At 67.1% G+C, this 55362-nt stretch carries 59 protein-coding genes and 1 pseudogene (2 of these 60 running past the window's edge); 47 read left to right on the top strand and 13 right to left on the bottom strand.

From position 1 onward, the window contains the following. The 12 genes from ABZX02_RS07250 to pcaB all read left to right on the top strand — a co-directional run. Positions 1-742 carry the 3' portion of an AraC family transcriptional regulator gene (locus ABZX02_RS07250; RefSeq protein ID WP_355295711.1) on the top strand. 128 nt of this gene lie to the left of the window's left edge, so 742 of the gene's 870 nt are visible here — the last part of the coding sequence; its start codon lies off the left edge, out of view; the stop codon is at positions 740-742. A 134-nt stretch (positions 743-876) separates the two neighbouring features. Then, a complete protein-coding gene (locus tag ABZX02_RS07245; RefSeq protein ID WP_355295709.1) occupies positions 877-3141 on the top strand; it encodes an MMPL family transporter in 2265 nt (754 codons plus the stop codon). Between the two features lie 153 nt (positions 3142-3294). Then, positions 3295-3987 (top strand): response regulator transcription factor, encoded by a 693-nt coding sequence (locus tag ABZX02_RS07240; protein WP_355295708.1) that lies wholly within the window; start codon positions 3295-3297, stop codon positions 3985-3987. Continuing rightward, complete coding sequence (locus ABZX02_RS07235) at positions 3987-4874, top strand: HAMP domain-containing sensor histidine kinase (protein WP_355295706.1); 888 nt, start codon at positions 3987-3989, stop codon at positions 4872-4874. The genes ABZX02_RS07240 and ABZX02_RS07235 overlap by 1 nt, the downstream gene beginning before the upstream one ends. Positions 4875-4925: 51 nt before the next feature. After that, on the top strand, positions 4926-6044 hold the full coding sequence (locus ABZX02_RS07230; RefSeq protein ID WP_355295704.1) for an acyl-CoA dehydrogenase family protein: 1119 nt from the start codon (positions 4926-4928) through the stop codon (positions 6042-6044). 27 nt (positions 6045-6071) lie between these two features. After that, positions 6072-7100: an SDR family oxidoreductase gene (locus ABZX02_RS07225; RefSeq protein ID WP_355295703.1), complete on the top strand. Its 1029-nt coding sequence runs from the start codon at positions 6072-6074 to the stop codon at positions 7098-7100. Further along, positions 7097-8353: an aminotransferase class III-fold pyridoxal phosphate-dependent enzyme gene (locus ABZX02_RS07220; protein ID WP_355295701.1), complete on the top strand. Its 1257-nt coding sequence runs from the start codon at positions 7097-7099 to the stop codon at positions 8351-8353. Before ABZX02_RS07225 ends, ABZX02_RS07220 begins: the two co-directional genes overlap by 4 nt. A gap of 2 nt (positions 8354-8355) precedes the next feature. Then, entirely contained in the window at positions 8356-8832 is a 477-nt protein-coding gene (locus ABZX02_RS07215; RefSeq protein ID WP_355295699.1) for an SRPBCC family protein, read from the top strand. A gap of 9 nt (positions 8833-8841) precedes the next feature. After that, on the top strand, positions 8842-9354 hold the full coding sequence (locus tag ABZX02_RS07210; RefSeq protein ID WP_355295697.1) for a flavin reductase family protein: 513 nt from the start codon (positions 8842-8844) through the stop codon (positions 9352-9354). 4 nt (positions 9355-9358) lie between these two features. Further along, on the top strand, positions 9359-11032 hold the full coding sequence (locus ABZX02_RS07205) for a class I adenylate-forming enzyme family protein (protein ID WP_355295696.1): 1674 nt from the start codon (positions 9359-9361) through the stop codon (positions 11030-11032). A gap of 31 nt (positions 11033-11063) precedes the next feature. Further along, positions 11064-12983, top strand: a complete 1920-nt coding sequence (locus ABZX02_RS07200) for an FAD/NAD(P)-binding protein (protein WP_355295694.1) — start codon at positions 11064-11066, stop codon at positions 12981-12983. Then, positions 12980-14341: a 3-carboxy-cis,cis-muconate cycloisomerase gene (gene pcaB / locus ABZX02_RS07195; RefSeq protein ID WP_355295692.1), complete on the top strand. Its 1362-nt coding sequence runs from the start codon at positions 12980-12982 to the stop codon at positions 14339-14341. Before ABZX02_RS07200 ends, pcaB begins: the two co-directional genes overlap by 4 nt. On the opposite strand, the gene ABZX02_RS07190 is transcribed toward pcaB, so the two are convergent. Next, positions 14328-15749, bottom strand: a complete 1422-nt coding sequence (locus ABZX02_RS07190; protein WP_355295691.1) for a molybdopterin-dependent oxidoreductase — start codon at positions 15747-15749, stop codon at positions 14328-14330. The genes pcaB and ABZX02_RS07190 overlap by 14 nt on opposite strands. 42 nt (positions 15750-15791) lie before the next feature. Between ABZX02_RS07190 and ABZX02_RS07185 the strand changes: the two genes are divergently transcribed. From ABZX02_RS07185 to ABZX02_RS07175, 3 genes are read left to right on the top strand one after another with little or no spacing between them, the layout of a single operon-like run. Beyond that, a complete protein-coding gene (locus tag ABZX02_RS07185) occupies positions 15792-16373 on the top strand; it encodes a TetR/AcrR family transcriptional regulator (RefSeq protein ID WP_355295689.1) in 582 nt (193 codons plus the stop codon). 13 nt (positions 16374-16386) lie between these two features. After that, the gene (locus tag ABZX02_RS07180; protein ID WP_355295687.1) at positions 16387-17262 is read left to right on the top strand and encodes an alpha/beta hydrolase; all 876 of its coding nucleotides are present in this window, start codon (positions 16387-16389) and stop codon (positions 17260-17262) included. 7 nt (positions 17263-17269) lie between these two features. Further along, complete coding sequence (locus tag ABZX02_RS07175) at positions 17270-17737, top strand: hypothetical protein (RefSeq protein ID WP_355295685.1); 468 nt, start codon at positions 17270-17272, stop codon at positions 17735-17737. 1 nt (position 17738) lies between these two features. Here ABZX02_RS07175 and ABZX02_RS07170 read toward each other — a convergent pair whose 3' ends face one another. Then, the gene (locus tag ABZX02_RS07170) at positions 17739-18608 is read right to left on the bottom strand and encodes a DUF4142 domain-containing protein (RefSeq protein WP_355295684.1); all 870 of its coding nucleotides are present in this window, start codon (positions 18606-18608) and stop codon (positions 17739-17741) included. Positions 18609-18699: 91 nt separating this feature from the next. Here ABZX02_RS07170 and ABZX02_RS07165 point away from each other — a divergent pair, with 91 nt between their 5' ends. Then, positions 18700-19326, top strand: coding sequence for a DUF305 domain-containing protein (locus tag ABZX02_RS07165; protein ID WP_355295682.1), 627 nt, complete (start codon positions 18700-18702; stop codon positions 19324-19326). On the opposite strand, the gene ABZX02_RS07160 is transcribed toward ABZX02_RS07165, so the two are convergent. Next, the gene (locus tag ABZX02_RS07160) at positions 19327-20244 is read right to left on the bottom strand and encodes a cation diffusion facilitator family transporter (protein ID WP_355295681.1); all 918 of its coding nucleotides are present in this window, start codon (positions 20242-20244) and stop codon (positions 19327-19329) included. Between the two features lie 63 nt (positions 20245-20307). Next, the gene (locus tag ABZX02_RS07155) at positions 20308-20670 is read right to left on the bottom strand and encodes a BlaI/MecI/CopY family transcriptional regulator (protein WP_355295679.1); all 363 of its coding nucleotides are present in this window, start codon (positions 20668-20670) and stop codon (positions 20308-20310) included. 114 nt (positions 20671-20784) lie between these two features. Between ABZX02_RS07155 and ABZX02_RS07150 the strand changes: the two genes are divergently transcribed. Both ABZX02_RS07150 and ctaD read left to right on the top strand, forming a co-directional pair. Next, on the top strand, positions 20785-21522 hold the full coding sequence (locus ABZX02_RS07150; protein WP_355295677.1) for a M23 family metallopeptidase: 738 nt from the start codon (positions 20785-20787) through the stop codon (positions 21520-21522). 15 nt (positions 21523-21537) lie between these two features. Continuing rightward, the gene (gene ctaD, locus ABZX02_RS07145; RefSeq protein WP_355295675.1) at positions 21538-23292 is read left to right on the top strand and encodes a cytochrome c oxidase subunit I; all 1755 of its coding nucleotides are present in this window, start codon (positions 21538-21540) and stop codon (positions 23290-23292) included. A gap of 133 nt (positions 23293-23425) precedes the next feature. Here ctaD and ABZX02_RS07140 read toward each other — a convergent pair whose 3' ends face one another. From ABZX02_RS07140 to ABZX02_RS07120, 5 genes and pseudogenes are all read right to left on the bottom strand, one after another. Then, a complete protein-coding gene (locus ABZX02_RS07140) occupies positions 23426-23731 on the bottom strand; it encodes a hypothetical protein (protein WP_355295673.1) in 306 nt (101 codons plus the stop codon). Then, positions 23724-24053 (bottom strand): hypothetical protein, encoded by a 330-nt coding sequence (locus ABZX02_RS07135; protein WP_355295672.1) that lies wholly within the window; start codon positions 24051-24053, stop codon positions 23724-23726. The genes ABZX02_RS07140 and ABZX02_RS07135 overlap by 8 nt, the downstream gene beginning before the upstream one ends. 94 nt (positions 24054-24147) lie before the next feature. Further along, a complete protein-coding gene (locus tag ABZX02_RS07130) occupies positions 24148-24876 on the bottom strand; it encodes a helix-turn-helix transcriptional regulator (protein ID WP_355295670.1) in 729 nt (242 codons plus the stop codon). Next, a complete protein-coding gene (locus ABZX02_RS07125; protein WP_355295853.1) occupies positions 24873-25598 on the bottom strand; it encodes a hypothetical protein in 726 nt (241 codons plus the stop codon). Before ABZX02_RS07125 ends, ABZX02_RS07130 begins: the two co-directional genes overlap by 4 nt. Before the next feature lie 8 nt (positions 25599-25606). Continuing rightward, positions 25607-25741: pseudogene (locus ABZX02_RS07120) on the bottom strand (hypothetical protein); the annotation flags it as partial. A 267-nt stretch (positions 25742-26008) separates the two neighbouring features. Here ABZX02_RS07120 and ABZX02_RS07115 point away from each other — a divergent pair. Further along, on the top strand, positions 26009-27277 hold the full coding sequence (locus ABZX02_RS07115; RefSeq protein WP_355295668.1) for a helix-turn-helix domain-containing protein: 1269 nt from the start codon (positions 26009-26011) through the stop codon (positions 27275-27277). An 11-nt stretch (positions 27278-27288) separates the two neighbouring features. On the opposite strand, the gene ABZX02_RS07110 is transcribed toward ABZX02_RS07115, so the two are convergent. Both ABZX02_RS07110 and ABZX02_RS07105 read right to left on the bottom strand, forming a co-directional pair. Next, positions 27289-27930 (bottom strand): HAD family hydrolase, encoded by a 642-nt coding sequence (locus ABZX02_RS07110; protein ID WP_355295667.1) that lies wholly within the window; start codon positions 27928-27930, stop codon positions 27289-27291. 49 nt (positions 27931-27979) lie between these two features. After that, positions 27980-29347 (bottom strand): helix-turn-helix domain-containing protein, encoded by a 1368-nt coding sequence (locus ABZX02_RS07105; protein WP_355295665.1) that lies wholly within the window; start codon positions 29345-29347, stop codon positions 27980-27982. A 306-nt stretch (positions 29348-29653) separates the two neighbouring features. Between ABZX02_RS07105 and ABZX02_RS07100 the strand changes: the two genes are divergently transcribed. Both ABZX02_RS07100 and ABZX02_RS07095 read left to right on the top strand, forming a co-directional pair. Continuing rightward, positions 29654-30352: a hypothetical protein gene (locus ABZX02_RS07100; protein ID WP_355295663.1), complete on the top strand. Its 699-nt coding sequence runs from the start codon at positions 29654-29656 to the stop codon at positions 30350-30352. After that, positions 30352-31569 (top strand): acyl-CoA dehydrogenase, encoded by a 1218-nt coding sequence (locus ABZX02_RS07095; RefSeq protein WP_355295661.1) that lies wholly within the window; start codon positions 30352-30354, stop codon positions 31567-31569. Before ABZX02_RS07100 ends, ABZX02_RS07095 begins: the two co-directional genes overlap by 1 nt. Positions 31570-31585: 16 nt before the next feature. Here ABZX02_RS07095 and ABZX02_RS07090 read toward each other — a convergent pair whose 3' ends face one another. Continuing rightward, complete coding sequence (locus tag ABZX02_RS07090) at positions 31586-32104, bottom strand: NUDIX hydrolase (RefSeq protein ID WP_355295660.1); 519 nt, start codon at positions 32102-32104, stop codon at positions 31586-31588. A 169-nt stretch (positions 32105-32273) separates the two neighbouring features. On the opposite strand from ABZX02_RS07090, the gene ABZX02_RS07085 reads away from it, so the two are divergent. The 26 genes from ABZX02_RS07085 (at position 32274) to ABZX02_RS06960 (ending at position 54621) form a co-directional block, all read left to right on the top strand. Further along, complete coding sequence (locus ABZX02_RS07085; RefSeq protein ID WP_355295658.1) at positions 32274-33239, top strand: helix-turn-helix transcriptional regulator; 966 nt, start codon at positions 32274-32276, stop codon at positions 33237-33239. 141 nt (positions 33240-33380) lie between these two features. Further along, entirely contained in the window at positions 33381-34415 is a 1035-nt protein-coding gene (locus tag ABZX02_RS07080) for a GAF domain-containing protein (protein WP_355295656.1), read from the top strand. A 29-nt stretch (positions 34416-34444) separates the two neighbouring features. Then, complete coding sequence (locus tag ABZX02_RS07075) at positions 34445-35278, top strand: SDR family NAD(P)-dependent oxidoreductase (protein WP_355295654.1); 834 nt, start codon at positions 34445-34447, stop codon at positions 35276-35278. A 270-nt stretch (positions 35279-35548) separates the two neighbouring features. After that, entirely contained in the window at positions 35549-36175 is a 627-nt protein-coding gene (locus tag ABZX02_RS07070; RefSeq protein ID WP_355295652.1) for a hypothetical protein, read from the top strand. Between the two features lie 237 nt (positions 36176-36412). Next, positions 36413-36943 (top strand): hypothetical protein, encoded by a 531-nt coding sequence (locus ABZX02_RS07065; protein WP_355295650.1) that lies wholly within the window; start codon positions 36413-36415, stop codon positions 36941-36943. A 171-nt stretch (positions 36944-37114) separates the two neighbouring features. After that, the gene (locus ABZX02_RS07060; protein WP_355295649.1) at positions 37115-37783 is read left to right on the top strand and encodes a hypothetical protein; all 669 of its coding nucleotides are present in this window, start codon (positions 37115-37117) and stop codon (positions 37781-37783) included. A 98-nt stretch (positions 37784-37881) separates the two neighbouring features. Then, positions 37882-38547, top strand: coding sequence for an SAF domain-containing protein (locus ABZX02_RS07055; RefSeq protein WP_355295648.1), 666 nt, complete (start codon positions 37882-37884; stop codon positions 38545-38547). Then, on the top strand, positions 38547-39344 hold the full coding sequence (locus ABZX02_RS07050; protein ID WP_355295647.1) for a chromosome partitioning protein: 798 nt from the start codon (positions 38547-38549) through the stop codon (positions 39342-39344). The genes ABZX02_RS07055 and ABZX02_RS07050 overlap by 1 nt, the downstream gene beginning before the upstream one ends. Beyond that, positions 39341-40696 carry an ATPase, T2SS/T4P/T4SS family gene (locus ABZX02_RS07045; protein ID WP_355295645.1) on the top strand — a complete coding sequence of 452 codons (1356 nt, stop codon included), beginning with the start codon at positions 39341-39343 and terminating at the stop codon, positions 40694-40696. The genes ABZX02_RS07050 and ABZX02_RS07045 overlap by 4 nt, the downstream gene beginning before the upstream one ends. Next, positions 40693-41577, top strand: a complete 885-nt coding sequence (locus ABZX02_RS07040) for a type II secretion system F family protein (protein WP_355295643.1) — start codon at positions 40693-40695, stop codon at positions 41575-41577. The genes ABZX02_RS07045 and ABZX02_RS07040 overlap by 4 nt, the downstream gene beginning before the upstream one ends. After that, complete coding sequence (locus ABZX02_RS07035) at positions 41574-42467, top strand: type II secretion system F family protein (RefSeq protein WP_355295642.1); 894 nt, start codon at positions 41574-41576, stop codon at positions 42465-42467. The genes ABZX02_RS07040 and ABZX02_RS07035 overlap by 4 nt, the downstream gene beginning before the upstream one ends. 39 nt (positions 42468-42506) lie before the next feature. After that, entirely contained in the window at positions 42507-42692 is a 186-nt protein-coding gene (locus tag ABZX02_RS07030) for a hypothetical protein (protein ID WP_355295640.1), read from the top strand. Positions 42693-42701: 9 nt separating this feature from the next. Then, positions 42702-43106, top strand: a complete 405-nt coding sequence (locus ABZX02_RS07025; RefSeq protein WP_355295638.1) for a TadE family protein — start codon at positions 42702-42704, stop codon at positions 43104-43106. After that, positions 43103-43546 (top strand): TadE/TadG family type IV pilus assembly protein, encoded by a 444-nt coding sequence (locus tag ABZX02_RS07020; protein ID WP_355295636.1) that lies wholly within the window; start codon positions 43103-43105, stop codon positions 43544-43546. The genes ABZX02_RS07025 and ABZX02_RS07020 overlap by 4 nt, the downstream gene beginning before the upstream one ends. Then, positions 43543-43962: a pilus assembly protein TadG-related protein gene (locus ABZX02_RS07015; RefSeq protein ID WP_355295634.1), complete on the top strand. Its 420-nt coding sequence runs from the start codon at positions 43543-43545 to the stop codon at positions 43960-43962. Before ABZX02_RS07020 ends, ABZX02_RS07015 begins: the two co-directional genes overlap by 4 nt. A gap of 18 nt (positions 43963-43980) precedes the next feature. Then, the gene (locus ABZX02_RS07010) at positions 43981-44334 is read left to right on the top strand and encodes a hypothetical protein (RefSeq protein ID WP_355295632.1); all 354 of its coding nucleotides are present in this window, start codon (positions 43981-43983) and stop codon (positions 44332-44334) included. Next, the gene (locus ABZX02_RS07005) at positions 44331-46877 is read left to right on the top strand and encodes a BTAD domain-containing putative transcriptional regulator (RefSeq protein ID WP_355295631.1); all 2547 of its coding nucleotides are present in this window, start codon (positions 44331-44333) and stop codon (positions 46875-46877) included. The genes ABZX02_RS07010 and ABZX02_RS07005 overlap by 4 nt, the downstream gene beginning before the upstream one ends. Positions 46878-46937: 60 nt before the next feature. Then, the gene (locus ABZX02_RS07000; RefSeq protein ID WP_355295629.1) at positions 46938-47306 is read left to right on the top strand and encodes a DUF6355 family natural product biosynthesis protein; all 369 of its coding nucleotides are present in this window, start codon (positions 46938-46940) and stop codon (positions 47304-47306) included. A 785-nt stretch (positions 47307-48091) separates the two neighbouring features. Then, positions 48092-48493: a hypothetical protein gene (locus ABZX02_RS06995; protein WP_355295627.1), complete on the top strand. Its 402-nt coding sequence runs from the start codon at positions 48092-48094 to the stop codon at positions 48491-48493. 89 nt (positions 48494-48582) lie between these two features. Further along, positions 48583-49338, top strand: coding sequence for a hypothetical protein (locus ABZX02_RS06990; protein ID WP_355295625.1), 756 nt, complete (start codon positions 48583-48585; stop codon positions 49336-49338). Positions 49339-49351: 13 nt separating this feature from the next. Then, positions 49352-50224 carry a hypothetical protein gene (locus ABZX02_RS06985; protein ID WP_355295624.1) on the top strand — a complete coding sequence of 291 codons (873 nt, stop codon included), beginning with the start codon at positions 49352-49354 and terminating at the stop codon, positions 50222-50224. Positions 50225-50288: 64 nt separating this feature from the next. Further along, positions 50289-50723: a hypothetical protein gene (locus ABZX02_RS06980; RefSeq protein ID WP_355295622.1), complete on the top strand. Its 435-nt coding sequence runs from the start codon at positions 50289-50291 to the stop codon at positions 50721-50723. Between the two features lie 35 nt (positions 50724-50758). Beyond that, positions 50759-51637 (top strand): DNA-processing protein DprA, encoded by an 879-nt coding sequence (locus ABZX02_RS06975; protein ID WP_355295620.1) that lies wholly within the window; start codon positions 50759-50761, stop codon positions 51635-51637. After that, on the top strand, positions 51634-52413 hold the full coding sequence (locus tag ABZX02_RS06970) for a YgjP-like metallopeptidase domain-containing protein (protein ID WP_355295618.1): 780 nt from the start codon (positions 51634-51636) through the stop codon (positions 52411-52413). The genes ABZX02_RS06975 and ABZX02_RS06970 overlap by 4 nt, the downstream gene beginning before the upstream one ends. A 99-nt stretch (positions 52414-52512) precedes the next feature. Next, on the top strand, positions 52513-52794 hold the full coding sequence (locus tag ABZX02_RS06965) for a hypothetical protein (protein ID WP_355295616.1): 282 nt from the start codon (positions 52513-52515) through the stop codon (positions 52792-52794). 1095 nt (positions 52795-53889) lie between these two features. Beyond that, complete coding sequence (locus ABZX02_RS06960) at positions 53890-54621, top strand: hypothetical protein (RefSeq protein ID WP_355295615.1); 732 nt, start codon at positions 53890-53892, stop codon at positions 54619-54621. 132 nt (positions 54622-54753) lie between these two features. On the opposite strand, the gene ABZX02_RS06955 is transcribed toward ABZX02_RS06960, so the two are convergent. Continuing rightward, on the bottom strand, positions 54754-55362 hold the 3' portion of the coding sequence (locus tag ABZX02_RS06955; RefSeq protein WP_355295835.1) for a bifunctional lytic transglycosylase/C40 family peptidase. The gene runs 294 nt beyond the window's last position; the window shows 609 of its 903 coding nt (coding positions 295-903); its start codon lies beyond the right edge, outside the window; its stop codon occupies positions 54754-54756.

The raw sequence follows: 55362 nt of genomic DNA, 5'->3' as shown, positions 1-55362 counted from the left end.
GCACGCCCACCACGCGATCCAGATCGTCGTCGCCGACGGCCAGGTCGAGCTGCGCGATGGCGAGGGCCGGCGGCAGCGCTGCCAGGCCGCCGTCATCCCGGCGAACGAACCGCACGCCATCGTCGAGGGCAACCCGCGCACGGTGATGCTCTACCTCGAACCGGAGAGCACCACCGGCCGGGAGCTCGCCGCCCGCGGCTTCTCGTCTTCCGTGACGGCGTGGGCGGAAGCGGCTCGCACGCTCACACCCGCGTTGCTCAGCCGTGACGACCAGGAGCCGGAAGCGTTGGTGTGCCGCATCTTCGGCGCGCTCGGCGTCGACTGCCGGGTCGTCACCGGCGTTGCCGGCCACCCAGTGCTCGAGGACGCGATCCAGTACCTGCCGACGATCATCAGCGGTCCGGTGTCGCTCGCTGAGGTGAGCGCTGCCGTGGGCATCTCGGACAGCCGGCTGCGGCACCTGTTCGCGTCGGAGATCGGCCTGTCGTTCCGGCGGTACGTGCTGTGGCTGAGGCTTCAGCGCGCCGTCGAGTCGGTGCTCGGTGGCTCCACGCTGACCGAGGCCGCGCACACCGCGGGGTTCACGGACTCCGCACACCTGACCAACGTCACCCGCCGCACTTTCGGCCTCGCACCGTCCCTGCTCGCCAGGGCGGTGTCCTCGCATCCCCCGAGCGAGGACTGCGAAAAGGTCACCGTGGGATGCATGGACGTCCCCGAAAAGCACGGCCGCGCCACTTAGTGCACATCACTGGCGTGTACCCCTGGTGGGTATAGCCGTTTCTTACAAGTCTCGGGGCGGGTCTCGCCCGCAGACTTCTGCTGTCGGGTGACGATCACCCGGCTCGCAGGAGTTTCACCGAGGAGTGAGCAGAGATGAAAGCGGACCAGAAGGAGCGGGAGGCGCCGCCCGGCATCGGCAAGGGCGCGAAGCGCTCACTGCTGGAACGCATCGGACACGGCGTCTTCCGGCGCCGGATCCTGGTGCTGGTCGCCGTGGTCGTCGCGATCGGACTCGCGCTGCCGTTCGGATCGGACGTCACCGAGAGACTGTCCGAGGGCGGGATCACCGCGACCAACGCGGAGGCGACCCGCGCTGACGACATCCTGAACAGGGACTTCAAGGCAGGCGCACCACATCTGGTGTTCCTGGTGAAGACGCCGGGGTCCGTCGAGGACCCTGCCGCCGTGAAGTTCGGCACCGACCTCACCGACCGGCTCTCCAAGGAGTCCGGTGTGGTGCAGGCGGAGTCGTTCTGGAGCCTCAACAACGCGCCGCCGTTGCGTGGTGAGGACAGCAAGTCCGCGATGATCCTCGTGCGGCTCGCGGGCGACGAGAACGAGGTCAGCAAGGCGACCACGCGCATCGTGCCGGGCATCGTCGGCCAGCGCGAGGGGTTCACCGTCGAGGCGACCGGCGTCGCGCAGGTCCGCGCCGAGGTCAACACCCAGAGCGACGAGGACCTGGTGCGTGCCGAGCTCATCGCCGCGCCGCTGACGTTGCTGATCCTGCTGCTGGTGTTCCGCGGTGTCATCGCCGCGCTGACACCGCTCGCGGTGGGTGGTCTCGCGGTGGTCGGCGCGCTCGTCATGTTGAAGGTGTTCAACATGATGGTGCCGGTTTCGGTGTTCGCCGTGAACATCACCATTGCACTGGGACTCGGCCTCGCCATTGACTACAGCCTCTTCATCCTCACCAGATTCCGCGAGGAGCTCGCGAGCGGATCCGACGTGCGGGAGGCGATCGGAACGACCGTGCGCACCGCGGGCCGGACCGTCGTGTTCTCTGCGTTGACCGTCGCGGTGTCGATGTCGTCGCTGTTGTTGTTCCCCATGAACTTCCTGCGTTCGTTCGCCTACGCCGGCATCTCGGTCGTGGCGCTGGCGGCGCTCGGAGCGGTGGTCGTGCTGCCCGCGCTGCTGTCGGTGCTGGGACGCAAGGTCGACGCGCTGAGCCTGCAGGGGCTGTTCAAGTCCCGCAAGAAGAAGACCGCGGAGGACGGCAGCAGTGGCTTCTGGCACCGCTGGTCGTTGATCGTGATGAAGCGGCCGCTGCCGTTCTTCCTGATCGTGACGGCGCTGCTGCTCGTGGTGGGATCGCCGTTCCTGGGTGCCAAGTTCGGCGAGTCGGACGACCGGGTGCTGCCGCCCGACGCGCCCGCGCACGTTGCCGCGCAGTACATCCGCGACAACTACGCGAGCAAGGAGGACTCGCCGCTCACCGTCGTGCTGCCGGGCGTGCCCGCGCAGGCCGACTCCACGAAGATCGGCGACTACGCCACCAAGCTCTCGCAGATCAGCGGCGTGACGCGGGTCGACGCGGCCACTGGTTCGTACATCAAGGGTGAGCAGGTCGCGCCGCCGGACCCGAGCTCGGCGCGGTTCGACGCCCCGGTCGGGACCTGGGTGTCGATCATCTCCGAGCCCGAGCCGTACTCGCCCCAGGGCGGTGACCTCGTGGCGAAGGTGCGAGACCTGCCTTCGCCGTCGACGGACCGGTTGGTCGGCGGTCAGGCCGCGCAGCTGGTGGACGCACGGACGAACGTCGGTGGTGCGCTGCCGTGGGTGTTGCTGTTCATCGCGGTGACGACGTTCATCCTGCTGTTCCTGTTCACCGGCAGCCTGCTGATCCCGTTGCAGGCCATCTTCATGAACCTGCTCAGCCTCACCGCGACGTTCGGCGCGATGGTCTTCATCTTCCAGGAGGGCCACCTGCGCTGGCTGGTCGGCGACTTCATCGTCACCGACAACGTCAACATCCGCATGCCGATCCTGATGTTCTGCGTGGCGTTCGGCGTGTCGATGGACTACCAGGTGTTCATGTTGTCCCGCATCAAGGAGCACCACGAGCTCACCGGTGACAACGTCGCCTCGGTCGCGTGGGGCCTCGAACGGGTGGGCAGGCTGGTGACGGCCGCCGCGGTGATCGTCGCGGTCGTGCTGTTCGCCTTCGCGACCTCGGGTCTGACGCCGGTCAAGCTGCTCGGTGTGGGGCTCGCGATCGCGGTGATCGTGGACGCCACTCTGATCAGAGGCGCGCTCATGCCCGCGTTGATGCGCATGTGCGGCAACGGCAACTGGTGGTTGCCGGGATGGCTCCGCGCCTTCCACAACAAGTTCGGGTTGTCGGAAGCGCGGTAGCGAACCGGGGCCGGCTCTCTTCCCCCCAGGACCCCCTCGGAGAGCCGGCCCCGGACCCGTTTGTTCACGAGCGCTGACAAAACCGCCCCCAGCGCTTCGACACTGGAAGGTGCGGTGCGTCTGTGCCGCACCGGCCGGCGGAGGGGCGACGCAGTGCGGATCTTGCTCATCGAGGACGACGACCACGTCGCGGACGCGTTGCGCGAGGCACTGGTCCGCTTCGGCCACACGACCGACCACATCACCCAGGGCGCCCAGGCGGTCGACGCCGCCGAGCACGCCGACTTCGTCCTGCTCGATCTCGGCCTGCCGGACCTCGACGGCCAGGAGGTCTGCCACCGGCTGCGGGAGTCCTCGCAGGTGCCGATCATGGTGCTGAGCGCGCGGACCGAGGAGATCGACCGGGTGCTGCTCCTGCAGGCCGGAGCGGACGACTACCTGGTCAAGCCGTTCAGCACGCGGGAGCTGGTGGCGAGGATCGACGCCGTCAGCAGGAGATCGCAGCGCACCGCGGTACCGAGCGAGCCCGGGCAGTGGGACAGCCCGATCCAGCTCGGACCGCTCGCGGTGGAACCGCGCACCCGCAAGGCCAGTGTGGACGGACGGCAGATCGCGTTGACCCGCCGGGAGTTCGACCTCCTGCTGGCGCTGCTGGCCGACCCCGGCGCGGTGCGGCACCGGGAGGACCTGATCAACGAGGCCTGGGACCCGCACTGGCACGGGTCGACCCGCACGCTCGACGTCCACGTCAGCTCCCTGCGCGCCAAGCTCGGCGACCGGGACTGGATCACCTCCGTGCGGGGCGTGGGATTCCGCCTGGCCGTGCCCACCACGACGAGCTCCTGATGAGCTACGCGGTCCTGCTGCTCGCCCTGGCCAGCCTTCTGAGCGCAACGATCGTGCTCGCGAGCCGACTTCGCCGGGTGCGCCACGTCCTGGACGAGTTCACCGCCGGCACCTACACGACACGACTCCAGCGGGCCGGCTCTCTCGGCACCGCGGTCAACGGCCTGGGCGAGCGACTGGTCGAGCTGCACGACTTCCAGCGGTCGTTCGTGGCCGACGCCTCGCACCAGCTGCGCAACCCGTTGGTGGCCTTGAGGTTGCGGCTGGAGAACCTCGAACCGCACGTGGTGCCCGAAGGCCTTGGCAAGATGGAGAGCGCCCTGCGCGAAGCCACCAGGATGAGCCTGATCCTCAACGCCCTGATGACGATGGCCAGGGGAGAGGGTCGCGAACACGCGCGGCAGCCCGTCGACATCGCCGCCGTGCTCGAGGACCGGATGGCGTCGTGGCGGCCCATCGCGGCGGTCGCGGGCGTGGATCTGATCATCAAGCCCTGCACGGGCCTGTGGGCGACGGCGCTGCCCGCGGCCGTCGACCAGATCCTCGACGTGTTCATCGACAACGCCCTGCGGGTCTCACCTGTGGGGTCGACGATCGAGCTGTTCGCGGAATCCTCGTTACATCAAGTCCGGTTGTTCTGCCGAGACGAGGGGCCGGGCATGAACCCGGCCGACGCGGCACGCGCGTCCGAACGCTATTGGCGTGGTGCACAAAGAAGAGACACTGATGGCGCCGGCCTCGGTCTGTCGATCGCGGCCGGACTCGCCCGAGCCAGTGACGGGTGGCTCGCCCTGAATCCCGCTCCCGGCAAGGGGACTGACGCTGTCCTCGTGCTGCGCGCCTCCACAGTGGATGACAGGGAAGATTCAGCAATCCCTTACACATAGCTGTTGTTGTCCTGGCCGGACGCTGCACGGCCAGTTCCTAACGTTGTTGGCATGCAGTACTTGCGACGCGAACGAGACCAGCTGGAGCGACTGCTCCCCGGACTGGACGACGCTCTGGCGGCCGTACCGCTCGCCGAGCTGGAGCAGCCGGGCGGTCCCGGCATCGGCTTGTTCCGAGACCACGGCGGCGCCGCGTTGCTGGTGCCCGCCGAACACGGTGGCCACGGCGCCGACCTGCTCGCGATGGTGCGGGTGCAACGCGCGCTCGGCGCGCGCTCGCCGTCGGTCGCCGTGGCCACCACGATGCACCACTTCTCCGTGGCGTCACTGGCTGAGACCGCCCGCACCAGCAACGGCATGGAGTGGTTGCTGCTGTCGGCGATCGCCAAGGACAACCTCCTGCTGGCCTCCGCGTTCGCCGAGGGCCGCACGGGACAGCACATCCTCTCGCCGTCGATCGTGGCCCGCGTCGACGGCGGCAAGGTCTTCCTGAACGGCAGCAAGAAGCCGTGCAGCCTCTCCCGCTCGATGAACCTGATCACCGCCTCGGTCTCGCTGCCGGGGCCGGACGGCACCGCGCAGCTCGCGGTCGCGCTGGTTCCCGCGGACGCGCCCGGCGTCTCGGTCAGGCCCTTCTGGACCAGCCCGATCCTCGCCGGCGCTGAGAGCGACGAGGTCGTCCTCGCCGACGTCGAGGTGCCCGAGGAACTGGTCGTTCGCACGGGCGTGACGTCCGACGGGCAGCTCGACCACCTCCAGACCGTGGGGTTCGTGTGGTTCGAGCTGCTGATGACCGCCAGCTACCTCGGCGCGGCGTCGGCGTTGGTGGAACGGGTGCTCCAGAACGAAAAGGTCGACGCCCGGCTGCGTGCCGACGCGGCGACCGCGGTGCAGGCGGCGATGCTCGCGGTCGAGAGCGTGGCCGCCCGCGAGCCCGACCAGGACGCCCTCGCCGACGCGCTCGCGGTCCGTTACGCGGCGCAGGACGCGATCGACCAGGTCGTCGGCCTGTGCGTGGAGGCCTTGGGCGGCATGGCCTTCATCGGCTCCGGCGACGTCGCCTACCTCAACTCCGCGTGCCGCGCGCTGGCCTTCCACCCGCCCGCCCGCGCCCGCACGTCCGGCGCGTTGCTCGACCGGCTTCGCGGTGAACCGCTGCGCATCCCGTAGCCCGACAGACATCAGGTGAGTGAATTCGTGACATCGCAACAGACCATCCTTCTCACCGGCGCGTCCGGCGTCGTCGGGACCGCGCTGCTGCCCCGGCTGGGCCGGCACCGGGTCATCTCGTTGGTGCACAAGCAGGTGCCACCCGGCGCCGAGCACGTCCGAGGCGATCTCGCGGCGCCGGGGCTGGGCCTCGACCCGGCGGTCGCGCGCCGCCTTGCCGCCGAGGTCGACGTCGTCGTGCACTGCGCGGCCGTCACCGACTTCGGCGCCGGCGCGGCCGCCACGGACGGGCTCAACGTGACGGGCACGACCAACGTGCTGGACTTCGCTCGCAGAGCCGATGCGACGGTGCACTACCTGAGCACGGCGTTCGTGGCGCGCAACGGCATGACCCGCGGCCGCACGAACGAGGGCGGCGCCGACCCGGCCGACTACCTCGCCTCGAAGCTCGAGGCGGAGCAGCTGGTCAGGGACAGCGGTGTGCCCGCGACGATCGTCCGGCCGTCGGTCGTGATCGGCGACAGCGAGACCGGAGCGATCTCGAAGTTCCAGGGCCTGCACTCGCTCGCGCTGGCCGTGCTCAAGGGCGCGCTGCCGTTGCTCCCGCTCGACCAGCGCGCCCACATCGACTTCGTGCCGCAGGACCACCTGGCGGCCGCGCTGGTCGCGTTGATCGACGCCGAGGCGGGGGCGGGGGAGTACTGGGTCACGGCCGGCGAGGCCGCGTTGTTCACCCAGGCGATGATCGACATCGTCACGGACGAGGCCGCGCGGATCGGGTTGTCGCTCGCGCCACCGCGGTTGGTCGAGCCGGACATGGTCGACCGGCTGGTGCGCCCGGTGTTCATCGACCCGCTGCCCAAGGGCGTGCGCCGCCGGTTCGACGACATGCTCGCGATGACGGCCCTGTTCGCGGGCGCGGACTTCTTCCCGCGCAGCGACATCCCGGGTCTCGCGGCACTCGACGAGGACCGGCTGAGCCAGGCCTTCCGCAGGTCGGTGCGCTACCTCGCGGTCGAGAAGGGCCTCGCGCGTCCCGGAACGGAAGCGGCATGACCGACGTCGCCGACCTCTACCGGCGCCACCTCAGCAGCGGCCGCGCGGGCCTCGCCCAGTTCACCGGCGGCCACCTGGAGACCGACTCCGCGGGTGCGCGCGTGCACGCCAACGGACACGAGTACCTCGACTGCGGTGGCTACGGCGTCTTCCTGCTCGGCCACCGGCACCCGGTCGTGACGAGCGCGGTGATCGAGCAGATCGGCCGCAACCCCATGGCCACGCGCCTGCTGCTCGAACCGACGGCCGCTTTCGCCGCCGAGGCGCTGGCCGGAGTCACACCCTCCGGGCTCGACCGGGTCCACTTCGTGAACTCCGGCGCCGAAGCCGTCGAGGCCGCGATCAAGTTCGCCCGCGCACAGGGCAGGACGACGCTCGTGTCCGCGACCAACGGCTACCACGGCAAGACCACGGGCGCCCTCAGCCTCACCGCCCGCGCGGTCTACCAGGACCCGTTCCGGCCACTGCTCCCGGACGTGCGGCACGTGCCGTACGGGGACGCGTCGGCGATCGCGGAAGTCCTGGCGGAGCAAGGCAACCGAGCGTGCGTCGTGCTGGAACCGGTGCAGGGCGAGGGCGGCGTCGTGCTGCCGCCGCCCGGCTACCTGCGCGAGGTCTCCCGGTTGTGCGCCGAGCACGGCGCGCTGTTCGTGCTGGACGAGGTGCAGACCGGTCTCGGCCGGCTCGGCACCTGGTGGGGCGCGGATCGCGAGGACGTCGTGCCGGACGTGCTGCTGGTGGGCAAGAACCTCAGCGGCGGCGTGATCCCGGTGGCCGCCGCCGTGACCACCGACGAGATCTACGCGCCCTTCGACCACGACCCGCTGCTGCACACCTCGACGTTCGCCGCGTCCCCGGTGGCGATGGCCGCCGCGGCCGCCACCGTCGCGGTGATCACTGAGGAAGGGCTGGTCGACCGGGCCCGCGAACTCGGCGAGCACCTGCTCATCAACCTGCGGTCCATCGCCGACCGCGAGGTGCCGCACCTCGGCCTCGAGATCAGGGGCGCCGGGCTGTTGATCGGCGTCGAGGCACCGACCGCGCACCTGGCCGGGGACCTGGTCCTCGAACTGCTGGAGCAGCGCGTCCTGGTCAACCACTCGCTCAACGCCGGCACGGTGCTCCGGCTGACCCCGCCCGCCGTGCTGACCGAAGCCGATCTCGACTGGCTGCTCACCGCGTTCGTCGTCGCCCTCAAGGCCGTCGGCGCTCGCCATCGGGGTACCGCCGCCGCACTCGAAAGGACGTCCTGACCATGCCAGCCGTACGTGTGGAGACACTCGTCCCCGTCGCCGACGCCGACTTCGTGTTCTCCCGGATCAGCGACTTCCCGCGCTACGCCGACCACACCCACGCCGTGCGCGAGATCCGCGTCGAGCAGGGCGCCGACGGTGCCGTCGTGTCCGACTGGTCGGTGAACTTCCGCAACGGCGTCATGCGCTGGCAGGAGACCGACCGCATCGACCCGGTCGCGCGGACCGTCGAGTTCGAGCAGCTCAAGGGCGACTTCGTCGGCTTCAGCGGCAGCTGGCGCGTCGAGCAGGTCGGTGCGGACGTGACGCTGCGCTTCGACGCCGAGTTCGATCTCGGCATGCCGAGCCTGGCCCCCATCATCGACCCGATCGCCGCGCACGCGTTGCGCGACAACATCGAGGCGATCATCCGCGGCCTGCTCGGCGAGCACGTCGTCTTCCTCGCGGACGACGAGGCCGAGCCGGCCAGGGTCGGTTAGGCGACGCCGATGCGCTCACCCGCGCCCGTCGACCACGACAGCCGGTTCCGCGACGTCTGCGCCGCGCTCCCCGCCGCGGTCTGCGTCGTCACCGGAACCGGGACGCAGGGCCTGTACGGCGCCACGGTGTCGTCGATGTGCTCCGTGTCGCTCGACCCGCTGATCGTGTTGGTGTGCCTGGACAACCGCTCGTCCACGCTCGCCGCGGTCCGCGAGAGCGGCTCGTTCGCCGTCAACGCCCTGCACGCGGGCCAGGACGGGATCGCCTCCCGGTTCGCGTCCCGAGTGGACGGTGCGGCCAAGTACCAGGGCGTACCGCATCGGATCCAGGACGGCGTGCCGGTGCTCGACGACGCGCTCGGCTGGTTCGTCTGCGAGGTGGCCGAGGCGCACCTCAGCGGCGACCACACGATCCTGACCGGCCTGGTGCGGTCGGTCGGTGGTGGCGACGGCGAGCCGCTTCTTTGGCACAGAAGGACTTTTCGCGGGCTTACGCCCGAGACCCCTCCAGTGGACAGGTGAAACGATGACGACCAAGCCCGACTTCCTCACCAACTACGCCCCGACCTGGGGGCGGCGTCGGCTCACCCCGTTCTCCCGCGTGCCCGCCACCGCGCGCCTCGGCGACGTGTGGCAGACCGCCGCCGCCCGTGGCGACTCCCGCACGGTCACCGTGGACCGCGCCGCCGACATTGATCCGAGTGGCCCGTTGCAGCGCACCTACGCGGGCTGGGCCGAGCTCGTCGACGACGCGGCGGCGTGGCTGTACGAGGCCGGTGTCCGCGAGTGGGACCGCGTGGCGATCATGAAGTCGAACCACCTCGACGTCGCGCTGCTCGCCTGCGCTGCCGCGCGGATCGGCGCCGTGCCGGCCCAGCTCGCCTGGACGCACCCGCCGGAGTTCGCGCTGCCGATGCTCGCGCGGTTGCAGCAGCCGTTCCTCGTGACCGACCAGGTGCGCCTGCTCCAGTGCGGCCTGGACGCGCATGCCCTGGAGACGTTGGTGAAGCGGACGATCGTCGTCGACGGCAGCGACCGCACGGACGTGGTGTCGCTCGACGACCTGCGCGGCGCAGCCAAGGCCTCACCGAAGCTGCGCGGCCTGGACGAGCCGATGGTCATCACGCACACCTCGGGTACCACCGGCGTGCCGAAGCTCGTCATGCACTCGGCCACCACCGCGCACGCGCTGTCGCTTGTCGAGGCCGAGAAGTGGCCCGGTGCGGCGCTGGAGGCCGAGGACACGATGGCGCTCGCGGACCCGTTCTGCCACCAGCGCCTCAGCACCGGCATGCTCGCCATGGCCACGATCACCCCGACCATGCTGATGCTGTCGGACCCGCAGTCGGACCAGGCCCTCAAGCTCATCCGCGACCACCGCCCGACCGTGGTCGAGACGCTGCCGAACATCTACCTGTACTGGGAGCAGTTCGCGCAGGAGGCGTCACGGCCGTTCCGCAACGTCCGGCTCTACGTCAACTCTTTCGACGCCATCCACACCCGCACGATCCGCACGTTCCTGAACGCCACCGACCACAAGCGCCCGATCTGGGTGCAGTCGTGGAGCCAGAGCGAGGCGGGCGCGATGGTGATCCGCCCGTACAGCCGCAAGTCCGTGGCCAAGCGCGGCCACCGCCCGCCGCCCACCCAGGTCCTCGGCTGGCCGATCCCCGGCCTGTGCAAGGCACGTGCCGTCGACCCCGAGACCGGCAAGAAGGTGCCCGCTGGTCAGGTCGGCCTGATCGAGATCAAGCAGCCGGGCCGCTGCCTCGCCTACGTCGGCGAGCAGGACCGCCACGAGCTCAAGACCAACGGCTTCTGGTGGAACACCGGCGACCTCGGCGTGGTCAGCAGGCTCGGCGCGGTCCGCTTGGTCGACCGCGAGATCGACCGCATCCCCGGCGCCAGCGCGATCGAGCTGGAGGACGTGCTGCTCGACCGGCTGCCGCTGACGACCGAGGTCGTGATCCTGCCGTCCGGTGGTCAGCTGCCGGTGCCCGTGCTGAGCACGCAGAACGACGAGCCGCTGGCGAGGTCGGACTGGGCGCGGGCGACTGCGGACCTGCCGGCGCTCGCCGAGCCGATCCAGATCAAGTGGGACGAGTTCCCGCGCACCGCGACCTGGAAGATCCGCCGCGTCCAGCTGCGCGAGCAGTTGCTCGACGGCGCTTCCGCGCTCGGCATCGGCCGCTGGACCTGATCTTCCGCGAAGCAACGGGGACACCACCGCGATGAGCATTCACCTCACCCTGGCGCCCGTCGGCGTGCGGGAGACCGTCGAGATCGGCCTGACCGGCGTCGGCCCGCGCGGTCTCTCGGTGCTGGAACGCCTGTGCGCCAACGCAAGCCGGACACCCGACCGGTCGGTCCGGATCCACCTCGTCGACCCTCACCTCGGCTCCGGCGGCCGGGTGTGGCGGGCCGACCAGTCGCAGCACCTGCTGATGAACACCGTCGCCTCCCAGGTGACGATGTTCGTCGACGAGAGCGTCGACTGCGTCGGCCCGGTCGTGGCCGGGCCGAGTCTGCACCAGTGGGCGCGGGTCGTCGCGCTCTTCCTGCCCGGCTTGCCCGCGTGGGTGCGGGAAGAGGCACTCGGCCTCGGCCCGGACACCTATCCCACCAGGGCGTTCTACGGGCACTACCTGCGCTGGGTGCTCGACCACGTGATCACGTCCGCGCCCGCCAACGTCTCGATCGTCCGGCACGCCGACACGGCCGTCGACCTGGCGGACGACGAGGCGGGGTTGCAGACCCTGACGCTGCGGTCCGGCGAGCGGCTGGCCGGGCTGCACGCGGTGGTCCTCGCGTTGGGGCACCTGGACGTCGTGCCGACCGCCGTGGAGAAGAGCCTCGCGGCCCACGCCGAACGGGCAGGGCTCGTGTACGTCGAGCCCGGCAACCCCGCGGACGCCGATCTCGGTGCGATCGGCGCGGGGGAGCCGGTGATCCTGCGGGGCATGGGGCTCAACTTCTTCGACCACCTCGCGATGCTCACGGCCGGCCGCGGCGGAGTGTTCGTGCGTGAGGAGAACGGCCTGCGGTACGAGCCGTCCGGACTGGAACCGGTGCTGATCGCCGGCTCTCGGCGGGGGATTCCGTACCACGCCCGCGGCGAGAACCAGAAGGGCCCGTTCGGCAGGCACGTGCCGTTGTTCCTGACGGAGGAACGGATCGCCCGCCTGCGCGAGTCGGGACCGCTCGACTTCCTTGAGGACATCTGGCCGTTGGTCGACCGGGAGGTGCGTTCGGTCTACTACGCGGCCCTGGTGACCGAACGCGGTGACGACGCGGCGGCGTTCGTGCGGGAGTTCGCGTCCACTGAGGACGAAGAAGGACTGCTGCGCCGCCACGGGTTGGACGGCGAGCTGACGTGGGACTGGGGCGCGATCGCGTTCCCTGACCGCGGTGTCGAGTTCGAGGGACCTGACCACCACCGCTCGTGGATGCTGTCGTACCTGCGCCACGACGTCGTGGAAGCCAGGCGCGGCAACGTGAGCGGGCCGCTGAAGGCGGCGCTGGACGTGCTGCGGGACCTGCGCAACGAGGTGCGGTTGCTGGTCGACCACGGCGGCCTGACCGGTGACTCCTACCGCGACCAGCTGGACGGCTGGTACACGCCGCTCAACGCGTTCCTGTCGATCGGGCCGCCGGTGCACCGCATCGAGGAGGCGATCGCGTTGATCGAGGCCGGCGTCCTGACCGTGCTCGGCCCGGACATGGTCGTCGAGTGCGGCGAAGACGGCTTCCGCACGTTCAGTCCCCGCGTGCCCGACGCGGTCTACCGAGCGAGGGCGTTGGTGGAGGCGCGGCTGCCCGAGATCGACGCGCGGCGCACGACCGATCCGTTGCTGTCGCGGCTGTTCGGACGGAACTCCTGCGCCCTCAACCGGATTCCGAACCGCGATGGCGGGCACTACGAGACCGGCGGGATCGCCGTGGCGGGCAGACCGTACGCGCTGCTCGACGGTTCTCGGCGGCCGCATCCGAGGCGGTTCGCGTTCGGCGTGCCGACCGAGACCGTGCACTGGGCGACGGCGGCCGGCGTGCGGCCCGGCGTCAACTCGGTCATCCTCGGCGACGCCGACGCGCTGGCGCGGCAGAGCCTGTCGCTCGCCGAGCGCATGATCACAGAGCAGGTGACGGCATGACCGGGGACACGGGATTCCTCTCGCCGGGCTGGGCGGACACGGGAGTCGACCACTTCCTCGACGACCGGGCGTGGCTCGCCGCGATGGTCGAGGTCGAACTGGCGTTGGCACGAGCCCAGGCGAAGGTCGGGATCGTGCCGCCGGACGTGCCGGACGCGATCGCCGCCGCTGCGGACGTGGACCGGTTCGACTGGGAGGCACTGGTCACCGGGGTCCGCGCTACCGGAAACCCGGCCGTCGTGTTCGTCTCTCAACTCACGAAGATCGTGGCCGCGACCAACCAGCGCGCCGCCGACCACGTTCATCGCGGCAGCACCAGCCAGGACATCCTCGACACGGCCACGATGCTCGTCACCCGCCGCGTGCTGGACCGCGTGCACGCTGACCTGTCGCGCGTGGCGAGCGCCCTCGCCGGCCTTTCCGGGACGTACCGGGACACGGTGATGGCCGGGCGCACGCTGACGCAGCACGCGGTGCCGATCACGTTCGGCCTCAAGACCTCGGGGTGGCTCAACTCGGTGATGGACGTGCTCGACCGGTTGGACCGGCTCGCGTTGCCGGTCTCGCTGGGCGGTGCGGCCGGAACCTTGGCGGCGTACCAGGAGTTCGCTGAGGGCGACTGCCTGGACCTGGTCGAGCCGTTCGCCGACGAGCTCGGGCTCACCGTTCCGCTCGTGCCGTGGCACAGCGCCCGGCTGCCGATCGTCGACGTCGGCACGACGCTCGCGGCCGTCACCGGGGTGCTCGGCAAGATCGCCTCGGACGTGGAGGTGCTGACGCGCACGGAGATCGGCGAGGTGGCTGAGCCGCACGCGCCGGGCCGCGGCGCCTCGTCGGCCATGCCCCAGAAGCGCAATCCCGTCTACGTGACCGCGATTCTCGCCGCCGCGCGCCAGGTGCCCCAACTGGTCGCCGTGCTGCACCAGAGCATGGTGGTGCCGGACGAACGGTCTGCGGGTGGCTGGCACGCCGAGTGGCAGCCGTTGCGCGAGTGTCTCCGGCTGGCAGCTGGGGCCGCTCGCAACGCGGCCGAGCTCACGAACGGCCTGTGCGTGTTCCCCGAGCGGATGCGCGAGAACCTCGCGCTGACCGGCGGCGCGGTCGTGTCGGAGCGGCTCAGCGCGGTGCTGACGCCGTTGCTCGGCAAGAGCGAGGCGAAGGCGTTGCTGACCGAGGCCGCCTTCGCCTCGGCGGATAGGCCGGCCGAGTTGCCGTCGATCCTGGCCCGGTTGCTGGCCGAGCGCGGGCACGAAGTTCCCGACGTGGACGGGCTTTGCGACCCGGCGGCCTATCTCGGGGCGTCCGGACGGCTCGTGGACCGGGTGCTCGAACGGTACGAAGAGGTCAACGTGCGGTGACGGTCACCGTGTGGTGGCCGCTCGCGCCGATGGGGAAGGGCGGGCTGGGCACGGAGTTCTGCACGTCGCCGTCGGCGGTGGTGCACCGTGCCCGGACGCGGTGGACGCCGGGGGCGAGGTCGAGGAAGGCTCGCCATCGGCGCCATGCCGCGGGCGCCAGTTCGGCGGCGAGTTCGGCCTTCTGCCAGTCCTGGTCGTCCACCGCGACCTCCACGGCTTGAACGCCTGTCGGGGGCGCCCAGGCGACACCGGTGACCTGAACGGATCCCGCCCTGGTCCGGCGCGGCAGGTGGTCGATCCTGGACAGCGGCCTTATCGGCAGAGGACCGCGCGTCCAGCCGCGTGCGTGCCAGTAGTCGGAGTTGGGTGCCGTCTGGACGCGTAGGCCGGTCACCCACTTCGCGCCGGTGTACTGCCCGTAGAGGCCAGGAACGAAGATCCGCGCCGGGAAGCCGTGCTCGGCGGTGAGCGTGCGGCCGTTGAGGCCGAGCACGACGTAGCCACGGCGTGCCTCGGCCACCGGGATACTGCAATCCCATCCGTCCACCGCCTGGGTGACGAGCAGTCCGTCGTCTGGCGCGGCCTCGTCCAGGAGCCGGGCGAGGGGGACACCGAGCCAGCGGCCGTTGCCGAGCCGGTCCCAGCCCAGGCGGTTGTGCACGCACACCATCGCCGCGTCGAACTCGACCAGCCCGGCCGCGATCAGGTCCTCGTGGCTCAGCGACAGCTCCTTCGCGACCTCGCCGGTGATCGTGAGCCGCCAGGTCTCGACGTCGACGACCGGCGGACGCATGTTCGCGTCGGTCACGTAGAACTCGTCCACCGGGGTGATCAGCGGCGTGACGCCAGGCCAGTCCTCGGCGCCGTCCACGGCCGGTGGCAGGGGATCGCGCGCGAACAGGGGCCTGCCGACGCAAGCGACCTCTTCGCGCAGCTGGCGTTGGGCAGCCAGTGTTATCGCGATAGTCAAGGCGCTCAGGGGGAGCATGACGCGGTTGTTGTGGCGCAGCGCTGCCATAGTGCTGGCCGCACCTGCTGTGACAGCCGCAGTGGCCACGGAGGCGCGTTGCTCAGGAGTAGCCCGGCGCCGGGTCAGCCACCACCCGGTCGCGGCCACCGCGCTCACGACCGCGAGGTCGCGCCCGGTGTGCCGAGGCAGCCGTCCCAGCGCACCGCCCATCGCGACGATCGCGGCCAGAGCGGTCGCGCGGATCACGGGTTTGTCGGACTCCTTCAGCAGCCGCACGACCGGTTCGACCAGCGACCGAGGACCGTGATCGACGACGAACTGGCTGATGGCGTCGAGCGGGGACCTCGATCTCAGCAGGGCGGCGACCGTCTCCGCTGCCGCCAGACCCGACAGCGCCGCAACGAACCCCCGGTTGCCCGATGTACGTCCGCGTCCCATAGTTGCAACATAGGTGTTTCAAATGGGAGGCGCGACCGCTACATGAATGAACGAACCCCGCTGCTCGACGACGCCGTGCTCGCGGCCGCCGCGAAGGTGATCGCCGAACACGGCTGGCACGAGTTCACCCTGGAACGGGTGGCTCAGGCAGCCGGGATCTCCCGCGTCACCCTGTACCGCAAGGGAGCCACCCGCGAACTTCTCGTCGAGGCCCTCGTGGTCGGCGCCGCCCAGGCGTGGCAGGCAGGACTCTGGCCCGCGTTGACCGGACCGGGCACCGCCGCGGAACGCCTGCGCGCCGCCCTGCGCGCGTCGTGCGTTGTGGTGGAACAACACCTGTCGCTGTTGGCCGGCCTGACCAACGCGCCGGACCCGGTCTTCCACCTCGACGGCGGCGACACCCGCAACGTCTACGTGGCGCCGTTCGAACGCCTCCTGCACGACGGCCTCGCCGACGGCTCGCTGCGCGCCACCCTCGACCCGGCCACCACCGCGTTGCTGCTCTTCAACATCGTGCCCCGCACCTACATCCACCTGCGCGCCGCCCACCAGTGGTCCCCGGACCGCACCGCCGAGGCTCTGCTGGACCTGCTCATGCCGGGAGTGCTGCCCGAACGCCCGTGAACGGAGGAGATCGATGGCCACCAGCGTGCAAGAACTCGGTCCGGTCGAAGAGGTCGAGTTGCCCGAGGGACGCATCCAGTACCACTCGCGCGGCGAGGGGCCTCCGATCGTCTTCGTGCACGGCATCATCGCCAACGCCGATGTCTGGCGGCACATCGTCCCCGCGTTCGCCGACCGCTACCGCTGCATCACCCCGGACTGGCCGCTGGGCGGCCACCGCCTGCCGATGCGCGAGGGCACCGACTTCTCGCTCTACGGCTTGGCGGACCTCGTCGACCGCACCCTGGAGGCTCTGGGGCTGGACGAGGTCACGTTGGTGGGCAACGACACCGGAGGGGCGGTGTGCCAGGCGGTGGCGGCCCGGCACCCAGCCCGGCTCGCCCGTCTCGTCCTGACGCCGTGCGACGCTTTCAACAACTTCCTGCCGCTGCCGATCAAGCACCTCCAACTGACCGGCCGCACGCCTGTGGGCCTGAAGCTCCTCGCTGAGACGTTGAGGTTCCGGCTCGTACAGCGCATGCCGATCTCGTTCGGGCTGCTGACCCGCCGCCCGATCCCTGCCGACATCATGGCCAGCTACACCGCGCCGCTGCGCGAGGAACCGTTGGTGCGCAGGGACTTCGCTCAGCTCGTTCGCGCGATCTCGACCCGGTACACGCTGGACGCCGCCGAGGCGTTGAACCGGTTCGACCGTCCCGTGTTGTTGCCGTGGGCACGGCAGAGCTTCTTCCCCGTGGCACACGGCGAGCGTCTCGCCGGCAAGCTGCCCAACGCGACGTTGCGGATCATCGAGGACTCCGGCCCGTTCGTGACCGAAGACCAGCCGCGCCAACTCATCGCGTTGATGGAGGAGTTTCTTGCGGCAACGGAGCGCCGCGAGGTGCTTTGATACCTCGATGACGGTCGCCGCGTTCGTGATCTCGTGCCTGGGCTTCGTCGTCGCCTGCCTTGCCGCCTGGTACGGCCGCGGGCAGAAACGCGCGGCCGAGAACTCCGCGAAGGAGGCCAAGCGCTCAGCCGACGCGGCCGTGGCTCTCGCCGAGGTCGAGGCTGCTCGCCGTGCGGAGGAGATGGCGGAATCCGAACGTGGTCGCGTTCGCTTTCTGCTCGACCATGAAGGTGGCCAGCGGTACCTGCTTCGGAATGTAGGAACTGACACCGCGTACGGCGTTCAAGTTGATTCGGACGGGATGGGTGTCCAAGACGAGATCACTGAGTTCGCCGAGTTCGAGGCGCAGACCGAACACAGGTACTTCCTCGTGAGGACTCTTGGGACGGCAGCGAATGCTCGCGTGACCGTCTCGTGGCATCTGGCTGAAGATCTGTCCGACGAACCTCGATCGGTAAAGCTCCTCGGGCCCTAGGTCAAGGACGACGTGCGCTCTTCCTGCGTTGGAACCAAAGCCAAAGCGCGGCAACAGCGCCGATGGCCCCGAGCACGAACAACAGGTTGAACGAGCCGGTCGAGCTGGACCCCGTGGTGCGACTGACCTCTGGAACGGACCGTTGCAACGACTGCGGTTCCGCGCTTGTCGCCGCGGTGTCCGGTGCAGGCGCGGACTTGCCGAGCACCTCCGCTGAGGGCAACGCGGCGAAGTCCACCAGGCCGGTCTTCTCCAGCACGGAGATGTGGTCGAAGACGGTGTTCATCGTCTGCGCGGCCATCTTGCGCACGAGTTCGTTCTTCGTGCCGGCGCGGATCTGCGCGGCGAAGCCGTAGACCTTGCCGTGGGCGGCGCGCAACCGGTTCACGAAGGTCCGCTCGTACTCGTCGCCCTGGGTGTTGCTGAGCTCGGTCAGCCAGCCCGACTGGTCGGAGTTCGGCTGGTTGGGGAGCTCGACGCCGAGCGCCTGGCCGCCGTTGCGGATCATCTGGTCGAGCGCGGTGTGCCCGTCGATCAGGTGCTGCCCGGCCTCGAGGATCTTGGGGTTCTGGGACTTCTGCATCGCCTGTTGCCCGGCGGGCAGTTCCCAGAGCCCGGCCAGCCGGACCTTCGAGATGAAGTCGCGGTCGCCCGCGCCGAGCGGCCCCCACTTCGTCTGCACGACCTCGTCACCCTTGCCGCCGCTGCCGAGCGGGGCCGCAGGGAGGCTCTCGGTCAGAGCGGGCGCGGGCGGGGCGCTGGACATATCGTGCTGGGCCGCCGCGCTGTCCGGTGTCGCGAACGGCATCGCGAGGGCGATCACGACGGCCGCGAGCCGACGCGTCCTCGACTTGACTGTGCTTTCCGCCATACCCGTATCTACGAACCACGGTAGTAGATGGTTCAAGGCGAGTGCTCTACTAATGTGAATAGTAGATCATTGGTCCTGTGTGGAGGTAGAGATGAGCGAGAGGTCGGCCTCGAACTGGTCGCGACGGACGATCGTGGTCGCGGTGAGCGTCGCGTTGTTGCTGCTCGGCGCAGCGGGCGGCATCGCGCTGGCCCGCACGAGTTCGCCTTCGGGAGCGCCGACCGCGGTCGACATCGGGTTCGCGCAGGACATGTCGGTGCACCACCTGCAGGCCGTGCAGATGGCCAACCTCGCCGAGGAGCGCAGCCAGGACGCGGCGGTGCGGCAGCTCGCCTTCGACATCTCGTCGGGGCAGCTCGAGCAGGTCGGGCGCATGAAGGGCTGGCTGGGCATGTGGGGCGAGCTGGAGCAGGCTCCGGCGGGGCAGCAGATGACGTGGATGGCCGGTGAGCATGCCGGGATGTCCGGTATGAGCACGAGCATGCCCGGTATGGCGACCTCGCAGGAGCTCGCGAAGCTGCGTGGGCTGAGCGGCCCGGAGTTCGACGTGTTCTTCCTGGAGTTGATGACCCGCCATCACGAAGGCGGGATCTCCATGGCGCGCTACGGGGCGGACAACGCCTCCGTCCCGGTCGTGCGCGGACTGGCCGCCTCGATCGCGGCCAGTCAGGAAACCGAGGTGCGCACGCTCAAGGAAATGCTGGCCGCTCGACGGTGATCACGGGTGAACGGGTTGCTCGTGAGCCGCGTGACTCTCGGGCTCCAGCTGGAACGTGGAGTGCTCGACGTCGAAGTGGCCCGCGAGGCAGGTCTGGAGCTGGTCGAGCATCTGCGGTGCGTGCCCGTCGAGGAAGCACTCGTCCTCGACGACGATGTGCGCCGACAACACGGGCATGCCCGAGGTCACCGTCCACGCGTGCAGGTCGTGCACGTCGCGAACGTGCGGCACGCCGAGGATGTGCTGCCGCACCTCGTCGAGGTCGACGTCCTTGGGGGCGGCTTCGAGCAGCACGTCCACGGCCGCGCGGAGTAGGCTGAACGCGCGGGGGAGGATCAGTAGTCCGATCAGGACGGCCACGATCGCGTCGGCGCGGGTGAAGCCGGTGAACATCGCGATCAGCGCGGCCGCGATGACGCCGACCGACGCCAAGGTGTCGGTCATGACTTCGAGGAACGCGCCGCGCATGTTCAGGCTGGCGTTCTGGGCCTTGAACAGCAACATCATCGACGCCACGTTGCCGACGAGGCCGATGATGCCGAACACGAGCATCGAGCCGCTCTGCAGTGCGGGCGGCTCGGTCAGTCGCGAGATCGACTCGTACATGATGTAGGCGCCGAGCCCGAGCAGCACGGCGGCGTTGACCGCGGCAGCCAGGATCTCCGCGCGCGCCAAGCCGAACGTCCGCTTCGCCGTGGGCGGCCGCGCGGCCAGCGTGATCGCGACCAGGGCGAGGGCGACGCCGGCCGAGTCGGTGAGCATGTGGCCGGCGTCCGCGAGCAGCGCGATGCTGCCGGACAACAACGCGCCGATGACCTGCACGACCATGATGCTCGCCGTGATCGCGAGCACGCCGATGAGGCGCCCGCGGTGCTGGCCTCCGGCGGTCACGTGACCGTGCCCGTGTCCAGTTCCCACTTCGAAGGTCCTTCCCGGTGAAGCATGCATACATAGCAATCTGTGCATGAATGCTAGCAGCCGTCAGGGCTGCGTGCCTCTCCTGGACAACGCCTCGCTGAGCAGTTCGGCTTCATGGTCGGTAGCGAGGCGTGCGAAGTGCAGTAATACGGCCTCGGGATCCGCGGAGGACGCGACCACCTCGCGAAGCGCGCGCACTGCTGCTTCCGTGCGGCTCAGAGCGGCTTCGTACTTGTAGGCCTTGCCGTCGCGCTCGCGGGTGACCCACTCCTTGCGGTGCAGGTTGTCGAGCACGGTCAGAACCGTCGTGTAGGCGCGGGTGCGTCCGTCGCGAAGTTCGTTGAGCACGTCTCGGACCTTCAGTGGCTTCGGCGCCTGCCACAGCACGTCCATGACCGCTGCTTCCAGGTTGCCGAGTCCGTGCATGACTCCTCCTGGCCGGGCTCGCCGCGCTCTTACTATCGAGCATAGTATCTTGTTGACCTAATACTAATGTGCATAGTAGAAAATCGCTGTTCCCGACACGGAGGTGTACGCGACGTGACGTCGCAAGTGGCTCGGCACGTCCAGGCGCGGCCTTCGTCGCGTCGTGCGGTCAACCTGGTGATCTTCGGAGTGGCCGCCGGTGCGGCCGCGGCGGCGTTCCAGACGAACGCGCCGGCTTCGTCGGAGGTCGATTCCCCGGACACCCGCCTGTTGTCGGCCAATCTCTCCGATGCGTACACCGGAGTCGGCGGCGACGTCGACAAGCCGCAGTTGCTCGCGCTGCGCCCGCCGCCGCACGAAGGCGACGTGCAGCAGCTCACCAAGAGTCTGCGGATGTCCGAGCAGCGAGAAGCCGAGGAAGCAGCCCGCCTCAAGGCCGAGCGAGAGGCCGAAGAGCGCCGCAAGATCAAGGTCTTCGCCCCCACCTCAGGAACGCTGACGTCGGCCTACGGTCCGAGGTGGGGCGGCACGCACTACGGCCTCGACATCGCCAACCAGATCGGCACGCCCATCCGGTCCGTGATGGACGGAGTGGTGATCGACGCCGGCCCCGCGAGCGGCTTCGGGCTGTGGGTGAGGATCCGCCACACGGACGGAACCGTCGCCGTGTACGGCCACATCAACAGCTATTCGGTCAACGAGGGCCAGCAGGTCAGCGCCGGCCAGGTCATCGCCGAGGTCGGCAACCGCGGCAACTCGACCGGGCCGCACCTGCACTTCGAACTCTGGGACCAGGCAGGCCGCAAAGCCGATCCGCTGGCGTGGCTGCGGTCCTTCGGCGTCCAGATCTGACCAGGAGCAACAGTCATGACCGTCACCGCACAGCCCGTGCCCGTCGCCCAGGCGGCGAAACGGGTGAAGGGTTCTTTCCTGCTGCGAATGTTCCGCACAACGGACCACAAGCAGATCGGCATCCTCTACCTGGTCACGAGCTTCGCGTTCTTCCTCGCGGGCGGCGTGATGGCGTTGCTGATCCGCACCGAGCTCGCCAGGCCGGGCATGCAGTTCCTGTCGAACGAGCAGTACAACCAGCTGTTCACCATGCACGGCACGATCATGCTGCTGCTCTACGCGACGCCCATCCTGTTCGGCTTCGCGAACTTCATCCTGCCCCTGCAGATCGGCTCACCGGACGTAGCGTTCCCGCGGCTGAACGCCTTCTCCTACTGGCTCTACCTGTTCGGCGGCCTCATCGTCGTCTCCGGCTTCATCACACCGGGCGGCGCCGCGGACTTCGGCTGGTTCGCCTACACGCCGCTGTCGAGCGCGATCCACTCACCAGGAGTCGGCGCCGACCTGTGGATCTCCGGCCTCCTGATCAGCGGCCTCGGAACGATTCTCGGCGCGGTCAACATGATCACCACCGTGGTGTGCCTGCGCGCGCCCGGCATGACCATGTTCCGGATGCCGATCTTCACCTGGAACATCCTGGTGACCAGCCTGCTGATCCTCATCGCGTTCCCGATCCTCACCGCCGCCCTGTTCGGCCTGCTCGCCGACCGACACCTCGGCGCCCACGTCTTCGACCCTGCCAACGGCGGCGTGATCCTCTGGCAACACCTCTTCTGGTTCTTCGGCCACCCCGAGGTCTACATCGTGGCGTTGCCGTTCTTCGGCATCGTCTCGGAGATCTTCCCCGTCTTCAGCCGAAAACCCCTCTTCGGCTACAAAGGACTGATCTTCGCGACACTCGGCATCGCGGCCCTGTCCGTCGCCGTGTGGGCGCACCACATGTACGCCACCGGCGCCGTGGTGCTGTCGTTCTTCGCCTTCATGACGTTCCTCATCGCGGTCCCGACCGGCATCAAGTTCTTCAACTGGATCGGCACGATGTGGAAGGGTCAGCTCACCTTCGAGTCGCCGATGCTCTTCTCGCTGGGCTTCCTGGTGACGTTCCTCTTCGGCGGCCTCTCGGGCGTCCTGCTGGCATCACCACCCATCGACTTCAACCTGTCCGACACCTACTTCGTCGTGGCGCACTTCCACTACGTCCTGTTCGGCACCATCGTGTTCGCCACCTACGCCGGCATCTACTTCTGGTTCCCGAAGATCACCGGCCGCATGCTCGACGAGAACCTCGCCAAGCTGCACTTCTGGACCACCTTCCTCGGCTTCCACGCCACGTTCCTGGTCCAGCACTGGTTAGGCAACCAGGGCATGCCCCGCCGCTACGCCGACTACCTCCCGACCGACAACTTCACCACGCTCAACATGATCTCCACCGCGGGCGCCTACCTCCTCGGCGTCTCCACGCTCCCGTTCATCTGGAACGTCTTCCGCAGCTACCGCTACGGCGAGCGAGTGACCGTCGACGACCCCTGGGGCTTCGGCAACTCGCTGGAGTGGGCAACGTCCTGCCCGCCACCGCGCCACAACTTCACCGAACTACCCCGAATCCGTTCCGAGCGCCCGGCGTTCGAACTCCACTACCCGCACATGATCGAACGCATCCGACGAGAAGCCCACATCGGTGGCACGGCAGGACACGACGGCCCAGCAGCACCCTCAGAACTTGCAGCTGAAGCAGTCGACCCGGCAGGCGACCGTCCGAAGAAACCCTGAGCTGAAGAGGACTTCTCAGCATCCGTCGTCCTTTTACAGACGATTGTCGTTGAGTCTGTGGCTGAGAGGCCGCTGGGCCGCCTGCGTGAAGTAGCAAGGAGCCGGCAGGGGAAGTTCCTGCCGGCTGAGGGAGCTAGATCTGTCGCAGCACGTGAAACGGCACGAGCTGGTCAACGACGCGCAGCTTGTTCTGCCGCCCGTCGGCATAGCCGATCTCGTAGTTGACGACGCCGAGCCAGTCGCCCTCGACGCCGGGGAAGCGCCCGTGGAGCTGGCCGACCGCCGTGCCGGTCAGGTCAAGGCCGGTCGCGATCACGTGCCGCGTGGCACCAGGGGCTCGTGCGAACAGCCGGTCCAGGTCGACCGCGACGCCGGTGACCACCGGTCGCCGCCCGTGGACGTCGTCGCCATCCCAGATCGTGTACGGCGTCTTAAGCATGTTGGACGGCTGTCGGTGGCAAAGCGGCTTGTGGACGGCGCAAGGCGAGCTCGAAGTAGCGCTCCTCGGACAGCTCGGCCTGGCTGGGAGCCGGTGCCGTGGTCGCCAGCCTCCAGGCGTGGTCGGAGTCATCGGCCGCGCACGCGAGGCAGCTGATGCGGGCCTCGCCGTCTTGGACGACCGCGCGGAACTGCGAGTGGCCGAGCGCGTGTCGGCCGAGCTTGCACCTCGCGGGGAGGACGGCGACCAGTCCGCCGATCGAGTCGTACCTGTACGTGAGCTTCCCGTCCATTTGGGACGGTTCGAGCAGCTGCCGATCCATGGCCGGAGAACCTATCAGTGTTCTCGCACGTATGTTCGACCGGACGTGTGCGGCTCTTCCGGGGTACATCGAACTGCGGCCGAGCCGCTGGCTGCTAGCTGGCCCTCTTGCGGGCTAGCTGGCTTCGACGTGCTTGTTGTCGAGCGCGTTCGCTCTGGTCGTAGGTCAGGAACTGGTGCGTCAGCGTCGCGCGAAGCGTGGGATCGGCGATCTTCAACCGCTGTACTCGCTTGTCGGGACGTGAGTGACAGGCCGCGTACCTGATCAGGTCGACCGCGTCCACGCGGTATCGAAGCGCCAGTTCTGCCAGCATGATCAGGGTGGGGACCGTCAGGCCGTTCTCGTAGTTCGAGAGCGTGGCCATGGATACGGGCGTGGCCTCCTGCGCTTCGAGAAGACTCCAACCGCGATCCGCGCGAGCCTCGCGTAGTGCTTTGCCGAGAGCCACCGGGTACGGCTGTCGCTCAAGGAACCGCCCGTACGCGATGTCGATGTCGAGTCCGCGATCCTCAAGGAGATCTCGTAGCGTCGTGTCATCGGCCAACTGCAACAAAGAACGTGCGCGGACGGTACTTGCTTCGGGCATCTCGAAGTAGTCCTGGGCGGGGTAGCTGTCGAGGTCCACTCGTCGTGACACCACCCGCATGGTGGTGAATCGACGGATCTGCTTCAGCACGTCGGCGGCCTTGAGCTCGGTCAGTTCGACCAGCCTCGCGATGGTCACTTCGTGACCGATTCGCTCGAGCATCGCGGTCAGCACGAGAGCGCCTCGGCGGTTCCAGGAAAGGCGAGGATCGGCGGGAATCCGATCAACGATCTTCATCGACCGTCTCCTGACGCAGGTAGAACCGTCGGGCCTGAGTTGGACAACTCGGCGCAGCGCAAGGCTTCGCCGAACCAGGCAGCATGCCTCTCCAGCTTTCGTGCTGCGGCAGTCACCAGGACGGCAAGTACCTCGAACGTGCCTTCGCCGCGCAGGGCGGTGATGGCAGCTTCGATCGAGGCCGGGTTTCCTGCCGCGTAAGCGGAAACGAGAACCGACGCTGCTCTCACGTTCTGCTGCCACGCATGACGATCCTCGTCGTCGAGTTCATCGGGGAGGGAGAAGGACATCGGGAAGCTGATCGGCGACCGCAGGTGCTCACGCGGCACTCCGTCGAGCAGAAGCTTCGCCAGGAGGCTGGCGGCCGAGACCGCGACCTGTTCGTCGTCATGGGAGACGATGAGTTCCAGCGCTTGCTCAACGAGGTCTGGTTCAGCTTTCAGCTGATGGCCCACCGCGCGCAGGCACAAGCTCGTCGCGCCGCTTTCCAGACCGTGCTTACGCAGCCTGATTTCGTCCAACGCGATCTGCTCGGTACCCGCAGGCGCGTACTGGGAGTCGTCGGAGTGTTGGAGCGTCACGGCTGCAACACCAACTCGGTGGTGCGAGCAGCAGTCGCCCTGAAAACCGACGCGTCGCCCATGGAGCAGCTCTGCCGTGGCCACGGCAGAATTCCTTCTTCTGCGCGCCAGATGAGGTCGCACCTGTTGCAGGTCGGCCACCAACGCCCCTCTGCCGGCCACTCGTAGGGCCCCGCCATCAAACCGATACCGCACAAGGTCAAGCCGATGGCGTTCGGAACCAGCGTCTGGAGGACGGCGTGACGAGCCCCGTCATAGGGTTGCCATCTGTAGTTCCTAGGCATGTCCGATCACTTCCCGAGAACGTCTACATGAAGCCGCACAAGAAAACTTGGTAGGGCTCCATGCAAAACGACGGCTCTCGGAAGGACCAGATCATCAATCTGCCATCGCCTAGCAGCCATCTGCCATCAAGTGCCTTCTACCTGCGTGAACGTCTATGTCGCCCGACCGGGTGAAATGGAGGTTCTTCGGTCGGAACGCCTGCCCCAGACGAGTTCCAAGCTAGGCTGACCAGTGACAACACCCTGATTTCGTGCTTAGGGAGTCCAATGCCGACGCCGAGAACAGAGCTGGTCGAGCTACGCGGAGCTTGGGGGCTCTCCCAAGAAGAGCTGGCAGCGCTGGCCGGCATCAGCGTGAGCACCCTTGGCCGCTGGGAACGAGGCGAGACCAAGAACCCGACGCCGAACCTCAAGGCGCTCCTCTCGAAGGCGCTGAAGATCGAGTCGGCCAAGGAACTGGTGGAAGTGCTGCGGCCCACCGGCTCGGGCTTCGCTGTCAACAACGCCGGTGTTGCCGATGCTGGGGCGACGCCGAACGCACAGGTTGCTGTTTCCGTTGGTAATGCAGACGATCTGGGTCGGGTGCATGCCGTTGTACCTCGCCTGAGGCGGGTACTTGACGCGTTCGATCTTCCAGAAGATGGACCCACGCGTCCCCTGGGCGAGATACGTGCGGACGTGGTTCGGGCCAACGAACATCGGCTGGAGGCGAGGTACGGAGTCCTCGCGGATGAGCTTCCTGGTCTTCTGACAGAGCTGGCCCGAGCGAGTCAGCTCGTCGTGGGCGAAGAGCAACGGCAGCAGGTCGCCTCCCTGCGAGCGCTGGCTTTTCGCGCCGCGGACGGACTGGCGTTCAAGTTCGGGTATCTCGATCTGTCAGCTCGCCTCATCGACCTCATGCGACAGTCGGCGGCCGCGGCAGACGACAGCTTGCTGGTTGCCGCGTCGGAGTACGTCCGCACCGAGAATTTCTTCGCCAACGGAGACCTCTTCACGGGAGGTCGAGCCCTCGTCAAGGCCGCGAACGCAGTGGCCCTGTCCAATCGAGACTTGCCGGACGTCGCTGCGGCATACGGATCCCTCCACATGCGAGCCGCAGTAGTCGTAGGGCGAATCGGTGACGGTCGTGCGGCGACGGATCACCTGCGTGAAGCTCGGCGTGCTGCCGAGAGGGCTCCTGAGGGCGTGTACCACGGCACGGCTTTCGGCCCGCACTCGATTCGGATCCACGAACTCGCTGTTGCCGCGGAATTGCAGGATCCCGCAGGCGTTGAACGCGCTTCGGCGTGGCAGCCGCCCATGGAGCTTCCGGCAGAACGGCGTTCTCACTACTACATCGACCTAGGACGAGCCCAACTCGCTCTTGGGCGTTATGACGACGCCCACGGTTCGATCGAGATGGCACGCATAGCTGCTCCTCAGCACGCGCGGGAGCACCCGCAGGTCAGGAGCACAGTCGGTGCGCTCCTCCAGTTGCGGCCAGGGCACAGCAGGGTCGTCGAGCTCGCGGCTTGGGCTGGAGCGCGAGCAGTCTGAGGTGCTGCTCGTCAGCTCGCGAGCAGCGAGGGCAGCTCGTTCAAAGAGCTGATGACCCAGTCCGCATCGCGCTGCACCAGTGGGTCGTCGGCCCACAGGTGGCCCCACGGTCCACGCCGGATCAGGACGGTCCGAAGCCCTGCGGCCTTCGCCGGAACAACGTCGTTGTCGCGGTGGTCGCCGACGTACACGATCTCGGATGCTGGCTTCTGCGACATGTCGACGACTCGGTCGAAGAACTCCTTCGCGGGCTTTGCGACACCCCACTCCCCAGAGGTGGCGACCTTGTCGGCAGGTAGGGCAAGTGCTCGAAGAAGATCCCCGGTGCGCGCCGTCTGATTGCCGGCGACTCCCACCCACATGCCGAGTTCACGCAGCGCTTCGAGGCTGGAGCGCACGTCTGGGTAGAGGTCTTCCTCTTCGATGCGTTCGCCGAGCCCGGCTTCCTCGCGGAGCTGTCGTTCGTGTGCCACGTCGAAGCCGGGGCGGAAGTACTGGAAGGTCTCCGCGTTGTCTCGTCCTGCCGCGGTCACCGCGCCCAGCACCGTCGAGAAGGTGTGGCGCGGAACGCCGATCCAGTCCGCCCACGCACCCCACTCGCGCGAATCGTCCAGCAGCGTCTCGCCGACATCGAACACGACAGCAGTGACCATGCCCCAACTCTTACGGCATCGAGCCCGTCAGGGCGAACCCGCAGCAGGCTCAGGCGACCGCACCGGTCCTACGTGCGAACGCCTGCAGACCAGGCATGCGGTGGGCCGTCGGGTGTTGCAGGAGGCTGGTGGTGATGTTCTGAATCGGCTTGCGGTAACGGACTTCGTCTCGGGAAGCCTGCTCGGCGGCAAGCAGTGCCCGATAGCTGTGCTCGGGTTTGTTCCACTCGTGGAAGGCGTGCGCTACGTCGGACCAGTAGCGGGCGCGGCGCTCTGCGAGCGGGATGGAGGCGGGATCGATCTGCTTCGCGACGTCGATCGCGGTGCCGTAGTCACCCAGGGCTCGAGCCACGCTGATTCGGTAGAGCCCGACGCCGGTCGGGCCGAACGCGGTGAACCGGTGGTTGGCGTCTGAACCGAGCCGCGTCGCAGCCTCGACGGCCTCGGCGGTCAACGACCGGGCGGAGTCGCGATCTCCGTCGACAGCCGCGGTGTAGGCCGAGGTGGACAGCAGGGTGCCGTACACCGACAGATGCTCTGGGCCTCGGTGCAGCTTGGGTTGCAGAGCCGCGATGGTGCTGGAGATCAGGCGCTGGGCGGCATCGGCATGTCCGGTGCGCCGCAGGACGATCGCCCATGCGCGGTGAGCAGCGGCCTGGGTGAGGAGGTCGTCCGAGTCGTGTGCCGCCTGCATCGCCCGGTCCGCGGTGGTCCAGGCGAGGTGCTTGAGGTCGAGCTTGACAGTCAGCTCGGATGCCAGCGTGTACGCGTCGGCGAGCAGGGCGTTGGCGGAGGGCTTGTCGTCGTTCTCGGCTCGCGTCGCCAGTGCGGTGGACACCAGACGAGGCAGCTGCGTCGCGGCCTCGGTGTAGCGGCCCAGCTGGAAGACCGACTTGGCCTCGGCGACGCTGGTCCGCAGCTGGGCGATGGTGACCGGCGTGGCGTTCTTGACGGGCGGATCGAGCAAGGCGCGTTCGAGCGCGCTGACGGGGTTGGCACTGGCCAAGGACGGAGTGGCGGTGCCCAGCACCGAGGCGCCGGCCAGGCCCGTCAGTCCCGCAAGCAACGTGCGACGACGCATGGGATCGGTCTCCTCGTCCGGCGCCAAGTTGACGTTGACCCTAGCGACGGGACGCGGTGCATGCACGGACGGTGACGCTGTGTCGGACAGGCCCAGCAGGTGCGGTGGGATCTGGAGCGCGATCGACAGGCGGCGGAGCACCTCCACGTCGCGCAACCGCTGCTTGCCTCGCTCCAGCCGGGACAAGGTGGAGATGGAGTAGCCGCAAAGCTTTGCCAGCTCTTCAAGGGTGAGTGGCGTGGCTTGCCGAACGGCACGCACGATCGCGCCGTAGTTGCCCGCTTCGGCAGCGGCGCGTACCTCTTCCGACTCCCAGGCGGCACGGGTCGGATCCATGGCCGGCTCTCCTCACTCAGAGCTGGACTTGCGAGCGTACCCAAACGATCACGGTCCCTGCCAGCCGGTTTGCACACCTTGCAAAACGACGGTCAACCTCAGCAACGGTGCTGGTCAGCGAGCCGTTGGAGGCCGTGTCCTGGGACCTGCTGCGGCAGCCCACCCATTCCTGCCGCAGAGGGAGGGGACACGATGAGCACCGTTGAAATCGCAGAACCGACACCGTCCGGCACACCGTATTTCGGTCCGGAGATGTCCGCGATCGAGCTTGACCGCGAAGGCCTTCTGCAGGTCGACCGTCACGTCGTGATCAGCCGATACGCGATCTTCGTGCCGTTCGACGAGCTGGGTACTCCACGGCCGGTCACGATCCACGCGGGCGCCGTGGTGGGCCCGTTCGCTGTTGTCCACGGCGGTGCCAGGATCGGTGAGCAGGCCAGGATCGAAGAGCACGCGGTCGTCGGCAAGCCCGAACTCGGCTACGCGGTCGGGAAGCTTCGTCCTGGCACCGGTGGCGACACGGTCATCGGGCCGGGGGTCACCGTTCGATCCGGCGCGGTCGTGTACGCCGAGGTCGAGATCGGCGTGAACTCGCTGATCGGGCACCACACGTTGCTGCGCACCGCCGTCCAGATCGGTGCGGACACGCAGCTCGGCCACCACCTCACCGTCGAACGCGAGACCCGCATCGGCCGTGACGTGCGCTGCTCGCCTGGTTCACACATCACCAGCTCGACCGTGCTGGCCGACAAGGTCTTCCTCGGCGCCGGAGTCCGCACCATCAACGACAAGACGCTGACCTGGCGAAACCCGCTCCGCGAGCCTGCCCTCGCGGCCCCGCGGTTCGAAGCGGGCGCCAAGGTCGGCAGTGGCTGTGTGGTCATGGCGGGAGTGACCGTCGGTGAGAACGCGCTGGTCGGCGCCGGATCCCTGATCACTCGCGACATCCCGCCGGGCGTGCTGGCCTACGGCCATCCCGCACGGGTTCACGGGGAGGCACCGTGATGAGCGAACCTGGATCGGCGGGCAAATCGATCACAACCTGGCTGGAGCCCCTGCGTTCGGTGCTCGACCCCTGCAGGCGAGTCGACTGGGGCAGGTTGACGGCGTTGGGAGACGCGCTGGATCAGGCCCTCGCAAACCATCCGGTCGGCGCGGATCTGCCTGCCGGGGCCGAACGCAGTCGCCGACTTCGCGCTGTCCGGCGTGAGCTGGCCGCGCGGGGCCACTCGTCTGGCGAGCCGGGTCTCTTCCAACTCCTGGTGCAATTTGTCTGCGGCTACAGCGACATCGACCTGCGCGATGCCACCGGACTGGGCCACGGAACGCTGATCGCTCGCCACGGCAGCCCTCAGACCCGTGAACGGTGGCTCCCACGGCTCGGCGCAGGCGAGCTCGCGGGGATCGCCATCACCGAACCGCACGGCGGCTCGCGACCGGCGGAGACCCGTACCAGCGCGGCCGTCGGCGAGGACGGCACGTGGTTGGTGAACGGATGCAAAACCTGGATCAGTCGTCTCACCGAGGCAACCGTCTTCGTGGTGTTCTTCCGGGCCCCGGACGGGCAGCTGGTCGCCGCTGCGGTCGACGCCGCGCAGCCAGGCCTGCGCCGACGGCCGATTCCACCGACCGGACTGGCCGGCTGGACCTGGGGCGTCCTCGAACTGGACGCCGTCAGGGTGCACCAGGAGGACGTGCTCCACGGGGACGGGATGGCGTTGCTGCGCGAGCACTTCGCCGGTTACCGGCCCCTGGTCACCGCTACCGCGCTGGGAGGTGCGGCCGCGGTCTTCGACACCGTCGCCGAGAGGCTGTCCGCCCGGCAGACGTCCGGGGAGCTGGCGCGACTGCGGGACTCAGCGTTGATCAGCCTTGGCCGCGCGCACGTCCAGCTCGTGACCTCACTCCTCGGCACCGTGATGGCCGCACGCTTCGCCGAGGTCGGCCACGTCGAGGCGGAGCTGTGGGGAGCGGCGACGAAGGCCCACGGCATCGACACCGCCAACTCGGTCGTCAGTGACCTCGCGTTGCTGCTGGGCGCATCCGGCTTCCGGGCTGACTGTCAGGCGTCCAAGATCCGTCGTGACTTGAGCGGCCTGCTCTTCGCCGATGGCATTCACGACAGCCTGTATCGAACTGCCGGACGGCATCACACGACGAGCGCGAACCCGGTGGTTCCTGCTCCGCGTGCTCGGCTGGAGCCGGTCTCGATGACCGCGTAGCAACAGGGCCAGCGGGTCAGGCGACGCGCTGGCCCTGTTCGCACAGCGCGGTCGTGCCTTGCTCGGCGGCGTGCAGCGCAACTACCAGCCGGTCTGCGAGCAGAGGCTTCAGCTTCTCCCGTGCCTCGGCAGTGGTGTGGAATCCGGCGGAGAGGATCTCGCCGTCCGGGAACACCATGCCCACCAGGTCGGTCTCGTCGAGGACGCCACCGTCGAAGACGAACACCACGCCCTCGGGGCGAGAGTCCTGCGGACGCACGTAGTCCACCACCAGCAGGCGGCCCAGTGGCCGCTCCCACCCGAGTTCCTCGGCGAGCTCACGCGTTGCGGTCGCCCACGGCGACTCGTCGGCGTCCACTGCGCCGCCAGGAATCTCCCAGTTGGGCTTGTACGACGGCTGGAGCAGCAGCACCCGGCCTGCCTTGTCCCGGAACAGAACCCCGGCCGCCATGCGCTTCTTGGCCAAGCCTGCGACGTACTGCTCGACCGGAAGCACTTCGGGTGCGGCAGGAACTGCAGAGTCCGATGTGGTCACCGCGGCACCCTAGCCAGCACGGAGGACCGCGGTCACCGCGGGGATTCCCAACCCTTTGCCGAGCACCGAATCACCCGATCGAGATAGAGGCACGCGAAGCTGTTGTTACCGCTACTCAAGGGCTGCCAATGCGAGATTCCTGCCAGGTGGGTGCGAGGCGGATGATCTGGTGCGGCTGGGCGAGCCCGATGTTGGCTGCTCGGCATCCATTCGAACGATCTCCAGCAACTGCAAGGAAAACGCGATGCCGAAACGGGACTCCACGGCGCAGGGCCGCGAGTTTGGATACAGCCTGCGTGGCGCTGTTCGGCGCCTCGGCCTCACATCGCGTGAACTCGCCGACAAGGCCGGGTGGGACGAGGCCAAGTTCTCGGACGTCATCAACGGCAAGGGCGGTGCCACGGAAGTCGAGCTGGGCGTGCTGTTCGGCTTCTGCGGCTTTGGCCCTGACGAACGCAAACACCTGTTCCGTCTCGCGAACACCCTCAAGTGCACGAGCTGGTTGCAGAGCCACGACGGCCCGCCGATCCGCCTGCGCACCCTCGAAGAGAACCTCGTTCTGGCGAAGGAGCTCATCGTTTGGCAGGCGGACGGCGTGCCGGACCTGTTGCAGAGCCCGGCTTACATGCGAGCCGTGATCGAGGCCTCGCTCCACGAGTCTTCTGAAGACGACGACCCGGAACAGCGCGTCGCGGGCCGGCTGGAGTTGCAGCGGCTGCAACGTGAGAGGTACCAGCTGACCTGCACGTTCTATGTTCACGAGTTCGCACTCCGCCTGCCTGTTGGTGGACCCGAGGTGCATGCGGAGCAACTGCATGAGCTGTTGCGGTTGTCGGTGCGGAAGACGATCAACATCCGAGTCGTCCTCGCCGATGCGGGTGCGCACGCGGGCATGAGGGGCCCGTTCCTTCAGATGACCTTCCCCGCCTTCAGGCCCCTGATCTGCGTGCAGCAGGAGAACTCAACGCTCTTCCTTGAGGGCAAGGCGCAGGTCGACGGCTACAACAACATCATCAAGTCGCTCAGCAAGCACGCCTTGAGCGCGGAGGCGTCGAAGGCTTTGATCGCTCAACTCGCGAAGGAACTCACTGTTGGTGAGGGCGCCGACAGTGAGACCCAGTGCCAAGCTGATTGATGATCAACCCAACTAATTGATTCACTCAACTGAATGAACTGAGAGCCGCAGCGTCAGCTTCTTGGAGAAGCTCCAAGCGAAGCCCGGTTGGCGGAGTTAGCCTGCCTGAGCAGGCCAATCTTCGACCGGGGGGACGGAGCGATGGCGGCTGAATGGCTGTTGATCGAGACATTTGATGGGGTTCGGCAGGAGCCGACGGTGCTGGCTGTCGGGAACAACCCGAAGAACATGGTCTCCGTTCACTCAGTACTCGGGCGGGGGCCATTTCTTCCGGACGTGCTCGGCGCGATCGCGCGAGTGGTCATTGGCCGCGAGCCGGTCGAGGCGCGCACAACGACGGGCAAACGTCGCGTGATCGCGTACCCGCTGCTCGCCTACGGCGGTGAGCCTGTCCACGGCGTTCAACTGTGGGTGGGTCCGCTGGGCGAAGAGCCGCCGCCGCGGCCTGCCGCCGGCGCCTGGCACATCAACCTCGCGCAGCACGTCAGCAGCAGATCCGACGACCTGCTGCGGCTCTACGGGACGCGGGCAGACCGGTGGCGGAACGAGCACGACTTGGCCGAGCTCTTCGCCTACAAGCGGCTGCAGACCAACTCGGATGAGTCGAAGGCGCTCGCGCTCATCGTCAACGCGACCGCGGGTGCGGAGCACCTGGCCACCTGGACCGTGAACCGGGACGACGGGATCAGGCGCGCGGTGCGGTTTGCGTGCCGGTGCGTCGAGACCCAGACTCCGGGTGGTCGGAGCGAGCTCGTCGTTCGGGGGATCACCTACGACATCGGGCCAGCCGAGGCCGTGCCGGCTGCGCCGCCGCCCATGCCGGTCCTGCTCGCGCAACAGGTCCTCGCTGCCGAGGCGAGACCCGGACGCTGGCGCGCGATCGTCGACCTCCGCACGATGCGGCTCCTGAAGTGGGTCGACAACCCCATGCCCGGTGTCGCGTGGACGCTCGGCACGTCGCACCGACCCGGCATCCACCGCGAGGACCTGCGCACCGCGCTCGGCCTGTCCGACGAGCTGGCTTCGAGTGGCCGGGCCAGGGGAGTGCTGCGGCTTCGCGCAGCGGACGGGGGCTGGATGAAGGCGAACGTCTCGGCGGCGCTGATGGCGTTGGACCAGCACACCACCGCAGCGCTCGTCACCCTGACCTTGTCCGAACGTGGGAAGGTCGACTGAGTCTGCCGGCCACGGGAAGGTGCTGGATCTTGAGCTGCTTCGAGAACAAGGTCGCGGTGATCACCGGCGCCGGAGCGGGAATCGGTCGCGCTCTTGCAGTTGAACTTGCCCGACGTGGAGCGCGGCTCTCGCTACTCGATCGCGATTCCGCTGGACTGGAGGAGACGACCCGCCGTTGCGAGGCGATCGGGGCCCGAGCGTTCGCTCAGGTCGTTGACGTGACCGACTGGGAAGGGCTGCGGGCAGCGGCGGAGGTGGCTGATTCGGAGCTCGGCGGTGTGGACGCCGTGTTCGCGGCTGCCGGGATCATCCACCGGGGCAGCCTGCTCGACTCCGACGTCGCCGACATCGAGCGCGTCATGGCGGTGAACTGGCAGGGGCTGATGTACACCGTCAAGGCGCACCTCCCGTTCGTCGTCAGGTCCAGGGGTGGTCGCGTCGTCACGTTTTCGAGTGCGTTCGGTCTCGTGGCGACCTCGAAGTACACCGCGTACAACTCGTCGAAGTTCGCGGTCCGCGGATTCAGCGAGTCGTTGCGCCAGGAGCTCGCTGACGCCCGTAGCGGGGTTTCGGTGACATGCGTGTTTCCCGGTGGTGTGCGGACCTCGATCGTCCGCAACGGAACCTTCGCGGCCGCGGAGAACCGGGAGGCCGTTGTCAGGGGCTTCGAGAAGAAGGTTGCCCGCACTGATCCTGAAGAAGCGGCACTGATCGTCCTAAGTGGAGCTGAACGTCGCCGCGCGCGAGTCTTTGTGGGGGCGGACGCTCGCATGGTGGCTGTCCTCGCTCGCCTTGCCGGTGGCCACTACCAAGATCTGATGCCGTTCGCGGAACGGTTGCTCGGGCGCCGCCGCGGTCGGTGACGAGCCGGTTCGGCGATACCGGTTGACGTGATCGCCGTCACTGCATACTCTAGGCCAATCGGACTATTCCGATTGGGTTGGCTTTGTCGCTATCGAGCTGATCCCTGAAACGCAGACCTGAGGCAGCCCTGGGCTGGCCTCGAACGCGATCGGGGATCACCATGTCTCGGCGACCATCCGCCATCAACAACCACCTTCCGCTGCGTCGCAACGCTTTGTCTCGCCCGTCGGCGTTGATCATCCCCTTCGGACTCTCAACTGGAGGGCTTGATGTTCGCGGTGTCCTACGGCCTGCTCGGCTTGGTCTCGGGGCCGCTGGTGGTGCTCACCGCCTTCTCGATCACGCGGCGCGAGCCGATCCCCTGGAAGCCCGCGAACACCACTTCACTTGCGGCGAGCGTGTTTCTGGGTTCCTCGCTGACGTACGTGGTGCTGGTGGCGCCGCAGGCCGCTGGACTGTTGGCCTGGTTGCTGATCGTGGGAACGGTGCTTGCCCTGGTCGACTGGACGTGCCACCTGTTGCCGCACAAGGTCGTCGGCGCGCTGTTCCTCGGTGGCTTGGCGTTGATCAGCGCCGAGGCCTTCGTGCTGCGCGACTTCGGGCCGCTGCTCCGAGCAGGAGTTGCCAGCGTTGTCGTGTTCGTAGCGGGAGTGCTTCTCTACCAGCGGTTTGCCGCCGAGCTCGGGTTCGGCGACGTCACGCTCGCCGCGGCTTTGGCGCTGTACCTGGGTCGGTTCGGCTGGGAATGTGTCGTCTTAGGACTGACGGCGGGCTTGCTGCTGATCTGGATCGTCATACAGACGTTGCTCATCGCGAAGCGAGTCGGCCGTCACGATCCGGTCGCGCTCGGGCCGGCGTTCCTCAGCGGGACCGCCTACGTGATCTTGCAGGCCTGATGGGGGAGGCGTGATGTGCCTGCCGCTCCCGGAACCTGATCCCGTCATCGCCTACGAGGCGCCACGAGCACTTCATCGCGCCTGCGCGACGTTCGTGTTCATCGTGCTGCTCGGGCATGCCGAAGAACTTCGTCCGGAGATCACTTTCACTCCGGGCACCCGAGTCGAGGTGGTCTCTGTGCCCCCAAGCGAGGCCGCCTCGACGCCAACTTCCACCGTGCCGACCTGGAGGCCGCGATGAAGAAGACCACGTTGTTCCCTCTTGTCGGCGTACTGGTGGCGGTGAGCGCATGCGATCGAGGACCTGTTCCGTCCGCGCTGCCGACCACGACGACGTCTGCTGCGCATCCTGCCGAGCTGGCCCGTACGAGCGCGGTCGGTGCCTACACGGGGATGTGGGAGGCCTTCGCCGACGCAGGCGTCACGTCAGACCCGGACTCGCAGCAGCTCGGCCAGCACGCGGTCGGTATCGCATTGGACAAGCTGAAACGCAGCCTGCGGTCGGACCGGGACAAGGGGCTGGTCAGCAGAGGGAAGCCGGTCCTCGATCCGAAGGCATCGGACGTGAAGCCGGCTGACGCCCCGACGAGGGTCGAGGTCACCGACTGCGGCGACTCGACGAACTGGCTGAAGTACCGCAAGGACACCAACCTGCTGGCCGACGACGTGCCGGGCGGCCGGCGGCTCATCGAGGCCGCGGTCGACAAGCAGCCGGACAGCACATGGAAGGTCTCGGACTGGGCAGTTCACGAGATCGGGAGCTGTTGAGCGATGCGACGACCACTTCTTCTCGCAGCAACGCTTCTTCTCTTCGCGCCGCCGCCTGCGGCTGCGGACGATGCCTGGGGCACAGCCGTCTGCGCTCAGAATCCCTCGCCCTGGTGCCAGGTTTCGGCCGGGAGACGCCCGGACGGTTCGACGAGTCAGGGTCAGCGCCCGGTGGGCGATCAGGAGCAGGACGGCGGCGAGGAGCAGCTGCTCGGCTGCCGGTATGTACCCGCTGGACCAAAACCCGGTCAGGAGACGCCGAAGGAACCCGGCGGGTGGTTCATGCTCTTGTGCTCACCGGACGGGAAAGACCCGAACTCCCGCGGTCCGATCTGGGTTCCGGCAGGAGCCGACGCCCCGACGCCCAGCCCGGAGCAGGTCGCGGAGATGGCGGCCAAGCGGTTGCGCCTGCCCACGCCGAAGATCCGCGCGAACCCGGCTGGAGAGCAACTGGTCAACCTGCCCACGTGGATGTGGGTGGACCGCGACAGCTGGGGTGACATCTCGGCTACGGCGTCCGTGCCGGGCGTGTCGGTGACGGCCATCGCGAGGCCTCAGACGGCCACCTGGTCGATGGGCGACGGGAACTCGGTGACCTGCACCGGTTCCGGTACGCCGTTTCCCGCCGGTGGTGACCCGAAGGGCGCCTCATCCGACTGCGGGCACACGTACAGGACCTCATCAGCTGGGCGGCCGTCGCAGGCCTTCCTGGTGAGCGTCAAGGTGCAATGGGCCGTGACGTGGTCCGGCGCCGGACAGAGCGGGACGTTCCCGAACCTGTCGACCACCGCCTCGGCCTCGTTCCGCGTGGCCGAGAGCCAAGGGATCACCACCGGCTGATCCCTTCACGTTCCACCTCGCCACATCCGCTAGTCCAAGGCACGTCGAACAGCTGAACCGACGTGTCGCGATGGAGCCATGCCCAAAGGGGGCCCGCAATGACCGCGACCACCACCAAACAGCCGTCTCAACCCTCGACGTGGGGTACACGCGACGGCAATCCGCCGAAGCGATGGATCGGCCGCCGACGTCGGATTCCGCATCTGGTGCTGGGGCTCGCGTTGATCCCCGCCTGTGGCTTCGGCGGAGCGATCCTCGCAACCGAGCTGGGGGAAAGGGAGAACGTGCTGGCCCTGGCCCGACCCGTTGCAGCCGGCCAAGTCCTGGTTGCACAGGACCTCCGGCCGATCGCCATCGCGGTCGACGTGGGGACGGACGTCGTCGTTGCTTCAGCCGCACCAACCACCGTGGGGCAGCCGTTCGCCTACAGCCTGCCGGAAGGGACGCTCGTGACGCGGTCGATGCTCGGCGAGCCCCAGGTTCCCGAGCAGGGCAAGGCGATCGCCGCGGTCGGCCTCAAGCCTGGGCAGTTTCCTCCAGACCTGGCAGCAGGCACGACCGTTGCCGTTCTGCTGGCACCAGGGCAAGGGACACCTGACGTCACGACGAAGTCCTGGACCGCGGTGGTGCTCGGCGTCTCGGTCCGTGAGAACGAGCAGACCACCGTCGTCTCACTGCGAATGTCCGAATCGGACGGTCGTGCGCTCCTTCAGGCACCGGCCGGACAGGTGAGCCTGCTCGCTATCGCAGGAGGAAACCGCTGATGCTCATCGCAATCTGCTCCTTGAAGTCCTCTCCTGGCGCGACCACCCTCGCCGTTGCGCTCGGCGCCCGTTGGCCCGGCCCCGAGATCCCGATCGTCGTCGAGGCCGACCCAGCGGGAGGGGATCTGCTCCCCAGGTTCCGGCTGAGCCCCGATCCGACCCTGGTCAGCCTGGCCGCATCGACTCGAACCCGCGACAAGATCGACCCTGACCAGCTCGTCCAGCACACCCAGTTCCTTCCCGGCGGACTTCGAGTGGTTCCTGGACCGGTCGGGGCAGAGCAAGCCCGCGCGGCCCTGAGCCTGTTGGCCACCGGCTCGTCGTCGCCGTTGCGGCTCGCCGGAGACCGAGCGGATACCGCCGTGATCGCCGACTGCGGGCGCGTGGATCCGGCTTCGCCGTCCTTGCCGATCATTCGCAGTGCTGACGCGATGCTGCTTGTCGTTCGTCCGCACGAGGACGAACTCGCCCGTGCCGCATTGAAGCTCCAGGCCGCTCAGCAGTGGTCACCGCGGCCCTGCCTGGTCCTGGTCGGCCGAGGCCTCAGCGCAAGCCAGGTGCTCCAAGAGCTGCGCGTCCCAGTGATGGCGCACATCCCGCACGACGTGAAGGGCGCGGAAGCTCTGTGCGGTCAGGGAAACGGCAGGAACGGACCGAAGAATTCCGCTATCGGCAGAGCAGCGCTCAAGCTCGCGCTGAACCTGCACACGCACCTGAACATCTCAGTGCCGCAGCCGCGAGATCCCGCCCACCACTTGACCCCGGCCGGGCCTCGCCGAGACGGAGTCCTGTCATGACCTCGACGAGCCTCAACGGCACCAGCTTGGCCGCGCAGCGACTGCGCGGCCACCTGCGCAGCACGCTCACCGAGCAACTCGGCCAACGAGTCAGCGGCGACGAAGCGGCTGGGCGACCGCCGATGGACGCGCAGGACCGTCGGCGGTTTGCGGAAGCGATCCTCACCGACGCTGCTGAGGCCCACGCCCGTGCGGAGATCCACAACACCGCGGCCGGCGGAATGCTGGTCTCACCGGACGTCGAGCTCCGCCTGATCAAACAGGTCCTGGACGAGATCTTCGGCCTGGCAGGTCTGGAACCACTGCTCGCCGACCACGAGATCGAGAACATCAACATCAACGGCGAGCGCGTCTTCGTCAGGTGCGCCGATGGCACCCGCAAGCGCTTGCCGCCGGTGGTCGGCTCGGACACCGAGCTGATCGAGCTCATCCGCGACCTGGCGACCCGGTCCGGTGTGGAGGAACGCAGGTTCGACCGCGGCTCGCCGATCGTGAACTTCCAGCTGCCCGGCGGCGAGCGGGTCTCCGCGGTCATGGCCGTCACCGCACGCCCGTCGGTCTCGATCCGCCGCCACCGCTTCGCCAAGGTGGACCTCGCACAGCTGCGCGAGCTCGGAACCATCGACCTGGCGCTGGAGAGCTTCCTGGCCGCCCTCGTGCGGGCCCGCCGCAACGTCCTGGTCACCGGCGGCACGTCGATCGGCAAGACCACGATGCTCCGCGGCCTGGCCTCGGCCATTCCACCGTGGGAACGGCTCGTCACGGTCGAGGACGTCTTCGAACTCGGCCTCGGCGAGGACCCGGACCTCCATCCAGACGTCGTGTCGTTGCAGGCCCGCGAACCGAACATCGAGGGCCAAGGCGGCATCTCGATGTCCGACCTCGTGTGGCAGTCGCTGAGGATGAGCCCGGATCGCGTGATCGTCGGAGAGGTCCGCGGTCCAGAGGTCATCCCGCTGACCAACGCGATGTCCATGGGCAACGACGGCTCGATGGGCACGCTTCACTCCAGCTCCAGCCAGGGCGCGTTCACGAAGCTCGCCGCCTACGCAGTTCAGGGACCCGAGCGGCTGCCGATCGAGGCGACCAACCTCCTCGTCGCCTCGGCGCTGCACTTCGTCGTCCACCTCGACAAGCCTCGCGGCGACGAGGGCAAGCGTGTCGTGTCGTCCGTGCGAGAGGTGGTCGGAGCCGAAGGCTCCCTGATCATCAGCAACGAGTGCTGGCGCCCAGGACCGGATCGGCGCGCGGTCCCGGCCGCGCCGTTGCGAACCGACACCGTCGAACTGCTCGTCGAGGCCGGCTACGACCTCGAGCTCTGCGACCGGCGTGACGGCTGGTGGACGCCATGACCACGACCACGCTTCTCCTTGCCCTGTTGGCAGCTGGCGCGGCTGCTGGTGTCCTGCTCGTCGTCATCGGCCTGCGCGGCCGGCTTGAAGGCGAGGTCCGACCCGCCGGGCGCACGGTGCACTTCGATCAGACGATCGCCGGTCGCCTCGCCATCGCGCTGCTCGTCGGCACCGGAACGGGCATGTTCACCGGCTGGGTGGTGGGTGCGGTCCTGAGCGCGGCCGCGGTGCTCGGGCTTCCACGAATCCTCGCCTCGAACGCTGACCACCAACGGCAACTCGAACGAATCGAGGCGATCGCTGGCTGGACGGAGATGCTCCGCGACACGCTCATGGCCGCGGCCGGTCTGGAACAGGCGATCATCGCCACGGCGTCCACCTGCCCGGACCCGGTCCGTGACGAGATCACCGCGCTCGCGGTGAGGCTCGAACGCGGCGAGCGACTGGCATCTTGCCTCCGCGAACTCGCCGAGCAGCTGCGCGACCCGACCGCGGACCTGGTCATCTCCGCGCTCGTGCTGGCCTCCGACCACCAAGCCCGCCAGCTCGCAGACCTGCTCGGCGAGCTCGCGGTCGAGGCACGGGAGCAGGCGACGATGCGGATGCGCGTCGATGCCGGGCGCGCCCGCAGCAGGACCAGCGTGCGGGTCATCGTCGTCACGACGCTCGTGTTCGCCGCTGGCCTCGTGCTGTTCAACCGCGACTACCTCAGCCCGTTCGACTCCCCGGTCGGCCAGCTCGCGTTGCTGGTCGTCGGCGCGCTGTTCGCCACGGCTTTCGCGTGGATGGCCAAGATCTCGCGGTTCCGCGAGCCGGACCGGTTTCTCACGGAACTGGACGAGATCCGAAGGGCTGAATCCGGCAAGGGAGTGACGACATGATCAGCATGGCGCTCTGGGGAGCCGGAATCGGGATCGGACTGTGGGCGTTCGCGACGTACATCTTCCCACCGAGGCCGTCGCTACGAGCGCTGGTCGACCAGCTGCAGGCCGAGCCCACCGCCAAACCGATCCTCACCGCCGGCGCCAACGGCTGGGCTTCAGGCGTCGGCAAGCCGTTCGTGAACGCCCTGTCCTCGCTCGGACTGCCAGGCAAAGCGCTCCGAGATGACCTCGCGGTCGTGGGCAAGGCCGTTGACGACCACCTGGCCGAAAAGGCCGCCCTTGCGGTGATCGGAATCCTCCTGCCCCCGCTAGGACAGCTGGTGTTCGTGGTCGCTGGTGCAGGGCTCAGTTGGCAGATCCCTTTCCTGGCAAGCGTTTCGCTCGCGGTCGGGGGCTTCCTCCTTCCCGACGCCAACGCCCGTCGGGAAGCCAAGCAACGACGCTCGACGTTCCGGCACGCGTTGTCTGCCTACCTCAACCTGATCCGGGTCCTGCTGGCGGGCGGAGCAGGTGTCGACGGAGCGTTGAACGTGGCGGCTGCGGTCGGCAAGGGCTGGGCGTTCGAGCAGCTTCGTCGCGCCCTGATGACCGCCAGGCTCACCCGGAGTACGCCCTGGGCCGCCCTGCGCCAGCTCGGCACCGAGCTCGGCGTGCAGCCGCTCACCGAGCTCGCCGCTTCCGTGAGCCTCGCCGGCACCGAAGGAGCTCGCGTCCGCGCCAGCCTGGCGGCGAAAGCAGGAGCTCTCCGCACGAGAGAGCTCGCCCTCACCGAGGCCGAGGCACAGGCGGCCACCGAACGCATGAGCGTGCCGGTCGTCGTGCTGTGCGCAGGGTTCCTGATCTTCATCGGTTTCCCGGCACTGCTGAACGTCTTGGAAGGGCTCTAAACAGCCAGAACAGCAGATCAACGCAGGTAGGAGAGGTTCATGTTCATCGAGATCCAGATTCTCGTCCTCTACTTCGAAGCCGGTCTGGAGACGGCCCGCCGCGACGACCGTGGCTACTCGACCGAATTCGTCGTGACCACCGCACTGGTAGTGGCCGCGGCGATCGCGATCGTGGCGGTCATCGTCGCGAAGGCCATCCAGAAGGCGAACAGCATCGAGATGTAGGGGACGACGATGCTCAAACTCATCCAGCGCGCTCGCCTCGACCAACGAGGGAGTGGCACAGCCGAGTTCGCGATTACCGCACCGCTGTTGTTCCTGCTGTTCCTGATGATCGCGCAGTTCGCGCTGTACATGCACGCGGCCCACATCGCACAAGCCGCTGCGGCACAAGGCCTGTCCGCAACACGTGTCCTGACCGGGAGCGAAGGTGCTGGCACAGCGGCGGGCGAACGGACGCTCGAACAGTTCGGTAGCCGAACCCTGCGCGGCGCCACGGTTTCTGCACAACGCGGTCCAGCCCAAGCCACAGTCCAGATCCACGGGAAGGCGGTCAGTGTGGTTCCGTTCCTGTCCCTCGCGGTGCACGCCGAAGCCGTTGGCCCGGTCGAGAGGTTCACACCGGCGGTCTCGCCATGAACCCCTCGGTACGAGCGCGGCTTCGAGACGAACGAGGCTCTGCCGCAGCCGAACTGGCTCTGGGAGCACCACTCTTGGTTCTCCTGCTGCTGTTCGTGGTGTTCTGCGGTCGGCTGGCCACCACGCAGGTGCGGATCAGCGACGTCGCACACCAGGTCGTTCGAGCGGCAACAGCAGCTCGTACACCGGCCCAGGCCACCGCCGCTGCCCACCAGACCGCCGCCTCGGCGCTCGCGGCCGCCGGCGTCACCTGCCGGTCGCTGGCCGTCACGATCGACACCGCCGGACTTTGGCCCGGCTCCACGGTGACTGCGACCATCTCGTGCACCGTCGACCTCAGCGACCTGTCGGGGTTCGGACTACCCGGAAGCCGCACCCTCACCCGCACCTTCACCTCGGTCGTCGACACCTGGCGCGGAACGCCAGGAGGCGCGCCATGAGGACGTTCGAACGGCTACGCAGTGACCAGCGCGGCCAGGTCACCGCCTACGTGGTCACCGTCATGGTCGCCGTACTCGCGTTCGGCGGCCTTGTCCTCGACGGCGGACTCGCGCTCGCGGCGAAGGTCCGCGCGATGGGCCAGGCGCAGGAGGCTGCACGCGCCGGAGCACAGGAAATCGACCTGGCCGCCTACCGGGCTGACGGCACCCTCCGACTCCTGCCGATCCGAGCCACCGCTGCGGCCCACAACCACCTTGCCGCCTCACGTCACACCGGCTCGGTATCCGTCACCGACAACACCGTCTCCGTGACCGTGACGATCCACCAACGTCCACAGCTCCTCGGCCTCTTCGCCGTCGACACGATCACGGTCACCGGTCGCGGTGAAGCCCAACCACAACGCGGAATCTCTTAGCAGGAAGGAAAACCGGAGATGGCAACGACTGACGACATCGCCCGCCGCGTCCAGGAAGCCGACTCCGCTCGCAGCGCGAGGCGAACGAAAGCCGCCCTGCTCGTCGGCGAGCTCACGCACGAGCGCACCGTGGTGCTCCATCGGCTCGGTGAGATTGACCAGCAGATCGGCGACGTGATCGTGGAGCACAACGACGTGATCGCCGTCGAGGAGCTGGCCGCCTTCGTCGACACCTCTGCCACTGACCTCGAACAGATCGTCAGCGCCCGAAGGCCGAACCGCGGAAGGCGCAAGCGGCGAACAGCAGCTCCGTCCTCTTCAGACTCAACCGTGCCTGATCCCATTTCGCCGCAGGAAAACGATGCGCCATGAGCAGCGATACGGCGAGGGCTCTCAGGTCCGTAGTGCTGGCTTGTGCCCGCGCGGCGCGAGGACTGCTGGCACTCACGGCGTTGTCCGTGCTCGTGGTCGGCCTGCCATGGGCGCTGGTGCACTTCGTCAGCTGGCCATTGCCGGACCACGTCCCGACGTGGGACGAAGCCCAGGCGATCTTGCTCAACCCCATGAGCGGCCAGCTCTTCATCAACCTGCTCGCGATCGTCTGCTGGATCTCGTGGCTCGGCTTCGCCCTTGCTGTCCTCCGCTCGATCGTCGATGCTCTCCGCGGCATCACCTGGGAAGCAGCTCGGGCACGAGGACCGCTGCAAGCACTCGCCGGCACCCTCATCGGTGCCGTCGTGCTGACCCTCCTGACCAACCGCGCGCTGGCAACCACACCTGTTGCTGGGCCAGATGTGCGCTTTCACGAGCCGACGTCCGTCTCAGCGGTAGCACCTGCGGTGCCGGGCCTTGTGTTGCCCGTGCTGACCGAGTTGGTGGTCGACCGTGCGGCGCCTGCTCCGCCTGGACTCGTGCGCGTCGTTGACGAGATCCGCCTTCCGCACAACGGCATCTACGACAGCTTGTGGAGGGTCGCCGAACGCGTCTTCGGACCGGGTGGCGGTGACCGCTGGACTGAGCTCTTCCAGCTCAACCACGGGGTTGAACAGGCGGACGGGCACTTCCTCACCAATCCCGACCTGGTGCGACCGGGCTGGAAGATCGCCGCCTACGTGCCGGAGCCGATGGGAATCCAGCCACCGCAACTCCCACCGCCGGCCAGCACGGCACCGAGCACATCCGCTGAGCCTCCCCCGAGGGAGCAGGTTGCCGAGCCACGTGATGATCAAGCGGTGCCTGGGCTCGACTTGATGCCTGCCGTGTACGTGAGTGTCGGTCTGGCGGGGGCGATCTCGGCAGTGCTGGCGACGACGCAGATGCGTCGGCGACGGCAGTACCGGCTCGGCAGCGGTGACCGTGCGGACCTTCGCCGGCCGACAGCTCCGGTAGTCCGCGCGCTGCAAGCCGCCAGCCAGAACGATCAGGGTCAGCACGGCCAGTCGTACGGCGGCCCTCTTGTCGTGCCCGCGGCGGTCGGTTCGAAGTCAGGAGGCGAGTTCGCCGTGAACCTCGCCAGCACGCGCGGCATCGGGTTGGCCGGACCAGGCGCGACCGCGGCAGTTCGAGCGCTCCTCCTGTACATCCTGGCGAAGCAGCAGGGCCACGAGAACCTCCGTGTGCTGGTGCCCGCCCAAGACCTCCATCTGCTCTTCGAAGGACTTGGTGCTGAACGCCTCCCGAAAGCCGTGGAGGTCGCTACGTCGCTGGACGTCGCGCTCGATGAGATGGAGGCCTCCCTGCTCACTCGCGCACGTCGAGCAAGCGGAGGCCCGCGGACGCCGACGCCCGCCGTCGTCCTGGTCGCCTGCCCCGTCGCCTACGCCGAACGTCGGCTTCAGGCAGTGCTGGACAACGGATCCACCCTCGGTCTCGCCGGGATCCTCCTCGGCCGGTGGCGCCCAGGTGTGACGGTCGCGGTTCGAGCTGACGGGACGGTGAGCGCCACCAGTTCGGGCAACGGCGACGAGTTCGCCGGTGCGCGGTTGTTCCACTTGCCGGCCACGGATGCTGCTGACCTGCTCGAGGTTCTTCGAGAGGCCGAAGTCGACCTCGAAGTTGCGGCTGAGGCGAGTCTCGGCGATCAAGCCGACCTTGATCCGAGGCTCTCGGTTCCCGAGCCTCGCGCGTGCGTTGCCGCGGACCACATCACCGACGCCATGGCTTCCGCGCGACCTCGACTGTCGATGAAGGTGTTCGGTCGGTTCCGACTCGTGTTCGTGCAGGCGGACGCCAAGACCCGCGAGCTCACCAGCCTGCTCACACCGAAGCACCGTGAAGTCCTCGTCCACCTGGCACTGCATCCGGAAGGCGCGCGACGCGAAGCTCTGAACGAGGCGGTGTGGCCCGACAGCAGGCCGCCGCGCCCGTACAACTCGTTCCACAACGCGTTGTCCGTGCTCCGCCGCGTGCTCGCAGACGCGACGGATGGAGCGATGCTCGACCTCGTGCTGAACGACGGCCGCTACCGGCTCAACGACGAACTTGTGGAAGTGGACCTCTGGCAGTTCCGCCAAGCACTTCAGGGAAGACAGCTGCAGAGTGCCGTCGACCTCTACACGGGTGACCTCGCTGAAGACCTGTCGTCTCCGTGGCTCGAACCGCTTCGAGAGTCCGCGCGCCGCGATGTGCTGGACGCCCTTGGCGCTTTGATCGGTGAGCACGGCCACTCGGATCCCAAGACCGAACTCCTGCTGCTTGAACGGGCACGAGAGCTCGATCAGTACAACGAAGGTGTCTACCGCGACATCATGCGCACCCAAGCCCGTCTGGGGCAGCACAGCGCGGTACCCCGAACGCTAGCCCTGCTGACCGCCACGCTCAGCGAGCTCGACGAAGAACCCAGCGTCGACACGTGCAACCTCGCCGAACTTCTCCGGCAGCAGGCAAACGCGGTCGATCACGCCGCTGCGTCCTGAAGCGCAACTGCCCTCCGATTGTCCAGTTCTACCAACCACTTCTGCATTGGAGTAGTTCCTATGAACCGTCGACTCGCCAGCGTGCTCAGCGCCGCGGCCATGTTCGCCGCTGCAGCTGTCACCGCTCCTCAAGAGGCCGGTGCTGTTGCCAGCCTCATGCCGTCGCCCGGTTGCGGTTTCGTTCCGCTGCCCCAACCCGTCGGCGAACTCACGGCGCGCTACTTCCACTGCGATGACAGCTTTATCCTCATCAAGTTCCATTGGAGCGGAGGAAACACTGGAACGGCGTGTGTGGCGCCATGGCATCAGCACCCGTTCTACCGCTCCGACGGGCAAAGGGTGGTGAACGCCTACTATGTCAAGACGCCACCGAACGTCATTGGTCCCCCTGGTAGTCAGATGTGCTCGGTTTCGCAACCCCGAGTCTGATCGCGGTTCGAAATCGAACTTCGGCACCGTCGCCCGAGCTTCTTGTATGATGCGAGTGAACCGGACTGAGATTAGCTGGCCGCTTCGGGTTGTGAATGTTGTTGGTGTGTCGGTGGCCCTTTGCTTTTTTTATTTCCGTTCATAGGCGTGGCGCCTCCCGTGGCTCAGGTCATGGAGGCGCCACGCCTATGCGTGTGCCGGTGGGGCTTCCGCGGCACCTTCCCCTCCGGCTTCCCTTTAGGCGGGAAGCCTCGCTGGGTAGCGAGTTTGCTGGTCAAAGCCTGTGTCGGGGCTACCCGTGCAGCGCCCGACTCGGTGGTCGACAGGCGTTTGAACAGTCGATTTGATGGCCGCCGACCTTCGTGCCTCTGATCCCTTGGCTGCTTTGACTGCGACGGGAACCATCTCCTGGTACCCCAGTATCCGCATCCGAGAATTGATTTATTTCGCGCGCTCGCATTTTTTCGAAGTGTGCTCGCTGAATGATTGTGATCGGTTCGGATGATATCGCCAGCGGACGCGAGGGCCGTTTGGTGAAGTCGAAATTGGGGGCTGCAAAGTGTTGACCGTAGGTGTGTACTTCTACATGTCGACTCAACGACTAGAGGTCAACAGTCTGAGGCGAGAGGGTGAGGACCGGGGCGCGACGTCCCAGTGAGCCCTTTCGATTCGGTCAGCGCCTCCCTTGTTGGTGTCGATGGAAGCGATCAGTTTTGAGCATTTATTTGCGCTGCCCCTGAATCGCTACGTCATTCAGCCAATCTCTTGTCAAGTGGAGTGCTGCCATGACTATGACTCTGATCGATTGGTCTGCCCGCATTAGCGCGATGGCGGACGCTCTGTCGGTGCTGGACGGCGGGTTCTCCGTTGATCCCCGTGACGGCTCAGACGTTCGTTGCGGTTACGCGGTGGCAGCGCACCCAGAACATGAGCGTGTCTACGAACGTCGAATGACCAGCAGCGACATTCACGAGTACGTGTCGCGGTCGAAGAGTGCCCTCTCGCTGCCGGGCCGTGTCCTCGGCGGCTGGTGCGACCCCATGACCGGTCGCGTCTACCTGGACGTGTCGGTGGTGACGGCAGAGCTGTCCGAAGCGCTGACGCTCGCTGCGGAAACCGGCCAGCTCGCGATCTTCGATTTCGCTGCCATGACGTCGATTCCGGTTCCTGCCCCGTCCGTGGCGTGAATCCTGAGGACTCCGGGGGCTGAGCTGCCATGCCTGAAACCCATGCGCACCCGTGGTTCCGGGTGCATCCGGTAGGCCACCAGAACATCGTGTGGCACTGGAACCAGGCCACGCGTGACGAGATCGCACAGGGGATGCGCTGGTACTCCGACGCGCACCACGTGGCAACCGCGATCGCGGACGGCAACGCCCATCTCGGCGCCGGCATGCTCGCGATCTACTCGCCGCAACAAGGGTGGATCGGCAACGTTCTGAACGCTGCCCGTGTCCTGCGTGAAGGCAAGGGGATCGGTGGACCTGGCTGCGGGATGTTCGCCACGACCGGGCAGAAGCGCGCGGCGGATCGGCTTCTCGGCGGAGAGCGGTACGAGGACATCCTCAGCGGCCCGAAGATCCGCGATTTCGCCCACCTGATCGAGTTCGGCGGGGACCAGGACCCGAATCACCCGCGCGTGGTGATCGACCGCCACGCGTTGTCCGTGGCGCACGGCCGCGCGCTCACTTCCGCGGAGTACGAATCGGCGCCCGTGAACGGGTCACGCCGTAAAGACGGCTCGATCGCTCGCCGGCACTACGACCACGTGGTGAGCCTCTATCACCGCGCGGCGGAACGGCTGTCCGCACTTGCGGGTGAGCGCATCTCTGCCCACCAGGTGCAGGCCGTGACCTGGTTGGTCCGTCAACGGCTCAACCAGGAAGCGGAGCAGCGACGCGGCCCGAACCGGTTGGACAAGGGCCGCAACAACGCTCGTGCCAACTCTGAGCGCGCGTGGCACGAGTTCCGCACCACCTACCTGCCCGATCTGGCCACGTGCCCGGGAACGGGCTACCAGTCAGCCGCCTGAAAGAAGTTTCGCGATGGCCCGCAACAGTTCAGCTGCCCATGACGCCCTTCGTGCGGAACTTGAAAAGGAACGCGAGCGCGTCCGCGCCCTGGAGGTGGTGAACCGACTCCAGGCGGCCAGCCTCACGAGCTTGAGCGATCTCGCGGGGAACCTCCGTTGCCAGGTCGCAGATCTGCTTGACGACACGTTGAGCTCAAGTCCCGTGCCTGCCAAAGGGCTTCGCAACGTCATGGGACGCATGGGTGGTCTGGCGGACACGCTGAGTCGCGCGGCAGGCGGCTACTCCGGGGTCCAAACCACGGACATGATCTATCCGACCGTTGAGGAAGACCTTCGCGCGCACAGGTGGACCCCTCGTCCAGATCGGGGACTGGACGGCGTGTTGCCGCCAGTCTCAATCACCGAGCTGGCCGATCGACGTGGATATGCGCGCGGGTGGCATCGCGGCCCGCAGTGGATCACGTTGTGGTTCAGCAGTCCGAGCTCGTTCGCGTTCGCGGACAGCAGCGACCACGGCCGGCCCACCGACGTGGGCGCCATCCGCGCCCTGATCACCTCCCGTCGGCCGTTGAGTCCCGATGAACTCGCGAATTGGGCTGCTGCACAACAGGAATCGCACGCCGTGCCGTTTGACGCACCCTACGTTCGCGCGGTCCAACACCTAGGCCTCTGCTGGGGCGGCACGCTCGACAGCCACCGTTGCGACGAACACGGGCATCCCGCACCCGACGGGCTTGGTCACAGGTCAGTGTGGGCCTGCCCGAGTGACCCCGACTTCCGGCTCTGTGTCTGGGGCATCGGCGATGAGCCGGCGCACGTTACCTACTGGGCGGGGCCCGTCGTGGACATGGCTCATCTCGTTCAGATCACCGGCCACTGCCGCTGACCGAACTCGCAAACCCTCTTTGGCAAGCAGATCAATCGATACACCTATGTGGACGGAGACCGAAGTGAACGATCAGAGCAACTCCCAGGTATCGAACGGACATCGCGCGCCGCATCTCACGCCCGATGACACGTGGTGCATGTGGAGCGACTCGTGGGACATGAGCCGCTACTGGGCGACTGTCGCCCACGAGCGAACCGTCACGCGAGATGGCACTGACACCACCGCCGATGAGGTTCTCGATTGGAACGTCGAACTGATCGAGGACGAGTCTGGCGACCGCTTCTCGTTGGACCACAACATGATGCTCGCGACCATGTGCCGCATCGTGAGTGAACGCGATTCCGTCCGGCTGTCGAACAAGATCATCGACCAGATCGTCGATGTGCTGGAAGCCGATAGCCACGACGCCGCCACCGACGCGGTTTGTCAGCTCGACTGCGTCGGCTTCGACGCGATCGTCCAGCTCGCCACCCTCGGTGAAGTCGTCTACGGATGACAGAACCGACACGTCACTCATCAGGAGAGTTGATCATGTCGTCGCCCGACGTTCTTCGCGCCCGTTTGTTCCTTCTGCACGCAGTTGAGCCGCCTGCACCTGCCGTGCATCACTTCGTCGCCGTGCATGGCCCTGTGGACGCCGTTTCGCGCATCCGAAAGGGCGCCGCTCCCGCTGCTGTCCTCTCCGAGATCGTTCGGCAGGACCCACAGATTGAAGACGACTTGCGGGCCATCGATGATGGCACGGCCCGCCTGCTGGTCCCGGAAGACGAGGACTGGCCCCTGCGTCGGATGTCCGCTCTGGCCGGCCACGGTGTACCGCTGGCCCTTTGGTTGCGCGGCAACGCTTCGCTGACCGTGTTGACCGATACCGCCGTCACGATCACCGGTAGTCGTGCCTCTTCGGTCTACGGCAACACCATTGCCACACACTTCGGTGGCGGACTGGCTGATGCCGGCGTGGCCGTCATCAGCGGCGGGGGTCTTGGAGTAGACGAGGCCGCCCACCGTGGCGTGCTCGCGGCAGGCGGCCCGACGGTTGTGGTCCTGCCGTGCGGAGTGGATAGAACCTATCCGCACCAACACAGCCGCCTCTACGAGCAGGTTGTTGATCAAGGTGGCCTGTTGCTCAGCGAGTACCCGATCGGCGCGGTACCGACCCGGAGGCGTTTTCACGCGCGATGCCGCCTGCTGGCCGCCCTGACACCGGCGACCGTGATCGTTGAGGCTGGACGACGTAGTGGGGCGCTGACGGTCGCTGGTGTCGCCAAGGACCTGGGTAGGCGCGTGTACGGCGTTCCTGGGCCGATTCACTCCGCCGCCTCGACCGGGGTGAACGAGCTCCTTCGTCTCGGTGCCGCCTCGGTGGTGACGTCGCTCGACCAGGTCGACTACCGGGAGGGTCTGCGATGAGCAGCTCAGAGCCGTTCCGCGCGGCGCTCGCGGCGGTATCGCTCCCAGCTGACTGGCAGGTCGAGTTGGTGATCCGCCCGCGACGTCGCCGACTCTCACTTGAGGTCAAACCAGGCGGCGCGGTTCTCGTCCTGGTTCCGCCGAACACAGATCCGCGGTTGATCACCTGGTTCGTCACCTGCAAACGGCAGTGGCTCAACGAGAAGGTGAAGATCGCTACGCAGCTCGCGCCCGCCCATTCGATCAAGGAGTTCACCGACGGGGAGGAGTTCCACCTCTACGGGGCCAGCTACCGGCTGCAACTCATGGACCACGTGCCAGCGGGCGTGGATCAACTGCCTGCATTCGACCCGGTTGGGATCCTGTACGTGCGTCGGCAGTCGCCGGCGAGGATACGCCAGGCGATCATCGGCCTCTATCGCAAGATCGGGCTGGAGTGGCTGCAACAGCACGGGCGCCGGTACGAGCTGGACGGCCAGATCTCGGACCTGGCTTACGTCGTCCGCGACCTCGGGCGCCGTCACTGGGGCCTCTACTACGGCCCACCCAAGCACACAGTTGCCGCCCACTGGACCGCCTTCAGCCTGCCGGTGCGGCTTGTTGAGTACCTGCTGGCGCACGAGATGGCGCACGCCACCGGGCCGGCTGGACGCTCGCACGGTCCTGCCTGGCAGCGGCAGATGAACCGCTGGATGCCGGACTGGCGGCGGCGTCAGGCCGAACTCGCTGAGACCGGCCGACATGTCTGGCTGGGCGGTTGGAACCGACCGGCGTGAGCGCCTCCTGCTGTCGACCTGAGGTGTCGCGGTCCACACCGTGATACAACGGGCCTGTTCGGCTTGTGCCTCAAGCTCGGCGGCCGGAAGGGGCGGGACGTGGACAAGGAAGAGCACTTCGAGTTGCTCCGTGAGAGCGCGGCCGAGGTGCAGGAGCTGCAGGACCACCTCCAGATGATCCGCAAGCAAGAGGCCGAACTTCAGGCGGACCGGGTCGCCACGCTCGACAAGCTCAAGACAGCCCGCAAGGCGCGATTCGCGCGGATAACCGCGGCGGTCGAGGATCGAGTGCCGAAGGCTCAGGTCGCACGTGAGCTGAACATGGACCGGACTAACTTGTACAAGCTGCTGGACGGAAAAGAAGAGGCAGGCGACGCCTGAGCTGCGGACTTCCTTTCGTGTAGAAGGTTCGCCTGGCGCCCGCGGCGAGTAATCGGATGAGTCGATGGTGCTGACAGCAGTTCGTGGTTGAATTGGGTCGAGATCGAGCTCGTTGCAGTGTGCTGCTTTTGTCCTTACGAAACTGACTGTCACGGTTGTCTCAAGCAAACGCGATCGACCGATTTGTCGGCTGACGCAATTTTCGAGTTCGAATCCAAGATTGGGTTCGCCGCTAAAATTCAACCTATTAGTGTGGCGCGGCCGCTGCCTGCTGTCGGGTGCGTGAACGGGCGGATCTGCTGCGGGCTACCACATAAGTTTTAGACAAACCGAGCCAACCGCGAAGCACAAGATCCACAGCACTATCGGACCGGAGGCGCCTCTGAAGTTAAGGAAGTTCCCTATGCTAATCTCGATTTTGTCGTGCCGAGTTTCGAAAACAAAAACGACGATGTAGGAAAGGAGTGCCATCGCAGGTAGGCCGACGATTGCCGAAAAATGCTGCCGAAAAACGTCGATGACCCATGGTTGTGACTGCAGGGAAGCTGCAATGACGGGATACGACAGGATCGCAATCCATATGGATCCAATTAGTAGGCACATCCACGGCAAAGCGGACTTGAAGAATTCTGTCGGATGACGACGGGTGGCTGCCTCGGAAGGATGTGGTGCTGGAGGCATGAAGTAGCCGAAAAGTGTGCCCAAGAGTAAACTGAGCACTGCGATGGCAATCGACCATGTAAACATTCTTGCAAGCACCGCTTTCGGTGAGATTAGACGTGACTGCCAAGGGATGCCTTAGGCGTTCGCGGACGTCTGGCTGGCGGGCCTATCCGGGTGGGCTGTGGATGGTGCATCTCCCTGTGTGTGCATGGTCAAGACATGGTGCTCACGGCACTGCATCGCTGCAGCGGTCGTGAATGTCACAAACCGCCGACTTATTCCACGCGAGCCGGGTGTATCTAAAGTTTCTGGGCAGTTCGGCAGGCTGGTTGGCAACTGTCGGGCATGATGCGACTATGTAGCGAAACCAGCCCTTCGGATGAGCGGAGACCGATGAGTTCTCAATGGAGGACTAGCGCGGCGGAAACTGCTGTGATCATGGCCTCGTTGCGAGATCATCTGAATTATGAAATGGGACCGTATAGCGGACTGATCGGCTGGGCATTCGAGTACTTCTATTCGCGCCGAGATAGATTGTTTGATGGCCGAGCGCAGCCGGTGGCGGTGGTCAGTTTTGACGGCAAGGTTACTCCGGTTGGTCAATTTAGATCCGCTTTAGGAAGCGATTCAATCCGCCTGCTTTTGCCTGTTGAAATCAATGCGATGAACACCCATACGCGCGAGATCGATCATGGTGATATTGGATTGAGTGTGATAACGAGCGTGCCTCGACCGGGTAGCTCATTTGCTATTCCTCTAGTTATCGGTCGTGAGCAGCCTATTGAGCTGGAGCGAGGGTTGTATGCCACTGCGACGTTCGTCTGTCGAAGAGGCGATCTGTACTCGCGCAAGGATCCTGTCATAGGCGTATACGGCAGTAGAGTGCTCGTGACTGGCGCCGGGGAGATCGAAAGGCTGCAATACGTCTACCCGCGGGGGCGGCAGGACTGGCCGTCGGCCAATACTTTCGAGAGCAAGCCGGATTTTGTTTCCGAAAAATGCGACTTATGTCGGCATTATGTGCACTCAATCGATTGTCCGCTCCGGTTGAGGCAGATATATTGCGGTCGATGCTCGGAGGTTTTTGCTTCAGTTGAAGCGCATCGTCAACACCTCAAAAGTTCGCACGGTGGGTTTAAGTGGCTCCTGCGTCGATGGTCCTAGTGCGCTTGTTCGCTTTGCGGATGACAGCGGTGAATGTCCGCACTTCGGTATGAGCGCGGGTTGCGAATGGGACCTGCCTGCGATAGCTGAAGAGATGGTCATCTTGTGTTCATGTGTGCGCGGAAGCTGCAGCTACACCTGATGCCTAGGTCTGGAAGCGGCGAGATAGCCATCGCTGTCCCAGCGGTAGGGGCCGACTTGGACGTGTTGGCCGAAGGTCGGAGCGTGCACCATCTTTCCGGCACCGAGGTACAGGCCGACGTGGTGGACGTTGCTCGGCGTGCCGTAGAAGACCAGGTCTCCCGGCATGAGTGGTTGGCCTGCGGGCACCAGTGGACCGGCTTCGTACTCGGGTTGGGTCGTTCTAGGGATGACGATGCCTGCGGCCCGGTAGGCCGCCGTAACGAGACCTGAGCAGTCCCAGCCGGTCTCGCCGTTGCCACCCCAGACGTAGGGCTCGCCCAGCTGGGCGCAGGCGAAGGCGATTGCCTTGGCTGCAACAGGGTTGGGTGCCTGGATGTTGTTGCAGTCGCCGGTGCCGGTCATGGCGTCGCCGTACTTCATTGCCTGCGCGAGCACGTCGTTGACGTACCAGTCTGCGTTGTTGTAAGCCCAGAGCGCCTTGCGGATGTCCTTCTGGGCGCCGGAATCACAGAGGTAGTAGGCGGCGGCGTAGATCGCGTCGTGCTTGTTCCACGGTGACGGCGGCTTCTGGCCGCCTGGCGGAAGCGGGTGGCGCGC

This window comes from Lentzea sp. NPDC003310 (assembly GCF_040610935.1).
Classification (GTDB): domain Bacteria; phylum Actinomycetota; class Actinomycetes; order Mycobacteriales; family Pseudonocardiaceae; genus Lentzea.
The sequence above is the reverse complement of the archived record's forward strand: the minus strand, read 5'-3'. Positions and strand labels throughout refer to the sequence as shown.

What these genes read in the sequence shown, in the direction of transcription:
- ABZX02_RS07200 (WP_355295694.1), top strand. Translation starts at nt 11,064, where the DNA reads ATGAGCATTCACCTCACCCTGGCGCCCGTCGGCGTGCGGGAGACCGTC.
- ABZX02_RS07040 (WP_355295643.1), top strand. Translation starts at nt 40,693, where the DNA reads ATGACCACGACCACGCTTCTCCTTGCCCTGTTGGCAGCTGGCGCGGCT.
- ABZX02_RS07245 (WP_355295709.1), top strand. Translation starts at nt 877, where the DNA reads ATGAAAGCGGACCAGAAGGAGCGGGAGGCGCCGCCCGGCATCGGCAAG.
- ABZX02_RS06975 (WP_355295620.1), top strand. Translation starts at nt 50,759, where the DNA reads ATGTCGTCGCCCGACGTTCTTCGCGCCCGTTTGTTCCTTCTGCACGCA.
- ABZX02_RS07165 (WP_355295682.1), top strand. Translation starts at nt 18,700, where the DNA reads ATGAGCGAGAGGTCGGCCTCGAACTGGTCGCGACGGACGATCGTGGTC.
- ABZX02_RS07185 (WP_355295689.1), top strand. Translation starts at nt 15,792, where the DNA reads ATGAATGAACGAACCCCGCTGCTCGACGACGCCGTGCTCGCGGCCGCC.
- ABZX02_RS07155 (WP_355295679.1), bottom strand. Translation starts at nt 20,670, where the DNA reads ATGCACGGACTCGGCAACCTGGAAGCAGCGGTCATGGACGTGCTGTGG.
- ABZX02_RS07115 (WP_355295668.1), top strand. Translation starts at nt 26,009, where the DNA reads ATGCCGACGCCGAGAACAGAGCTGGTCGAGCTACGCGGAGCTTGGGGG.
- ABZX02_RS06970 (WP_355295618.1), top strand. Translation starts at nt 51,634, where the DNA reads ATGAGCAGCTCAGAGCCGTTCCGCGCGGCGCTCGCGGCGGTATCGCTC.
- ABZX02_RS06995 (WP_355295627.1), top strand. Translation starts at nt 48,092, where the DNA reads ATGACTATGACTCTGATCGATTGGTCTGCCCGCATTAGCGCGATGGCG.
- ABZX02_RS07235 (WP_355295706.1), top strand. Translation starts at nt 3,987, where the DNA reads ATGAGCTACGCGGTCCTGCTGCTCGCCCTGGCCAGCCTTCTGAGCGCA.
- ABZX02_RS07220 (WP_355295701.1), top strand. Translation starts at nt 7,097, where the DNA reads ATGACCGACGTCGCCGACCTCTACCGGCGCCACCTCAGCAGCGGCCGC.
- ABZX02_RS07105 (WP_355295665.1), bottom strand. Translation starts at nt 29,347, where the DNA reads ATGGATCCGACCCGTGCCGCCTGGGAGTCGGAAGAGGTACGCGCCGCT.
- ABZX02_RS07175 (WP_355295685.1), top strand. Translation starts at nt 17,270, where the DNA reads ATGACGGTCGCCGCGTTCGTGATCTCGTGCCTGGGCTTCGTCGTCGCC.
- ABZX02_RS07030 (WP_355295640.1), top strand. Translation starts at nt 42,507, where the DNA reads ATGTTCATCGAGATCCAGATTCTCGTCCTCTACTTCGAAGCCGGTCTG.
- ABZX02_RS07110 (WP_355295667.1), bottom strand. Translation starts at nt 27,930, where the DNA reads ATGGTCACTGCTGTCGTGTTCGATGTCGGCGAGACGCTGCTGGACGAT.
- ABZX02_RS07130 (WP_355295670.1), bottom strand. Translation starts at nt 24,876, where the DNA reads ATGAAGATCGTTGATCGGATTCCCGCCGATCCTCGCCTTTCCTGGAAC.
- ABZX02_RS07095 (WP_355295661.1), top strand. Translation starts at nt 30,352, where the DNA reads ATGAGCGAACCTGGATCGGCGGGCAAATCGATCACAACCTGGCTGGAG.
- ABZX02_RS07180 (WP_355295687.1), top strand. Translation starts at nt 16,387, where the DNA reads ATGGCCACCAGCGTGCAAGAACTCGGTCCGGTCGAAGAGGTCGAGTTG.
- ABZX02_RS07170 (WP_355295684.1), bottom strand. Translation starts at nt 18,608, where the DNA reads ATGGCGGAAAGCACAGTCAAGTCGAGGACGCGTCGGCTCGCGGCCGTC.
- pcaB (WP_355295692.1), top strand. Translation starts at nt 12,980, where the DNA reads ATGACCGGGGACACGGGATTCCTCTCGCCGGGCTGGGCGGACACGGGA.
- ABZX02_RS07020 (WP_355295636.1), top strand. Translation starts at nt 43,103, where the DNA reads ATGAACCCCTCGGTACGAGCGCGGCTTCGAGACGAACGAGGCTCTGCC.
- ABZX02_RS07070 (WP_355295652.1), top strand. Translation starts at nt 35,549, where the DNA reads ATGTTCGCGGTGTCCTACGGCCTGCTCGGCTTGGTCTCGGGGCCGCTG.
- ABZX02_RS07045 (WP_355295645.1), top strand. Translation starts at nt 39,341, where the DNA reads ATGACCTCGACGAGCCTCAACGGCACCAGCTTGGCCGCGCAGCGACTG.
- ABZX02_RS06985 (WP_355295624.1), top strand. Translation starts at nt 49,352, where the DNA reads ATGGCCCGCAACAGTTCAGCTGCCCATGACGCCCTTCGTGCGGAACTT.
- ABZX02_RS07000 (WP_355295629.1), top strand. Translation starts at nt 46,938, where the DNA reads ATGAACCGTCGACTCGCCAGCGTGCTCAGCGCCGCGGCCATGTTCGCC.
- ABZX02_RS07135 (WP_355295672.1), bottom strand. Translation starts at nt 24,053, where the DNA reads ATGGATCGGCAGCTGCTCGAACCGTCCCAAATGGACGGGAAGCTCACG.
- ABZX02_RS07215 (WP_355295699.1), top strand. Translation starts at nt 8,356, where the DNA reads ATGCCAGCCGTACGTGTGGAGACACTCGTCCCCGTCGCCGACGCCGAC.
- ABZX02_RS07190 (WP_355295691.1), bottom strand. Translation starts at nt 15,749, where the DNA reads ATGGGACGCGGACGTACATCGGGCAACCGGGGGTTCGTTGCGGCGCTG.
- ABZX02_RS07210 (WP_355295697.1), top strand. Translation starts at nt 8,842, where the DNA reads ATGCGCTCACCCGCGCCCGTCGACCACGACAGCCGGTTCCGCGACGTC.
- ABZX02_RS07065 (WP_355295650.1), top strand. Translation starts at nt 36,413, where the DNA reads ATGAAGAAGACCACGTTGTTCCCTCTTGTCGGCGTACTGGTGGCGGTG.
- ABZX02_RS07080 (WP_355295656.1), top strand. Translation starts at nt 33,381, where the DNA reads ATGGCGGCTGAATGGCTGTTGATCGAGACATTTGATGGGGTTCGGCAG.
- ABZX02_RS07140 (WP_355295673.1), bottom strand. Translation starts at nt 23,731, where the DNA reads ATGCTTAAGACGCCGTACACGATCTGGGATGGCGACGACGTCCACGGG.
- ctaD (WP_355295675.1), top strand. Translation starts at nt 21,538, where the DNA reads ATGACCGTCACCGCACAGCCCGTGCCCGTCGCCCAGGCGGCGAAACGG.
- ABZX02_RS07010 (WP_355295632.1), top strand. Translation starts at nt 43,981, where the DNA reads ATGGCAACGACTGACGACATCGCCCGCCGCGTCCAGGAAGCCGACTCC.
- ABZX02_RS07055 (WP_355295648.1), top strand. Translation starts at nt 37,882, where the DNA reads ATGACCGCGACCACCACCAAACAGCCGTCTCAACCCTCGACGTGGGGT.
- ABZX02_RS07035 (WP_355295642.1), top strand. Translation starts at nt 41,574, where the DNA reads ATGATCAGCATGGCGCTCTGGGGAGCCGGAATCGGGATCGGACTGTGG.
- ABZX02_RS07005 (WP_355295631.1), top strand. Translation starts at nt 44,331, where the DNA reads ATGAGCAGCGATACGGCGAGGGCTCTCAGGTCCGTAGTGCTGGCTTGT.
- ABZX02_RS07050 (WP_355295647.1), top strand. Translation starts at nt 38,547, where the DNA reads ATGCTCATCGCAATCTGCTCCTTGAAGTCCTCTCCTGGCGCGACCACC.
- ABZX02_RS07230 (WP_355295704.1), top strand. Translation starts at nt 4,926, where the DNA reads ATGCAGTACTTGCGACGCGAACGAGACCAGCTGGAGCGACTGCTCCCC.
- ABZX02_RS07025 (WP_355295638.1), top strand. Translation starts at nt 42,702, where the DNA reads ATGCTCAAACTCATCCAGCGCGCTCGCCTCGACCAACGAGGGAGTGGC.
- ABZX02_RS07205 (WP_355295696.1), top strand. Translation starts at nt 9,359, where the DNA reads ATGACGACCAAGCCCGACTTCCTCACCAACTACGCCCCGACCTGGGGG.
- ABZX02_RS07015 (WP_355295634.1), top strand. Translation starts at nt 43,543, where the DNA reads ATGAGGACGTTCGAACGGCTACGCAGTGACCAGCGCGGCCAGGTCACC.